Raw genomic sequence first — 56,460 nt, forward strand, 5'->3', positions numbered from 1 at the left:
GGTTGTGCATGGGCCCGCCCGTGACCACGATGGCCGGCACGTCGCAGCTGGCCGCGCCCATCAGCAGCGCGGGCGTGGTCTTGTCGCAGCCCACCAGCAGCACCACCGCGTCGATGGGGTTGCCGCGAATGGCTTCTTCCACGTCCATGCTGGCCAGGTTGCGCGTGAGCATGGCCGTGGGGCGCAAGTTGGATTCGCCGTTGGAGAACACCGGGAACTCGACCGGAAAGCCGCCCGCCTCGTAGATGCCGCGCTTGACGTGCTCGGCGATCTTACGAAAGTGCGCGTTGCAGGGCGTGAGCTCTGACCAGGTGTTGCAGATGCCGATGATCGGGCGGCCGTCGAACTCATGGTCCGGAATGCCCTGGTTCTTCATCCAGCTGCGGTACATGAAGCCGTTCTTGTCGGCGGTGCCGAACCATTCGGCGGAGCGGAGTTTGCGCGGGGTGTTGGTCATTGTGGATGCGGATCAGGGAGAAGATGGGTAAAGGTCAGGACCGCTTGCCGGAGCGGCGCGTGAGCAGGCGCTGCAGCAGGCAGAAGACGAACAGCAGCACGCCGACGACGATGCGGGTCCACCACGAGCTGAGCGTGCCGTCGAACGAGATCAGGGTCTGGATGATTCCGAGCATCAGCACGCCGAACAGCGTGCCCACCACGTAGCCGACGCCACCGGTGAGCAGCGTGCCGCCGATCACCACGGCGGCGATGGCGTCAAGCTCCATGCCCACGGCATGCAGGCCGTAGCCCGAGAGCATGTAGAACGTGAACACCACGCCCGCCAGCGCCGAGCAAAAGCCCGAGAGCGTGTACACCCCGATCAGCGTGGCGCGCACGGGCAGGCCCATCAGCACGGCGGAGTTCTCGCTGCCGCCCACGGCATACACCGCGCGGCCGAACGGCGTGCAGTGCGCGACGAACAGCGCCGCCAGCAGCACCGCGATGGCGATCAGCGCACCCAGCGACAGCGAGGCACCCTCCCACAGCGGCAGGCGCCACTGCGAGATCTCGGAGTACGCCTCGTGCGTGATGCTGATCGAGTCGATGCTGATGAGGTAGCACAGCCCCCGCGCGAGGAACATGCCCGCCAGCGTCACGATGAACGGCTGCAACCGAAACCGCTCGATGAGAAAGCCCATGAAAGCGCCGAACAGCGTGCCCATCAGCAGCACCACCGGCACGGCCACCAGCGGGCTCCAGCCCTTGTGCTCCACCAGCGCGGCCAGCACCATGGTGGTCAGCGCCACCACCGAGCCCACCGACAGGTCGATGCCGCCCGACAGGATGACGAACGTCATGCCCACTGCCACGATGATGAGAAAAGCGTTGTCGATCAGCAGGTTGAGGAACACCTGGGCCGAGAAGAACCCGGTGTACATCACCGAGCCCAGCGTCGCCATGGCCATGAACAGGGAGATGGTGGCGGCCAGCGGCAGGTACTTGGGGTTGAGCCGCGAGCGTGTGCCGGCGGCCTGGGGCGCGGATGTGGAGGCCACGGTGCTCAAGCCTGCGGTCTTCGGAACGGCGCTCATGACAGGGCCCCAGCGCCTGGGCGGCGCGCGATGGCGCCGACCTGCGCGCGAAACTCGGGCGACTGCAGCAGCATCACGATGAACACCACCACGGCCTTGACCACCAGGTTGACCTCGGGCGGCACGCCCAGCGAGTAGATGGCATAGGTCAGCGTCTGGATGATGAGCGCGCCGATCACGCTGCCCACCAGGCTGAATCGCCCGCCGGTCAACGCCGTGCCGCCCAGCGTCACGGCCAGGATGGCATCGAGCTCCAGCAGCTGGCCGGCGTTGTTGCCGTCGGCGCTCTTCACATTGGAGCTGATCAACAGGCCCGCGATGCCCGCGCACACGCCGCAGAAGACGTAGGCGGCCACGGTCAGGCGGCCCGCCTGCACGCCCGCCACCCGCGCCGCCGTGGGGTTGATGCCCACCGCCTGCACGAACAGGCCCAACGCCGTGCGCGTGACGGCCAGGTACAGCACGGCAAACACGGCTGCCACGATGAACAGCGAGAACGGCAGCCCGGCCAGGTACCCGCCGCCGATGAAGAAGTAGGGCGTGTAGTAGATGGTGATGATCTGCCCGTCGGTGATCAGCTGGGCGATGCCCCGGCCCGCCACCATGAGGATCAGCGTGGCGATGATGGGCTGCATGCCCACGCGTGCCACCAGCACGCCGTTCCACAGCCCGCAGAGCAGGGCCACCGCAATGGCGCCCAGGATGGCCACGGGCAGCGGAAACCGGCTTTCGGTGCCCGACACCGAACCACCGATCATCCAGGCCGCCACGGCGGCGGCAATGGCCACCACCGCACCCACCGAGATGTCGATGCCGCGCGTGGCGATCACCATCGTCATGCCCAGCGACACCAGCACCAGCGGCGCCGCGCGGTTGAGGATGTCGATCAGGCTGCCGTACAGATGCCCGTCGCGCCACTCGATGCGCAAGAAGCTGGCGTTGAAGGCCGTGTTGACGGCCAGCAACAGCAGCAGCGTGATGATGGGCCAGGCCAGGCGGTGGCGCATCAGCGCTGCAAATGGGGAAGGGGTATTGCGTTCTTCAAGCATGTTCGGCAGCGATGAGTTCGTACACGGCGTCTTCGGTGCTGCCGGCGGGCAGCTCGCCCACCTTGCGGCGGTCGCGCAGCACCACGATGCGGTGCGCCACGCGCACCACCTCGCTCATCTCGGACGAGATGAACAGCACGGCCATGCCGGCCTGCGCAAGGCGCAGGATCTGGTCCATGATTTCCTGCTTGGCCGCCACGTCGATGCCGCGGGTGGGCTCGTCCAGAATCAACAGGCGCGGTTCGATCGCCATCCAGCGCGCGAGGATGGCCTTTTGCTGGTTGCCGCCCGACAGCAGGCCGATGGGGGTGTCCACGCTCGCGGTCTTGATGCCCAGCAGCTGCACATAGCGGTCGGCAATGGCCGCCTGCTCGGCGCGCGAGATGAATTTGCCCACGCCCATGCGCGCCTGCAGTGCCAGGGCGATGTTCTCGCGCACCGACAGCTCGGCCACGATGCCGTCGGTCTTGCGCTCTTCGGGGCACAGTGCCAGGCCCTGGCGGATGGCGTCCATGGGGTTGGAAAAGCTCACCGCCTTGCAGTCGATGCGCAGCATGCCGCGGTCGGGCTGCTCCAGCCCGAACAGCAGGCGCGCCAGCTCGGTGCGGCCTGCGCCCAGCAGGCCCGCCAGGCCCACCACTTCGCCCGCGCGGATCTGCAGGTCCAGCGGCTGCAGCTGGCCGGTCTGCCCCAGGCCTTCGGTCTGCAGCAGTGCGGTGTCCGAAGCGTTCGCCACGGGGGGCGGCGATGTCTGCGCGGCCTGCGCAGCCAGGTCGCGGCCCAGCATGGCGGCGATCAGGGCCTGGGGGCCCAGGTCGTTGACGGCCCATTCGCCCACCCAGGTGCCGTTGCGCAGCACGGTGATGCGGTCCGACACGGCATACACCTGGTTCAGGAAGTGCGTCACGAACACGATGGACAGGCCCTCGCCACGCAGCCGGCGCAGCACCTCGAAGAGCTTTTGCACCTCGTCGTCGTCCAGGCTGGAGGTGGGCTCGTCCAGGATGAGCACGCGCGCTTCGATGCTCAGCGCGCGGGCAATGGCCACCAGCTGCTGCACGGCCACGGGGTAGTCCGACAGCAGGCGCGTCACGTCGATGTTCAGCCCGATGCGCGCCACCAGCTCGCGCGAGCGCTGGTGCATCAGCGCCCAGTCGATGCGAAAGCCCTGCGCAATGCCGCAGCGCGGGTAGCGGCCCGCAAAGATGTTCTCGGCCACCGAGAGGTTGGGGCAGAGGTTGACCTCCTGGTACACGGTGCTGATGCCCAGGCGCTGCGCGGCCAGCGGCGAGTCGGGCCACACCGCATCATCCCCCAGCCGCATCTGCCCGCCGCTGGGCTTGATCACGCCCGTCAGCACCTTGATCAGCGTGGACTTGCCCGCGCCGTTCTGCCCCATCAGCGCATGGATCTCCCCGGGGTACAGGCGCAACTGCACATCGCGCAGCACGGGGATGCCCGCGAACTGCTTGTGGATGCCCGTGAGTTCGAGCACGGGAAGGGGAGGCGTATTCATGGGGATTTGCGATGTCGTGGTCAGGCCGACAGCCCGCGATATGGGCGCGGCGCAGGCCAGCGCCCCCGCGCAAGGGCCGCCCCGCCGCGCTGGGGGCGTCCCCCTCCCGACTCGCGTAGCGAGACGAGAGAGGGGGAAGGCGCGAAGCGACTCAGGGGGAGCTTCATGTCAGGCTTTGTTCTTGTTGTAGACGTCAACGAGCACGGCAGCCAGCAGCACCACGCCCTTGATGACCTGCTGGTAGTCGATGCCGATGCCCAGGATGGACATGCCGTTGTTCATCACGCCCATCACGAAGGCGCCGATCACCGCACCCATCACCTTGCCCACACCGCCCGAGGCAGACGCGCCGCCGATGAAGCAGGCCGCGATCACATCGAGCTCGAAGCCCAGGCCCGCCTTGGGCGTGGCGGTGTTGAGCCGCGCCGCGAACACCAGGCCCGCCAGCGCCGCCAGCACGCCCATGTTGACGAAGGCGTAGAACGACAGCCGTTCGGTCTTGATGCCCGAGAGCTTGGCCGCCTTTTCGTTGCCGCCCATGGCGTAGATGCGCCGGCCGATGGTGGTGCGGCTGGTGATGAAGTCGAACAGCACGATCAGCAGCGCCATCACGATGAGCACATTGGGCAGGCCCTTGTACGAGGCCAGCAGGTAGCTGAAGTAGATGAGCAGTGCGGCAAACACCGCGGTGCGTGCCAGAAAGAACGCGGTGGGTTCCACATGCACGCCGTGGCGCAGCCGGTTGGCCCGGGCGCGCAGGCCGGCCACCACCAGCGCGGCCGCCACGGCCACGCCCAGCAGCAGCGATGTGAGCTTGATGCCCTCCACGCTGAACAGGTCGGGCATGAAGCCCGAGCTCAGCATCTGGAACGCTTCAGGAAAGGGGCCCACCGACTGCCCGGCCAGCAGCGCCAGCGCCAGGCCTTTGAAGACCAGCATGCCCGCCAGCGTGACGATGAACGAAGGAATGCGCGAGAACGCCACGAACCAGCCCTGCACCGCACCGATGAGGCCGCCGCAGGCCAGGCAGGCCAGCGTGGCGGGCACGAAGTGCCACTGGTACTGCACCATCAGCACCGCAGCCAGCGCGCCGATGAAGCCGCACACGGAGCCCACCGACAGGTCGATGTGCCCCGCCACGATCACCAGCAGCATGCCCAGCGCCATGATGACGATGTAGCTGTTTTGCAGCACCAGGTTGGTGAGGTTGAGCGGCTGCATCAGCGTGCCGTCCGTCATGTACTGGAAGAAGCCCATGATGGCGACCAGCGTGATGAGCATGCCGTACTCGCGCAGGTTGTGCTTGGCGTGGTCCAGCAGCGAACGGCTGGGGCGCGCGGGCGCGCCCGGTGCAGGCGCGGCCGCAGCGGAGGCAGTGGGGGAGGAAGTGGTTGTCTGGCTCATATCGTTTATCTGTTGCGCTCGTTTCGCTGTTTTTGGCTCTGGGCCTCTGAGACTGGCGCGATCCAGGCCAGTGCGCCCGTGGAACTGGCTTTGCCAGGCCACCGGGTGCGTCCCCCTCCCGCATCGCGCAGCGAGGCGAGAGAGGGGGAAGGCGCGAAGCGACTCAGGGGGTGCTTCATCGGACAATCACGCGCATGATCTTTTCCTGCGACGCCTCGGCGGTCGGCATCTCGGCCACGAAGCGCCCCTCGTTCATCACGTACAGGCGGTCGGTGATGCCCAGCAGCTCGGGCATCTCCGACGAGATCACGATCACGCACTTGCCCTCGGCCGCCAGCTGGGCGATCAGGGTGTAGATCTCGTACTTGGCGCCCACGTCGATGCCGCGGGTGGGCTCATCGAGGATGAGCACCTCGGGGTTGGTGAAGAGCCACTTGCTCAGCACCACCTTCTGCTGGTTGCCGCCCGACAGGTTGAGCGTCTTCTGGTCCACGCCCGAGCAGCGGATGCGCAGCTTCTCGCGGTAGTCCTGCGCCACGCGGTGCTCCTGCCCGCCGTCGATCACGGTGGCGGTGGAGACGCCGCCCAGGTTGGCCAGCGACACGTTGAACTGGATGTCCTCGCTCAGCACCAGGCCGTTGCCCTTGCGGTCTTCGGTCACGTAGGCCAGGCCATGGGCCACGGCCTTTTCCACGGTGCTCACATCGATGGGGCGTCCGTGCAGCAGCACCTGGCCGCTGATGCGCTCTCCCCACGAGCGGCCGAAGATGCTCATGGCCAGCTCGGTGCGGCCTGCGCCCATCAGGCCGGCAATGCCCACGATCTCGCCCTTGCGCACCTGCAGGTTCACGCCCTTGATGAAGGCACGGTCGGGGCGCTGGGGGTGCCAGGCGTGCCAGTCGCGCACTTCGAACACGGTCTCGCCGATGCGGGGCTCGCGCGGCGGGTAGCGGTCGGCCATCTCGCGGCCGACCATGGCCTTGATCACGCGGTCTTCGCTGACCGGCGCTGCGCCGCAGTCCATCGTCTCCACCGTGCTGCCGTCGCGCAGCACGGTGATGGAGTCGGCCACGCGCGAGATTTCGTTGAGCTTGTGCGAGATCAGGATGCAGGTGATGCCCTGGGCCTTGAGCTCCAGCAGCAGGTCCAGCAGCGCCTGGCTGTCGTTCTCGTTCAGGCTGGCGGTGGGCTCGTCCAGGATCAACAGGCGCACTTGGCGCGACAGCGCCTTGGCGATCTCCACCAGCTGCTGCTTGCCCACGCCCAGGTGGGTGACCAGCGTCTCGGGGGATTCGCGCAGGCCCACCTTGTGCAGCAGCGCCTGCGTCTTGCTGTGCGCGGCCATCCAGTCGATCACGCCGTAGCGCGCGGTCTCGTTGCCCAGGAAGATGTTTTCGGCGATGGAGAGCAAAGGCACCAGCGCCAGCTCCTGGTGAATGATGATCACGCCCAGGTGTTCGCTGTCGCGGATGCCGCCGAACTGGCGTTCCTCGCCGTCGTAGACGATCTCGCCGCTATAGCTGCCGTGCGGGTATACGCCGGACAGCACCTTCATCAGCGTGGACTTGCCCGCGCCGTTCTCGCCGACGATGGCGTGGATCTCCCCGGCCTTCACGCGCAGGTTCACCTGGTTCAGGGCCACCACACCGGGGAAGGTTTTGCGGATGTTCCGCATTTCAAGAAGCATGGACTGACTAGGCTCGTACAGGGGGCCGTCTGGGGCCCTGAAAGTCTTGCTGCCGGGTGGTGTCCCGGCAGCGAGGCATGGCGTGGAGCGTTTCACAAAACTCGTCGCAGCGGTTCTGGCTAGGCGCTGGGTCGCAGGCAGTGCGCCAGTACGACAAGACCCGGCAACGACGCCAGAAGAGTTTTTGAGACGCTCTGCACTACTTGATCTGCGATTCCTTGTAGTAGCCGCTGCCCACCAGGATGGCGTTCCAGTTGGATGCATCGACCGACACCGGCTTGAGCAGGTACGAGGGCACCACCTTCACGCCGTTGTTGTAGGTCTTGGTGTCGTTGATCTCGGGCTGCTTGCCCGACAGCGTGGCGTCCACCATGTTGGCGGCCACCTTGGCCAGCTCGCGCGTGTCCTTGAACACGGTGGAGTACTGCTCGCCCTTCAGGATGGACTTGACCGAAGGCACCTCGGCGTCCTGGCCGCTGACCACGGGGCAGGGCTGCTGCGTGGTGCAGTAGCCCACGCCCTTCAAGGACGACAGGATGCCGATGGACAGGCCGTCGTACGGCGACAGCACCGCATGCACCTTGTCCTTGCCGTAGTAGGCCGACAGCAGGTTGTCCATGCGCGCCTGGGCGACCGAGCCGTCCCAGCGCAGCGTGCCCACCTTGTTCATGCCCGTCTGCTTGCTGCGCACCACCAGCTTGCCGCTGTCGATGTACGGCTGCAGCACGCTCATCGCGCCGTCGTAGAAGAAGAAGGCGTTGTTGTCGTCGGGCGAACCGCCGAAGAGTTCGATGTTGAACGGGCCCTTGCCTTGCTTGACGCCCAGCTTGTCCACGATGGACGTGGCCTGCAGCACGCCGACCTGGAAGTTGTCGAACGTGGCGTAGTAGTCCACGTTCTTCGAGCCCTTGATCAGGCGGTCGTACGCGATGACCTTCACGCCCTTGTCCGCTGCGTTCTGCAGCACGCGCGAGAGCGTGGTGCCGTCGATGGAGGCGATCACCAGCACCTTGACGCCCTTGGTGATCATGTTCTCGATCTGGGCCAGCTGGTTGGGGATGTCGTCGTCCGCGTACTGCAGGTCGGTCTTGTAGCCGCGCTCCTTGAGCACCTTGACCATGTTGTCGCCGTCGGCGATCCAGCGCGACGAGGACTTGGTGGGCATCGAGATGCCGATGCTGCCCTTGTCCTGGGCCGATGCCACCGACGTGGCGCCGATGGCTGCGAGCGCCACGGTGGCCAGCACGGCCTTGAAAATTGCACGCTTCATTTGTTGTCGTCTCCTGTTGTGAATCTTTTGCTTTAAGGGATGCCAGTGGCGTCATGGCCTTTGCAACTGGCGCGGCCCAAGGCCAGTGCCACCGCGCAAGGGCCGCCACGCAGCGAACGCTGCGTTTCACTTGCGGGCGCTGGTGGCGTCCCCCTCCGGGGGAAGACGCCGCAGGCGGCTCAGGGGGGTCAATACTTGCGGTTAGGAAACTCTTTCGCCGCGACCTCCATCGGGAAGATGCCTTCTTCCGTCACGATGCGCTTTTGCACCGTCTTGCCGGCCTTGATGTCCTTGACCGCGCTCATCAGCTGCGGGCCCAGCAGGGGGCTGCACTCCACGCTCACGTTGAGCTTGCCGGCGATCATGGCTTCGAAGGCGCCCTTGACCGCGTCGATGGAGATGATGGTGATGTCCTTGGCGGGCTTCATGCCGGCTTCTTCGATGGCCTGGATCGCGCCGATGGCCATGTCGTCGTTGTGCGCGTACAGCACGTTGATCTTCTTGCCCTCGGCCTTGAGGAAGGCTTCCATCACTTCCTTGCCCTTGGCGCGGGTGAAGTCGCCGGTCTGCGAGCGCAGGATCTTGAACTTGGGGTCGGCCTTGATGACTTCCTCAAAGCCCTTCTTGCGGTCGATGGCGGGGGCCGAGCCCACGGTGCCCTGCAGCTCGACGATGTTGACGTCGCCCTTTTGGTCCTTCATCTTCTCGACCAGCCAGCGGCCGGCCTTGCGGCCTTCTTCCACGAAGTCCGAGCCCATGAAGGTCACGTACAGCGAGGTGTCCTTGACGTTGACGGAGCGGTCGGTCAGCACCACGGGGATCTTCGCGGCCTTGGCTTCGCGCAGCACGGGCTCCCAGCCGGACTCGACCACGGGCGAGAAAGCGATCACGTCCACCTTCTGCGCGATGAACGAGCGAATGGCCTTGATCTGGTTCTCCTGCTTTTGCTGGGCGTCCGAGAACTTCAGTTCGATGCCGGCCTCCTTGGCGGCCGACTTGATGGATTCGGTATTGGCGGTGCGCCATTCGCTTTCGGCGCCGACCTGGCTGAAGCCCAGGACGATGGGCTTCTGCGCCCAGGCGGCCGATGGCAGCATGGCGGCCATGGGGGCGGCTGCAATGGCCATCGCCACGGTGCGGCGGTTCAGTTTCTTGTCGTTCATCATCATCTTGTCTCCTGCTTTCTTTAGTGGTTGGTTGGCTGATGACAGCGTTGCGGGATCGATCGTGCGTCTTGTTCTCGTCTCTCTTGACTCTTCGGTGACTCTTCTTTGACTCTGTTTGATTCGTTCAGGCCAGCATGTAGCCGGTCTTGACGGTGGTGTAGAACTCGGCGGCGTAGCGGCCCTGCTCGCGCGCTCCGTAGCTCGACTCCTTGCGCCCGCCGAAGGGCACGTGAAAGTCCACGCCCGCCGTGGGCAGGTTGACCATGGTCATGCCCACCGCCGCGTTGCGCTTGAAATGCATGGCGTGCTTGAGCGATGTGGTGCAGATGCCCGCGCACAGGCCGTAAGGCGTGTCGTTGGCCAGCGACAGCGCATGGTCGTAGTCGTCGGCGCGCAGCACGCAGGCCACGGGGCCGAAGATTTCCTCGCGGGCGATGCGGTGCTCGGGCCGCGCCAGGAAGAGGGCGGGGCTCATGTAGTGGCCGGGCGTGGCGCGCTCGATGTGCTCGCCGCCCCACACATGCTCGGCCCCTTCGGTGCGGGCGATATCGACGTAGCTGAGGTTCTGGTCCAGCTGGGTGCTGTCCACCACCGGGCCCATCTCGATGCCGCGCTCCAGCGCATTGCCGACCTTGAGGGCCGTGAGTCGCTCGCGCAGGCGGGCCACGAAGGCGTCGTGCACGCGCGCTTCCACGATCAGGCGGCTTGACGCCGTGCAGCGCTGGCCGGTGGAGAAGTACGAGCCCTGCAGCGCGCAGTCCACGGCCTGCTCCAGGTCGGCATCGGCCAGCACGATCAGCGGGTTCTTGCCGCCCATCTCCAGTTGCACCTTGGCGCGCCGTGCCGAGGCCGAGCGCAGGATGCGGTCGCCGGTGGCCACGGAGCCGGTGAAGCTCAGCGCGTTCACCAGCGGATGGTCCACCAGGGTCTGGCCGACCTCGCGGCCGCTGCCCATGACGAGGTTGAAGGCACCGGCGGGCAGCCCGCTGCGGCTGATGATCTCGGCCAGCGCCCAGCCGCAGGCGGGCACGAGCTCGGCGGGCTTGAAGACCACGGTGTTGCCGTAGGCCAGGGCCGGGGCGATCTTCCAGGCCGGGATGGCGAACGGAAAGTTCCACGGCGCGATGATGCCCACCACGCCCACGGGTTCGCGGGTGACGTCCACCTGCACGCCCTGGCGCACGGACGGCATCAGTTCACCCTGGATGCGCAGTGCCTCGCCAGCGAAGAACTTGAAGATCTGCCCGCTGCGCGCGACCTCGGCGATGGCCTCCGGCAGGGTCTTGCCTTCTTCGCGGGCCAGCAGCGTGCCCAGGGCCTCCTTGCGGGCCAGCAGTTCGCTGCCGATCATGTCCAGCACGTCGGCGCGGCGCTGCGGGTTGCTCTGGCTCCAGCTGGGCAGGGCATCGGCGGCGGCGCGTACGGCCAGTTCGGTCTGGTTGCGGTCGGCACGGGCGTATTCGGCCACCACTTCGCGGGTGTCCGAAGGATTGGTGCTGACGCCGGTGGTGGTGCCGATTTCCCAGCGGCCGTTGATCAGGTGCCGGGGGTTCTGCTGCATGTCGCCGAACTTCATGGGGGTCTTTAAGAGCCGTTGTGACTGTTGCGGCGAAGTCTATGGATGATTTTGATATCAATCCAATCATTTTTTCGTCAAAATACATATCGATAACCGCATTCTGGAAAACCCCAGCCACCACGCCTCGCGGCGCCCCTCCCCATGAGTACCTACAACCACTGGTTCATCCGCGCCCGCCTCAAGACGCGCCAGCTGCTGCTGCTGGTGGCGCTGGCCGAGGAGGGCAACATCCACCGCGCGGCCCAGGTGCTGAGCATGACGCAGCCTGCGGCGTCCAAGCTGCTCAAGGACCTGGAGGATGTGCTGGAGGTGCCCCTGTTCGAGCGCCTGCCCCGCGGCATGCGCCCCACTTGGTACGGCGAGACCATGATCCGCCACGCGCGCATGGCGCTGGCCAATTTGAACCAGGCGCACGACGAGATCGGCGCGCTCAAGCGGGGCCACTACGGCCAGGTGGGCATCGGCGCGATCACCTCGCCGGGCCTGAGCCTGCTGCCGGCGGCGGTGGCGCTGGTCAAGCAGGAGCACCCGAGCCTGCGCATTTCGCTGGACATCGAAACCAGCCCGGTGCTGCTGGAGCGCCTGGACCAGGGCAAGCTCGACATCGTGGTGGGGCGCCTGTATGAAGAGCACGACAAGAGCAACCTGCGCTATGAGCCGCTGACCGAGGAGCTGGTCTGCGCCATTACCCGGCCGGGGCATCCGCTGTCGACGCTGAGCGGGCTGACGCTGCGCGATGTGCTGTCGGCCAGCTGGATCGTGCCGCCCGCGGGGAGTGTGCTGCGGCACCGGTTCGACCTGATGTTCCAGCAGGATGGCCTGGCGCCGCCGGTGAATGTGGTGGAGACAGCGGCCCTGTTGTTCATGACGCGGATGCTGCAGCAGAGCGACATGGTGGCGGTGGTGGGGGCGGATGTGGCGCATTACTACGCGTCGCATGGGATCGTGGCGGTGTTGCCGATGGCGATGCCTTGCCATATGGATGCGTTCGGGATCATCACGCGGACGGATCGGTTGTTGTCGCCGGCGGCGAAGGTGATGATGAGGGCCTTGAAGCAGACGAGTCTGGTGCAGTATGGGAGGAAGCTGGAGGTGGGTGAGTGAGAGGCGTTGTGTGCGCTCACCGGCCGTTCGGGCTGAGCCTGTGGAAGCCTTTTTTGTCCGTCATCACTGTCCGGTCGGATTGAGCTTGTTTGTCGAAACCTGGGCGCATCGATCCACGCCCGTTCGGGTTGAGCCTGTCGAAACCTTGCCCGTCCGCAACTCCATCCCTTCGGGTTGAGCTTGTTGAAACCTGGGCGCTGCTCGCGAGCTCGCTGGTTTGAGAGGTGTGCCTGTGTTGAGGGCGGGAGCCGGGGTGCGCGCCCGGCGGCGCGGTAACTTTCTTTCGCGTCGCCGAAAGAAAGTCACCAAAGAAAGGGCGACCCCCAGTCTGCGACCCCTTCGCTGCGCTGCGGGGCAAACCTGCGTCGGGGCGGTTGCGGGGTGCGCCGCAGAACTCACTGCGCGCTGCGCGCTCCGTTCAAACAGCTGCGGCGAGCTAGAGCACGAAGCATGCGCGCTCCGACGCGCATGCCACCCCGCAACCGCCCCGCCGCAGGCGCAGCCACAGGGGGTGGGCAGCCGAACATCCGAACAGCCACACGGGCCATCGCGTTGCTCGGCCCCGAACGCGCAGGCGCTTCGCGCCGCGACCGCCAGGCCGAGCGCAGCGATGGCCCGTGTGGATGTCCTCTCCCACATCCCTTCAGGATGCGCCGAGGAGCGCAGGGCGTGGGGTGAGCGTGTGCCGAAGGACACACGCATCGTGAACTGACTCGCTGCGGATGTTTGAGCGTAGCGCGGCAGCGCGCAGCGAGTTCCGCAGCGCACCCCACGACCGAGCACCGCAGGTTGCCCCACTCGCCCGCAGGGCGAGTGGGGACGCAGGCTGTAGGGTCGCCCTTTCTTTGGTGACTTTCTTTCGGCGACGCGAAAGAAAGTTACTCGCACGCCGGGCGACTCCCGGCCTCCGCCTCAACAAAGGCATGCTGCCCATCAGCGAGCCTGCGAGCAGCGCCCAGGTTTCGACAGGCTCAACCCGAACGGCTGTGGGCCGATGCGCCCAGGTTTCGACAAGCTCAACCCGAACGGACGTGGATCGATGTCCCCAGGTTTCGACAAGCTCAACCCGAACGGCTGTGGGTCGCTGCGCCCCGGTTTCGACAAGCTCAACCTGAACGGGCGGGGGTAACCCTAGACCCACCCAGCATCCACCTTGAACTCCTGCGCCGTACACATCGCCGCATCATCCGACGCCAGAAACAACACCATCCGCGCAATGTCATGCGGCCGCAGCTTGTCCGGCAAACACTGATTCCGCGCAATCTCCTCTTCCCCCTTCGCATCCAGCCACAGCTTGATCTGTCGCTCCGTTATCACCCACCCCGGCGACACGGTATTGATGCGGATCCGGTCCTGCCCCAAGCTCTTGGCCAGCCCGCGCGTGAGGCCGTTCACCGACGACTTCGCAATCGCATAACAGGGGTAGCCCGTGCCCTTGCCCTGCCAACCGGTAGAGCCCAGATTGATCACCGACCCACCCCCCAGCCTGCGCATGCCCGGCACCGCCGCCTGAATGGCAAAGAACGCGGGCCGCTCGTTGATGGCCATGCGCTCGTCGTAGTACGCGGGCGTCACCGACTCGAGCGTGTGGCGGTCGTCGCTGGCCACGTTGTTCACCAGCGTGTGGAAGTCGCCCAGCTCCGTGGCGGCGTCCTGGATGGCGGCGCGCAGGGCGTCGATGTCGCGCACGTCGCACACGCGCCACCAGGGGCGGGCGAATCCGGCGTCTGCCAGTTGCTGCGCCAGGTCTTCGCTCGCCTGCCGGGCCACGTCGACGAAGGCCACGCGCGCGCCCTGCTGGGCGAACGCGGCCACGATGGCGGCGCCGATGCCGCTGCCGCCGCCGGTGACAAACACCGAGCGCCCGCGCAGGCTGGGAAAGAGCGACAGGCCGTCGGGCAGCAGGGCCGATGCCCCCGGGACGGCGGCTGTGGGGGTCGAATTTGATGACATATCAATATTGGTATCGATGGATGATAAAAATATAAATTACAGGCATCAGTTTGCGTTGATAAGATGCCGACCGTCAAGAGCCCTGCAGCAGACAGGGCCAAAAACAATCACCGGAGACAACGCGTGAGCCAGCTCAATATGTCCACCGCCGCGCCACAGGCTGCGGCTTTCCCAGTGCCCACCATCGGCACGGTGCGCTGCGTGCAGGCGCTGGAGTCGGAACTGGGCGAGGGCCTGATGTGGTCCGTGCGCGAACAGGCGCTGTACTGGGTGGACATCCTCGCGCGGCACCTCCACCGCTGGGACCCGGCCAGCGACGCATACCGGCGCTGGACCTTTGCCGAAGAAATCTCTGCCCTGGCCGAGCGCGCCCATGCGCCGGGCCTCATCGTGACGCTGCGCCGGGGTTTCGCGCTCTTCGACCCGGCCTCCGATGAACAGCCCCGCTACGTGCACCAGCCCGAACTGGAGCGCGCGGGCAACCGCTTCAACGACGGCAAGTGCGATGCGCAAGGGCGCTTCTGGGCGGGCTCCATGGACTTTGCGTGCGAGGCCCCCACGGGCGCCCTGTACCGCTACGACCCCGATGGCCGCTGCACCCGCCATGACGACGGTTTTGCCGTGACGAATGGCCCCACGTGGTCGGGCACGGGGCAGGGCCTGGCGATGTACTTCAACGACACCGTGCAAGGCTGCACCTACCGCTACGACGCCGACCCCGCGACGGGCACCTTGACGAACAAGATGCTGTGGATGCGCTGGCTGCCCGAGGACGGCGTGCCCGACGGCATGACCACGGATGCGCAGGGGCGGCTGTGGATTGCGCACTGGGGCGGCTCGTGCGTGACCTGCCACGACCCGGTGACGGGGGCCGAGCTGGGCCGCGTGGCCTTGCCGGTGAGCCAGGTCACCAACTGCGCCTTCGGCGGGGCCGACTTGCGCACGCTGTTCATCACCTCCGCGCGCGGGGGCCTGACGCCTGCACAGCTGGTGGCAGAGCCGCTGGCCGGGGCGCTGTTCGCCGTATCCGTCGACAGCGCGGGCTTGCCCGCCCACCTGTTCGGCGGTTGACCGAGGCGGCGGCGTGCAGCCCTGCACCCCACCGCATCGCACCGCATCGCATCGCGCAGCATGGCAAGCGGGCCGCAGTTCCTCTGCCTTGCCTTGTGCACCCTTCAACGTCTCCCTTTCAAGAAAGCCTGCCCATGACCGAAGCCACGCACCCCATCGTCTGGCTCCACCACGCCAACCAGCACCTGGGGCTGGTGCCCACCCTGGGCGGCAGCGTCGCGGCCTGGCAGGTCGATGACCCGCGCGGGTCGCCCGAGCGCATCGACCTGTGGCGGCCCTGGGACGGCCAGACGCCCGACCTGTACAAGCTGGCGTCGTTCGCGATGGTGCCCTGGTCCAACCGCATCAGCGGCGGCGGGTTCTCGCACGGCGGGCAGTTCCATGCCATGCAGCCCAACCGCACTGGCGAGCCGTACCCCATCCATGGCGACGGCTGGCTGCAGCCCTGGGCCATCAGCCAACCGGCCAGCGACACGCTGGAGATGGCGCTGCGCTCCGAGCGCTTCGACGGCAACCCGTACGACTACGACTGCGTGCAGACCTTTCGCCTGGTGGATGGGGGCCTGGACCAGAGCCTGCGGGTGCGGCACCTGGGCACCCAGCCGATGCCGTATGGCCTGGGCCTGCACCCGTGGTTCCCGCGCACACCGGCCACGCGCATCACCGCCCCGGTGGAGGCCGTGTGGCTCAGCGGCAGCGACCCGATACCGACCCAGCACACCACGCAGTTTCCCGACAGCTGGAACCTGAGCGAGGGCATCCCTGCGAACGGCAGCCTGATCGACAACGCCTACACCGGCTGGAGCGGCACGGCCCGCATCGAGTGGCCCGAGCGCGGTTTGCAACTGACGGCCCGCATGCCGGACTTCGAACGTGACGGCGGCGCGTCGGAACACTACTGCCTGATCTACCGCCCGCCGCAGGGCCCGGCGTTCTGCTTCGAGCCCATCACCCAGCCCATCGACGCGTTCCACCAGCCCGGGCAGCCGGGGCTGCGCACGCTGGCGCAGGGGGAGTCGCTGGAGTTGAAGGTGCAGTGGCGCTACGAATCGCTGCCGGGTTGAAGCGGGGCTGCAACCCGAAGTTCAGATCAAAATTGCCTGCTACCGCTTGACCAGAAAGCGCTGGCAGCTATTGATTTTGTAGCGAACGTACGCGGTCACCGTCACCGTCACCCTCACAGCACTTGGAACCCATGGGTGCCATCGCGCCCCAGTTGCGCCACCAGGCCGAACTCCCAGTCCAGATACGCCTGCATGGCTTCGCGTGGGCTCTCCGTGCCTTCGTACGGCCGGCGGTAGCGGTCGATGCGGGGGGAGGCCAGGCGCGTCTCGCCGTGTTCCAGCGGCAGGCCCTGGGCGATCCAGGCCAGCGTGCCGCCTTCCAGCACAAAGACCTCGGCACCACCCGTCAGACGCTCCAGGTCCTTCGCTGCGAATTTGGCCAGGAGGCTGCTGCCGCAGGTCAGCACGTAGCGCTGCGCCTTCGGAATGGACTGCACGGCCTGCGCCAGTTGCGATCGGATCACGAACCACGCGCCCGGGATGTGGCGCAGGGTGTAGTTGGCGCTGGTGGTCAGGTCCAGCACGGCGGTGTGGCCGGGGCTTTCGTCTGTCAGCCAGGCGGCCAGTTGCGCGGGCGTGGTCCAGCGGATGGGGCCTTCGGGCTCGGGCACGGCGTTGGCCACGGCACCGGTTTCAGTGAAGTCGGCAGGCTGCGCGCCGTCCAGCACCCACACCTCCCAGCCCATCTGCGCCAGCCACGATGCGCTCATGTTGGCGCGCACGCCGTCGTCGTCCACCAGCACCAGCCGCGCGCCGCGCACCGCGGCCGTGTGGTCGGTCTCTTGCACCAGCTGGCCGCCGGGGGCGTTGCGAAAGCCCGGCAGGTGGCCCGCGGCAAACTCTTCGGGTGTGCGCACGTCCAGCAGGTAGGTGGTGCGCCGGGCCTCGGCCGCAAAGCGGGCCAGGTCGGCGGCCTGCGCGCGCTGCACGCGGGCGCGGTCGGCCACGTTGCGGGCCTGTGCGGGGGCGCGGGTGCGGTCGGCATGCACGGCGGGGTCGAAGCGGCGCGTGGCGCCGCGCTCCAGCGTCTGCCCGGCCAGCAGCCAGCCGATGGTGCCGTTGCGCAAGGCGGCCACGGGGTTGGGGATGCCCGCGTTCACCAGCGACTGCGTGCCGATGATGCTGCGCGTGCGGCCCGCGCAGTTCACGATGATCTGCGTGGCCGGGTTGGGCGCGAGCGCCTGCGCGCGCAGCACCAGCTCGGCGCCGGGCACGCTCACGCCGGTGGGGATGTTCATGGTGTGGTACTCGTCGTAGCGGCGCGCGTCCAGCACCACCACGTCGGCCCGGGCGTCGATGAGCGCCTGCACTTCTTCAGCCGCCAGCGAGGGCGTGTGGCGCTCGGCCTCCACCAGTTCGCCGAAGGACTTGCTGGGCACGTTCACGTCGATGAACAGCTCGCCCCCCGCGTCGCGCCAGCCCTGCAGGCCGCGTGCGAGCAGGCTCACCTCGGTGTAGCCCAGCGCCTGCAGCGTGCGCGCAGCAGGTTCGGCCAGGCCCTCGCCATCGTCGTAGACCACGATGAAGGTGTCGCGGCGCGGTATGCGCGCGAACGCCTCCAGCTCGATCTTGCTGGCGGGCAGGTTGGCGGCGAACAGCGGGTGGCCTTGGGCGAAGGGGTCTTCCTCGCGCACGTCGAGCAAGGCGATTTCATGGCTGGCGAGCAGGGCCTCGCGGACCTGGAGGACGGATGTCTGGGGCAGGGCGGGAGCGGTCATGGGCAAAGTCTTGGAGGGCTGGATCTGTGCTGGAAGGTCAGGCGGCAGCGGCGGGGTTGCGGGACAGGTCCCAGATATTGGGCAGCGTGGCGTTGCTGTAGCCGGAGATGAACGGCTTGGCCGTGCCGTCTTCCAGGTACACGCTGCGCTGCACGGCGCCGATGTTGGCGCCATACACATGGATGCTGATGGACGTCTGGCCCTCCCACGCGTTGTTCACCCGGTGCACGTCGCCGATGGTGGGGGACACGGCATCCACGTCACCGGGATGCAGGCGGTGCGGCGAGCCCTGGGGCGCCCAGCGGCCGTCGGCGGTGCGGGCAAACGCCTGCGAGTCCTCGGACCCGCGCAGCATGCCGATCAGGCCCCACACCGTGTGGTCGTGGATGGGCGTGGCCTGGCCGGGGCCCCACACAAAGCTCACCACCGAGAAGCGGCCGAGCGCATCGGCATGCAGCAGGTACTGCTGGTAGCGCTCGGGGCTGGGCTGCGCATAGGCAGCGGGCAGCCAGTCGTCGTGTGCCACCAGTGCGCCCAGCAGCGCGCCGCCGCGTGCCAGCAGGTCGGGCTCGGGCGGCGCGCTGTCCACCAGGGCGGCCAGTTGCTGCACGAAGTGGCGCAGGCGGGCGGTGTCGGGTGCTGCGGGCGTTGCGGTGGACGCGGGCAGCGGCAGGGCGGTAGAGGCGACGGCATTCATGGGTGGTATTGCACCAGCGCCGGGCATCGGGGTGTGCGGAATCTTTTGCATATGCATCTCCGTTTTTCTTCGTTCTCTTTGCGGGCCGCGCCGTCTTCAATGCGGGCAGTGCGGTGCGGGTCACCGTGGTCTTATTCATTACACGAGGTGCAGAGCATGAACGACAAGGGCCCTATTCTGGGGGGAGCAGGCACGCAGTGGTCGCGCCGGCAGTTGCTGCGCGTGGCCGGCGGCGCCAGCGTGGTGGCAGCGTCCGGCGTGGTGGGCAGCCAGGTGCTGGCGGCCGGCAAGCTGCGCGAGGTGAAGCTGGCCTGGAACGCCAACGCGATCTGCCTGTCGGCCGCGCCCGTGGCGGTGGAGCGCGGCATTTTTGAAAAGCACGGCCTCAAGGTCGAGCTCATCAATTTTGCGGGCTCCACCGACCAGTTGCTCGAGACCATCGCCACGTCCAAGGCCGATGCCGGCGTGGGCATGATCCACCGCTGGATCAAGCCGCTGGAGTCGGGCTTCGACGTGAAGCTGGTGGGCAGCTCGCACGGCGGCTGCTCGCGCCTGGTGGGGTATGAGGCGGCGGGCGTGACCAGCCTGCAAAAGCTCAAGGGCAAGACCATTGCCGTGTCGGACCTCAACAGCCCGGGCAAGAACTTCTTTGCCGTGCTGCTGACCAAGGCCGGCCTCCACCCCGAAAAAGACGTGACCTGGCGCCAGTTCCCCGGCGACATGCTGGGCCTGGCCGTGGAAAAAGGCGAGGCCCAGGCCATTGCCGACGGGGACCCCAACCTGCTGCTCATCCAGCGCCGCACCAAGGGACTGGTGGACCTGGCCTCGAACCTGTCGGGCGAGTACGCCGCCAAGACCTGCTGCGTGCTGGGTGTGAGCGGCGCCATGGTGCGCAACGACAAGGGCACGGCAGCGGCGCTCACGCGCGCCATCATCGAGGCGTCGGACTTCGTGGCCGACAACCCCAACGAGACCGCGCGCATTTTCAGTCCGTATTCCAAAGTGCCGCAGGAAGACCTGCGCGCCGTGCTGGGCACGCTCACGCACCGCAGCCACCCGGTGGGCACGGCACTGCGCCAGGAGATCGAGTTCTACGCGCGCGACTTCAAGCTGGTGAACGTGCTCAAGCCCTCGACCGACCCGGCACGCTTTGCGGCGCACGTGCACGCAGACGTGCTGGCTTAGCAGGGAGCACCCCCCTGAGTCGCTGCGCGCCGGCCCTTGCCCGGCTGCCCTGGCATGGGCCGCGCCCATATCGCACCGCTGCAGCGAAGAAGCATTCACCGTGATGAACCCACACCACTGGACCTGACATGAGCACTGTTGCCGACCAAATCCTGGGCGCACCACCGGGCATCAGCCCCAAGCCATCGCCACCACCCCTGCCTGCGCCCGGCGCATCACCGCATGCCTCCATCAGTGCCCGGCCTGCCGCCGTGCCCGACTTCAAGGCGGCCCATGCCTTCCAGCGTTTCTGGTGGACAGGGCTGGCCGCCGCCGTGGCCTGGGCGGCGCTGGCCGTGCTGACCTATGTCTGGCCCAACAAGCCGGCGGGCTTCAGCGAATGGGCGTTTACCGAAGAGTTCGCAGCCGGTGCGGCAGTCATTGCGTTGGCGCTGGCGGTGGTGGCTTTGGCGCCCCGCGTGCTGGGTGCGGTGGGCCAGCGGCTGCGGCCTGCAGGCCCCTGGCTGGTGGCCATTGCCGTCGGTCTGGCGGTGTGGGAGGTCTTCACCGCCAAGCTGGGCACGCTGCCGCCGCCATTCTTTGCGCCGCCGCAAAGCCTGGTCGAGGTGTACGTGACCGACTGGGCGCGGCTGCTGGAAAGCGCCGTGGCCTCGGTTCGTCTGCTGGCGCTGGGCATCGCCATTGGCGCTGTGGCGGGCTTCGTCACCGGCGTGCTGATCGGCTGGTCGCGCCAGGCCAGCTACTGGATCCACCCGGTGCTGCGCATCCTGGGCCCGGTGCCCACCACCGCACTGTTGCCAGTGAGCTTCTATTTCTTTCCGTCCAGCTGGTCCACCGCCATCTTTCTGATCGCACTGGGCACGGCCTTTCCGGTGGCCATCCTCACCTGGTCGGGCGTGGCGGGGGTGCACAAGAACTACTACGACGTGGCACGCACCCTGGGCGCATCGCCCTGGTTCCTGGTGCTGCGCGTGGCCATTCCGGCAGCGCTGCCGCAGGTGTTCGTGGGCCTGTTCATGGGCCTCGGGGCCGCGTTCTCCACGCTGGTGGTGGCCGAGATGCTGGGTGTGAAAGCGGGCCTGGGCTGGTACCTCACCTGGGCGCAGGGCTGGGCGGCGTACCCCAACATGTATGCGGCGCTCATCGTGATGGCGCTGCTGTTCTCCAGCGTGATCACGCTGCTGTTCGTGCTGCGCGACCGCGTGCTGTCGTGGCAAAAGGGGGTGGTGAAATGGTGAGTTCCGTGGCAACCCCCACCGTGCCGGAGGGTGCACGCATCGACGTGCCTGCAGGTCAAGGCGCACGCATCGATGTGCCCGAAAGTAAAGGCGCACGAATAGACGTGCCCGAAAGTAAAGGCGCACGGATAGACGTGCCCGAAAGTAAAGGCGCACGGATAGACGTGCGCAATGTCAGCCACTGGTTCGACCTGCCCGCCGGCCCGCTGCATGTCATCGACGAGCTGGACTTGTCGATTGCGCCCGGCGAATTCGTCGCGCTGCTGGGCCCCAGCGGCTGCGGCAAGAGCACGCTGCTGCGCCTGGTGGCGGGCCTGGAGCCCGCCACCACGGGCGAGCTGCTGCAGGACGGCGCACCCATCACCGAGCCCGACCCGTCGCGCATCGTGGTGTTCCAGGACCCCACGCTTTTCCCGTGGCGCACGGTGTGGGACAACGTGGCCCTGGGCCTGCAGGCGCGGGGCATCCTCAAGGCGCAGCGCCACCGGGTGGACGAAGCCCTGGCCCTGGTCGGCCTGCAGGACTTTGCCAAGGCCTTTCCGCACCAGCTGTCGGGCGGCATGGCGCAGCGCGTGGCGCTGGCGCGTGCGCTGGTCAACGACCCCAGCCTGCTGGTGCTGGATGAACCCCTGGGCAAGCTCGACTCGCTCACGCGGCTGACGATGCAGACCGAGCTGGTGCAGCTGTGGCAGCGCACGGGGTTCTCGGCCCTGCTGGTCACGCACGATGTGGAAGAGGCGCTCTTCATGGCGCAGCGCGTGGTGGTCTTCTCCGACCGGCCGGCCCGTGTGAAGCAGGTGCTGGTCAACGACCTGCCGTACCCGCGCCACCGCGGCGACCCGCGCCTGGCCGCACTGCGCCACGAGGCGCTGGCGCTGCTGGGGCTGGACGCGAGCTGGTAACCACGGAGCGCCGGTTTTTTCCCTTGTCTCCCGATCTGTTGAACGGCCTGCTCGAAGGCCTGCATGCCGCGCAGCAGGGCCTGCGCGCGCTGCTGCACCTGCTGGGCCTGGCGCCCGATGTCCATGGACAGCCGGCTTGGCCGCTCGCCCACCGCATCGCCGCGGAGATGCTGGTGGTGGACGCCGGCCATGCCCGGCGCGTGCTGCTGTCGCTGCTGTGCGCGGGCACCGCGGTGTTGGCCCTGGGGCTGTCGCTGCCCTGGCGGCGCGCCCGCATGCCGCTGTGGGCCGCTGCCATCGCGCTCTTGGTGCTGGCCCCGTGGCCGCAGGCACACCTGCTGCTGGCGCCTGCCGTGCCCACCAGCCTGCACCAGTCACCCACCGGCTTTGAAGCCACCGGCATCGTGCGCGGGCAGGCGGTGTACCAGCAGCACTGCGTGCGCTGCCACGGCACCGATGGGCGCGGCGAAGGCCCGGACGCCGCACAACTGGCGCAGTGGCCGCCCAACCTGAACGGCGCGCTGCTGTGGAAGCGGCTGGACGGAGAACTCTTCTGGCGTGTGCGCGAAGGCATGCACAACCGCGCCGGTGTGGTGACCATGCCCGGCGTGGGCGAAGCGCTGCGCGACGATCAGATCTGGGAGGTGCTGGACTACCTGCAGGCCCATGCGGCCGGACAGATGCTGCGAGAGTCTGGCACCTGGGACCGCCCTGTGCGCCTGCCCGCCATGGCCGTGGCATGCCGCCAGGGGCGGGTGCGCCACAGCCGTGACCTGTCAGGCCAGCGCGTGCGCGTGGTGGCCGCATCGCAGGGTGCGCCTGCCGTGGCCGATGACCCGCGCCTGGTCACGCTGGTCGCGGGTCTGCCCGCGGGGGCCGATGCCGAGTGCCAGCCGCAGGGCGGCCCAGACGCGGTGGCTGCCGCGCAGCAGGCACTGGCCCTGGTGCTGGGCGTGCCGACCGGCGAACTGCCGGGCTACCAGCTCATCGTCGACCGTGCAGGCTGGCTGCGCGCCCGGAGTGCGCCCGGCCAGGCGGCGTGGTCGGAGGACGACCTGGTCTGCCGCTCCAGCGCGGCGGCAGCGCCTGATGACGGTTCGCCAGCAAGCCGTGGCGCCAGCGCTGCGGCGCCAGCGGCGGATGGACTGCAGGCACTCATTCGCCGCATGGATGCAGAGCCGGTGCGGCTGCTGCGGGGCGGTTTTCCGCATTGACCGGTGGTGGCGCTGCGGCTGGTGCTGCTGCTGCTGCTGCTGCTGCGTCGGCGCGGCCTGCGCCTCTGGGCTGCGGGCTGACTTCTGGATGCGCGTCCTGCGGCCAGGTTACCGAGGCGCAGGCGGTGCCGGGTCCACTGCAGGCGGAGGTGGGGCCAGGTTGTGAAGCATTGCCATCGCCAGCGTTTCGTACAAAGGCCGCGCCAGCATGCGCGAGACCAGGCTGGCCAGCATCGCCGCAGCCATGAGGCTGAGCACCATGGCGTGGCCGTCCACCATCTCCATGACGATGATGAACGCCGTGAGCGGGGCCTGCGTGACCGCCGCGAGGAAGGCTGCCATGCCCATCGCGATGAGGGCAGGGCCGATGTCCGAGCCCAGCAGCACCGACACGTTGTGCCCCACGCCCGCGCCGATGGACAGTGACGGCGCGAAGATGCCGCCCGGCACGCCCAGCCAGGCCGACAGCCACGTGGCGATGAACTTGAGGGTGACGTAGAGGGCTGGTACGTCGGCCTGCCCGGCCAGCATGTGCTTGACCGCCTCGGACCCGGCGCCGAAGGTGGCGCCCCCGGTGACCAGGCCGATGACGGCCACCACCAGGGCGCCGCACGCGGCAAAACGCAGCGGAAAGCGCGCCCGCAGCCGGGACATGCGCTCGGTACGGCCGGTGAGCGACGCCGCCAGCAGCTTGGCGAACAGGCCGCCCAGCACGCCGCAGGCGAGGGCGACGGCCAGGCCGGGCACCAGCGCGTCCCAGTCCAGGCGCGGTACCTGGATGCGGCCGAAGTAGCTCAGGTTGCCGAACACCGAGACGCCCATCAGCCCCGCCAGCACGATGGCCGTGATGATCACGCCGCTGCTGCGCGATTCCATCTTGCGCGACAGCTCCTCGATGGCGAACACCACGCCCGCCAGCGGCGCATTGAACGCCGCCGCAATGCCGGCGGCCCCGCCCGCCACCAGCAGCGCATGGGCCGTGATGCCCGAGCGCGGGTCGAACCACCGCCGCGCATGGTGCATCACGCCCGCTGCCACCTGCACCGACGGCCCCTCGCGCCCGATGGACAGGCCCGCCAGAAAACCGGCACTGGCCAGCACGATCTTGGCGAACGACAGCCACAGCGAGACAAAGCGCCCGCGCTGGTTCGCGTCGAGCGCAGGCTCCAGGGCCGTCATCACCTGCGGGATGCCCGAGCCCGCCGCACCCGGCGCCCAGCGCCGCGTGGCCCACACGACTGCGACGGTGACGACCGGCATCCACACCAGCACAGCCCAGCCGCCGCGCCAGTGGTAGATGTGCATGAACAGCTCGAACGCGGCATCGGCCATCAGCGTGAAGGCCACCACGCACAGCCCGGCCGCGCACGCACAGGCCAGCACGATGGTGCGGTCCAGCCAGCGCCGGCCGTTCTTCAGTTCTTCACGGACATTCGCAAGAAAGTTGGGCTCTTGGTTCATCGGCTTTCAAAGCATGCAATTGCCATGCCGCGCAAAGCGGGCAAAGCGGGCAAAGCGGGCAGGGTCGGCAGGGCAGGGTCCGAAGGCAGTATGCATGCGCCAACCTGCGTGCGCTGCGTGGTAACCGTGCCACATGACCCACGGCGGGCCGTGTGGAAATGCCCGCCGGTACGGATGGGTATTTTCTACACTGCGCTTGTCCACACCACCCCATCCACGCACCGGGTACACCGCCATGCCGCAGACGATCACCTCGAACCGCGAGAATGCGTCGCCTCGTGCCTGGCTGGTGCTGGCACTGTTCGGGCTGTCGCTGGCTGCCGTGGCGCTGGTGTTTGTGTTCGCGGCCATCGTGCCCACGCTGTATGACGGCTGGCGCATGCGGTCCTGGCAGCCGGTGCCCGCAAGGCTGGTGGACGCGGCCATCGAAACCCATGGCAGCGCCCGGCGCAAGACCACCTACAGCGTGCGTGCCGAGTACGTCTACGAAGTGGGTGGTGTGCGCCGTACCGGATCGCGGCCCGCCATCAACGGTGGCGCCGACGATATCGGCCACTTCCACTACGCCCTGGGGGTGCGGTTGCAGCAGGCTCTGCAGGCGGGCGAGCCTGTCACCGCATACGTGAACCTGGCGCAGCCCGCCCAATCGGTGCTGGACCGCACCATTCGCTGGAACCTGCTTGGTTTTTGGATGATTTTTGTCGCCGCCTTCGGTGGCGTGGGCGGCACGCTGATGGCCTGGGCGCTGCGCAACTACCGCAGGGGCGCCAACGCCAGCACTTACGCCACGACGGTGGCCGGCGGTGCCATACAAGGCCTTGCGCCGGTGGAAGGCAGCCTGGGTGGGCCCATCTCCGCCCACCAGAAACTGGAGACGATGCTGCTGGCGGGTTTTGCGGCCATCGCGCTGCCGCTGAGCGTGTGGATGTGCCTGCGGGTGCTGCCCCGGGCCTGGCAAGGCGAACCGGCCGCCTGGGTCGTGCTGATGTTTCCGCTGGTCACCGCGGGCCTGCTGCGGGCGCTGTACAAGCGCGCCCGCATGCGCCAGCGCTTTGGCGATGCGCAGTTGGTCCTCAGCCCGCTGCCGGCCCGCCAGGGCGAGCCATTCATGGCCCATGTCGATATCCGGGCGTCCTATGGGCCCAGCCTGCGCTATGCGGCGCGGCTGCAATGCCTGCGCAACCGCACCACGCGCATCAACGACGAAGTGCACACCACCGAGCAGGTCGAGTGGAGCGCCAGCGCGCGGGCCCGGGTGAGCGACGAGGGCAGTGGCATGCTGCGCCTGCAATGGCGACTGCAGGTACCGCACGGCCTGCCTGCATCGACCGAGCCGGGCATCCTGTGGCGGCTTGAAATCCACGACGAGCACGAGGCCCAGGGATACCGTGCGCAGTTTCTGCTGCCGATGGTCGATGCGGACGATGCGGCCGACCGAGGCCCTGCACCCGCCGGCCAGAGTCAAGGCACGCATGCGCTGGCGGACGATGAAGGGCGGATGCCCGGCGCCGATCCTTTCGGTGCCGTCTGCTCCATGCAGGCCGTCGCGGGGGGCGGTGCGCAGCTGGAGCAGCCTGCAGGCCGCATGTGGCGCGCGCAGCGCATCCTCATCCTCACGGTGTGCCTTGTCGGCGTGCCGTTGCTGCTGGCCGTGTCCGCGACAGCGCCGCCCGCCCTGCGGTTGGCGGCTTTTCTGGCGGCCGGTATGGCGGTGGCGTGGGCGCTCTTCGCGGTGGGCAACCGGCGCAGCAGCTACCTGAACGCGCAGCAGGGCATTCGCACGGAGCGTAGGCTGCTGGGCCTGCGCACGTCGTTCCAGCAGGTGCCTGCGGACCAGGTGCAGCAATTGGCCATCCGCCTGGCTTACACCCAGAGCCTGGGCAACGGTCCGCGCGAAGAGATCTACACCTTGTATGCCCAACTGCACGGCGGCGCCAGCGTGGTGCTGGCCGACAGCATCAGCGGCCAGCCGGCCGCGCGGCAGGGCCTGCGCGAGGTGGCCCGGGTCAGCGGGTTTGCGGCGTCTGGCTGATCCTCAGGACGGCGATGACACGGCTTGGTGCGTGAGTCGGAAGCACTGCAGCACGCGCATGGCAACGCAACGCAACGCAACGCAACGCATCCGCAGCATGTTGGTGGCCCAGGGGTATGTCTGCGACAACCGCAACCACCGCTTCAAGCGCGTGTTGCGACAAGAAGCCCGTGGACTTTGCCGACCTTCCCTTCAGCGCTGAGCCATCCACCAGCGCATCACACCCTCGCACCCATCCTCCACCACATCCAGCACATGCTCAAACCCGTCGGCGCCCCCGTAGTACGGGTCGGGCACCTCGTGGGCTTCAAGCCTGGTGCAGAAGTCCGTCAGCCTGCGCAGCCGGTCTTCGCTGCCGGGCGGACACAGCGCGCGGGCGGCGTGTTCGTTGTGGTCGTCCATCACCAGCACCAGATCGTAGTCGCTGAAGTCGCGCCGGGTGAGCTTGCGCGCGCGCTGGGCTGACAGGTCGTACCCGCGGCGCGCTGCGTGGGCCTGGGCGCGCTGGTCGGGCGGCTCGCCCACGTGGTAGCCGTGCGTGCCGGCGGAGTCCACGCGGATGCGGTCCGCCAGGCCTGCGTCGGCCACCATTTTCTGCAGCACGCCGTGGGCCGTGGGGCTGCGGCAGATGTTGCCCATGCAGACCATCAGCACGGACATCGGCTCGCCCGATGTCGATGGGTTGTGCCGGGTGTGCTCCAGGGGCGGTTGCTTGGTCGTTTTATGGTCCATGGTGCTTGGCCGGGTTGTTGATGATGGGAGCGGTGGCCGATTCTCCATGGTCTGGCCCTCGCACCGCGATCGTGCACTTGCCTGCACGCGCGCAGGCCCGCGTCCTGCAGGCGGCCATCGGTGCGGAGGTGGCTTGGCGGCGCGATTCCACGTTGCAATTCTTTGCTGGGCTGCTTGGGCAGGCGCGCCTATATTGGCGGCAAGGCCCTCCGTTGGGGGGCGTGATGTATGCCTTGCCACTGCGGCCACCTTAACCATTCGCCACCCTGGAGCCTCACCGCATGACCCTTTTGACGCCGGAGCAACAACGCGTGGAGGCCGAGCTGCGAGAGCTGGTGGGCCACGCAGCTTTCGCACTCACCGCCGAAGGCCGGGGCGTGCTCACCGCGGGGGAGGCCACCGTGGTGGTGGACGTGCCCGCGCATGCACGCCACGTGGTCTGCAGTACGGGCCTGGGCTCGCTGCCATCCGACCCAGCGGCCCGCCAATCCGTTGTGATGGCCGCGCTGCAGTACAACATGTTCCTGGCCGAGGGCGACGGTGCCGCGGTGGCCGCGCACCCCAATGGCGACGGCAGCCTGTACCTGTGCTACCGGCTTCCGCTCCACGGCCTGGACGGCACGTTGCTGGCCAACGTCATCGCCAATCTGGCGGCCCGCGCGGGCCCGCTCGCCCAGCGACTGTGGGGCTTGGAGGCCACGGCTGCCAGGGCAGGCGCTGCCGCCGAGGTGCCCGCGCCCGCACTGTCGAGCCAGTTCATGAACCTGCGGGCCTGATCCCATTCACGCACAGCCATCGAGACGCTGACCATGTCCAGTCATTTCCCCTCCGTCAGCCAGCCTTTCATCGCGCCGCTGTCGCCGTCGCAGGGCGGTTTGCCCCAGGGCGTGCCCAGCCTGTTCACGCCGGGCACGTTGCCGCACGACATGCCCGGCACGCAACTGGGCGGCGACCTGGCCGACCCTGGGTTGACCGCGTCGACAACGGTGTTCCACATGGCGCTGGTTGTGCCAGATGGCTTTCCGCCACTGCCTGCGGACGGCGGCGCTGCGCCTACTGCGTCTACTGCGCAAGGCACCAAGCGTGCCCGGGGAGACGAGGGGGGCGATCCCACCACCGAAGCCAGCACCAAGAAAGCGCTGCTCATGTCCTCGTCCGGCAGTGCGGTCAAGGCATCCACCGACCCCATGAGCAGCAGTGCAGCGCTGCAATGGGCCCTGCGCGAGTCGCTGGACGCCACCCGGGCCACGCCTTTGCGCGACAAGCCCAAAACCGAAGAGCTTTGCAGCAGGCTCGAACGGCCCAGGTGGGATACCCCCCTGACCGGCAGAGTCATTTCCCGCAAGGACGGCGAAGGCCACGCGCAGGACCTGCGCCACGTGGTGGCCTACGAAACCATGCAGTCCTCCGTGCAGGCCGTGTTGCGAATCTCCAAGACCGATCAACAGAACTACGCCACCCTGGACCGGCTCGCTGACGCCATGGGCGACGTCTCGCCCATCAAGGACGACCACCAGCGTGGCTTGGCCACAGCAGGCAAGCTCAACAATTTCTTGTTCGTCTGCAAAGGCAACTTCTTTCTGGGCGACGCGTTGGAGAACCAGCGCGCGGGCTCCTCCACGGCGGCACTGCACCACACAGAAGATCAGCGGCTGCAGCAACTCAGTTCGGCCACTGGCGAGGCCGGGATCACCGCCGTGCTTCGCCAGGCCACGGGGAGCCTGAGTGGTCCCATCCTGGACACCACACTGCAGGCCTATGGCCTTCCGGCGGCCGGGCCGAGGCCCGTGCCGAAATCCGGCGAAGACCCGAAGCAGGTGGAAAAGACTTACGACACCGCAAAAAAAGCGTTGCAGGAGGAATTGGCGACCCGCATCCTGGCCTCTCTGCCCACGCTTGATGCCTATCAGGCAGCAACCGACCCCACCCGCAAAGAGTCTTGCTTCACCTTGCTGAAAAGCGACGTTGCCCATCTGATCGAAGGGCTCGCGGACAGCACGGCCTACGACGTGAGCCGCACCGCCCACACCGACCTGAGCGAGAAGCAGAAAGCCTTGAACATGGCGTTTGGCATGTTCCGTGCCGCGGAGCGCACAGGAAGCGCCGATGAACTGGTGCAGGCCGTCAAGATCATGAAATCCATTGACGATGCTGCCCGGGAGCTGGCGCCGGAAGTGTCGGCGCGCAAGGGCAGCACGGCGACCAAGCTGAGCTTCGGACCGTTGTATGAGCAGACGAAGAAGTAGGCACGGTGGGCCAAGTCAGCCAGAGGCCGCATACCAGCACTGATTGTCGGCGCTCAACTGCGCATTGGATTTGTTGGATTGAAGCTCCAACGTTGGTTGCATGTCATCGGCCCTGTAGTGCCTTGCAACGCTTAAGGATTCTTTGCCATGTGCCGCATTCGTCCTGCTTGAGCCTTCAGCCGTGCGCATAAAAAAAGCCCGCGTTGCGCGGGCTTTACAGGGGCTGGCTCGGTGGACCGGTGCCGTGTTCAGGGCCTTTCGATGGACCGTGGCCGCGCTGCCTCATCGGCGGTCCCAACGGGTGGCTGAGGTTCCACCACTTGCCCCACGGCAGCGCCGCCAAGGGCACCGGCAATCGCGCCCGCCGTACCACCAACGAACACGCCCACCGGCCCGGCCACGGCGACACCCACGGCAGCACCTGCAGCGGCGCCTGCCATCACGCCGCCGCCCATCAGGGCAGATTTCGATTCGCGGCGGGACTCGCTGTCGGTCAGCGCGTGCTGCGCGGCGGGGTCGGGGTCCTGTGATGGAACACCGTGGCCAGGGACGGCCTGGGCTGCCAGGTCTGCGTCGACCGCCGTGTGCGTGTCGGTGTTGGAGGCCGCTGGATGTGCCGTGGTGTCGGCGGTAGGGTGGAGGATGGGGTTCATGAGGTGCTCCTTGTCATGTCTTTGAACAGGCGGGGCAGGGCCCGCTGAACAAATTCTTGAGCCGCCTGCACACCTGATTCGCCATCCATCGATTCGCTGGCCTGTCGGACAAAAGCCTGTAGCGCCGCTAAGTCTTGACCGCGGTCAAGAACAAGGCTGGAACAGGGCTGCGGCGGGAGTCGAAACAAGGCTGGACACGAATCGACGCAGGCACCAACGGGGTCGATTCTGTGTGGCTGTGCGGCCCCTGCATCGCAGCCTAAAAAGTGCCCGTCCGCGCGACCGAATTAAAGACGCGGCTGAAGGTGACGCAAGTTAAGGATGCGACTGCAACTGCTGGGCCGACCAGCGTTGCCACTGCGGTCGTCGCTGTCGGCGCAAGTCAAGCCACGCGCACTTCAAAGTACGCACCATCAGCTTCGCCCAGGTCCCGAAAACCCGCCTGCTTGGCGGCGACGCTGGCGCGGCCCCAGTGCTTGAGCAGGGTGAGGTCGCCGGGCGAGACGATCTCTGGGGGGGACTCTTCCAGGCTCGACATGGTGTCGAGGGCTGCAGCTACCTGCTCGGGGCCGCCGAACTGCTTTTCCAGCTCTTTGGCATAGCGCCGCTCGGCGTTCGCCCGCTGCTGGGCAGGCAGTTCTTCGGGGTAGTCGCGCAGAGTGACCGTGTAGCAGGCTTCGAGGGTGTCCATGGCGTTCTCCTGGTTGAATGACTGTATAAATATACAGTTATTTGGGCACGCATGGCTATGGGATCAACCCTGACAGACCCGTTTTCTCGCAACGACAACGCAGGGCAAGCACCAAAAAAACAGAAGAAATTGCCAGCTACCGCTTGTCCATAAAGCGCAAGGTGCTATCGAAAACGTAGCAGTTACTGCGCGGGGCGTTGCAGGCTGCGACGGGCTGTCACCTCATCGGCTTTCCCCAGGCGCTGTACACGCGCCTTCACTTTGCCTTTGTGTCGGCAGAAGGTTTCCTGCCTGCGGGCTTGGCGGCGTTGAGTGCCACCGCCGCGCGGATGAGCGCCTTGAAAGCGTCGGCGTCCACGGTGTCGCCCTCGTGGATGTCGATGGCCCGCCGTGCATTGCCATCCAGGCTGGCATTGAACAGCTGCGCCGGGTCGGGCAGCGACGCGCCTTTGAGGAACGTGAGCTTCACAGCCGCCTTGTAGCTCTCGCCAGTGCACAGGATGCCGCCCAATGACCACACGGGCGTGCCCATCCACTTCCACTCTTCCACCACATCGGGCGCCGCTTCGTGGATGAGCGCGCGCATGCGGGCCAGCACGGGGCCGCGCCAATCGGTGAGGTCGGCGATGCGCTGGTCGATGAGGGTCGATGCGGGCTGGGTGGCTGTGGTGGGTCTGGACGGCATGTGCGTGTCTCCTGTGGCGCAGTGATCGTGCGACGGCGGCGGATCAGCTCGGCGTGGCGGTCGTGCCCGCGCCCTGGAGGACTCCAGCGATGAACCGCGACTTTTCCTCGCGATAGCGATCCATGCCCTCGGTTGCGAAACGTTGTTTGAGCTGGTTGTACTGCGCCACCAGGTCAGGGTTGGCGCGCAAGGCATCGCGAAAGTGCAGGAAGAATTCGAACTCCGACCCGACGGCCACCACCTGCAGAGCAACGTCCATGGAAGCGCTGGGCGCCAGCAACATGCACAGCGCGGGCGTGCGCAGCGTGTCTGTCTTGACGACATAGCCTGCAGCTTCCAACGTGGTGACGCTGCGTGCGTGGTCCTGCAGTGCTACCAGCACGCAGATGTCCAGGTCGCCCTTGGAGATGGCGCCTGCAATCGACGACGCACCGATGTGTTCGATGCGGGCGAGCGGAAGGATGGCCGCCACTTGGGCGGCCACATCCGCAAACACGGCTGCGGCCTTGGTCTGGTACTGCGCGGGTTCTAGCAACTTCATGGAAAGCGGGTGCGATGCAAGCCATCAGGGCCGCGACTGATCACGGACGGTCTGAGGCCACCGGGCAACCTGTCCGCCACTCTAACCGCCCGTCGCTCCCGTCGTACCGCAACAGACGCCCTGTATGCAGCCTGCGACTTTGCAAACGCGTTTTTCTTCGTTGGTGCACTGCTCCCCCGCGCAGATCATGGGCTGCAACCCATACCCAACCCGTTTGCCATCCAACGCCCAGGAGCCCGCTATGCCCGTCCAGTTCATCGGCATGATCCAGCCGCACGAAGTCTCTGAAACCATCCCGCGCAAGGGCCCGGCGATCGACCCGGCCTACGTGCGTGCCTTCGCCCAGGCGCATGAGCACGCGGGCTTCGACCGGATCCTGGTGCCCGCCAGCTCGTCCAGCCCCGACACGCTGCTCACGGCCACCTATGCGGCGTCGGTCACAGAGAAGATCGGCCTGCTGCTGGCCCACCGCCCAGGCTTCGTGGCCCCCACGCTGGCTGCGCGCCAGTTGGCCACGCTGGACCACTACACCGGCGGCCGCCTGGCGGTGCACTACATCAGCGGCGGCTCGGACGAAGACCAGCAGCGCGACGGCGACTTCCTGAGCCATGATGAGCGCTATGCGCGCACCGACGAGTACCTCACCATCCTGCGCCGCGTGTGGGCCGAAGACAAACCCTTCGACCACGAAGGCACCTACTACCGCGCCAAGGGCGCCGTGTCTGAAGTGAAGCCCCTGCAGGGCCAGCGCGTGCCCATCTACTTTGGCGGCGCATCGGCGCCCGCGTTGCAGGTGGCGGGCAAGCACGCCGACGTGTACGCGCTGTGGGGCGAGTCGCTGGCCCAGGCCGGCGACCTGGTGCGCCGCGTGCGTGCCGAGGCCACGCTGAACGGCCGGCACGTGGACTTCAGCATCTCGTTCCGGCCCATCCTGGGCAAGACCGAAGAAGAAGCCTGGGCCAAGGCCGACCGCATTCTGGACGACACCCGCCGCCTGCGCGTGCAGCAGGGCTACGCACGCGGTGTCGGCCCGCAGCAGAGCGAGGGCGCGCAGCGCCTGTTGGCCGATGCTGCCAACGGTGACCGCGTGGACGAACGCTTGTGGACGGCGGTGGCGCGCGAGATCGGCGGGCGGTCCAACTCCACGTCCCTGGTCGGCACGCCCGAGCAGGTGGCCGACGCGCTGCTCAAGTACTACGAACTGGGCATCACCACCTTCCTGATCCGGGGCTTCGACCCGCTGGTGGATGCCATCGACTACGGCCGCGAGCTGCTGCCCCTGGTGCGCGCCAAAGTCGCCGAACGCGACGGCGAGCACGCGGCGCACACCCTGCGCAAGGCGGCGTGATGAGCGGCCGCATCGACCACGCAGCGGGCAACCGCCACGGCATCGGCAGTGACGGCGCAGGCAGCGCTGGCCACCCCAGCCGCCCCGGCACATCGCGCCGCCAATGGCTGCAGCAGGCGGCAGCGCTGTCGGTGGGCGCCACCGGCATCCTGGGCCTGGGCTCGGCCGCACAGGCGCAGGCGCAGGCACCGGCACCGGCTCCGGCACCGGCCGCATCGCTGGTGCTGGGCGACCAGGCGGGCGGTTTGCGTGCCCTGTTCGAAGCCGCCAAGACGCTGGACGGCGCACCGTTTGCCTGGCGCTGGGCCAACTTCCAGGGGGCGGCACCGCTGTTCGAAGCGCACCGCAGCGGCGCGGTCGACACCGCCATGGCAGGCGACCTGCCTGTGCTGGCCGCCGCTGTGGGCAAGACCCCGCTCAAGATCGTGGCGACCCGCGTCGGCCAGCCCGACTCGCTGGGCATCGTGGTGCAAGGCAACTCGCCGCTGCGCAGCGTGGCCGACCTGCGCGGCAAGACGGTGATCGTCTCGTCCGCCCGCGGCAGCATCTCGCAGTACCAGCTGTACGGCGCGCTGGAAGAGGCGGGCGTCAAGCGCGAGGAAGTGACGGTCAAGTTCGTGCTGCCCACCGACGCGGCTGCCGCCTTTGCATCCAAACAGATCGACGCCTGGGCCATCTTCGACCCCTACTACACCATCGCCCTGCAGCAGGGCGGCCGCATCCTGCGCGACGGGCGCGGCATCAACACCGCGCTGGGATTCATCACCGCCACCGAGGCTGCCCTGGCCGACCCCGCCAAGCGCGCCGCCATCGTGCAGTACCTGGACCGCCTGGCCCGCGCCGGCGACTGGGCCCTGGCCAACCGCGAGGCGTATGCGCAGGTCTACACGCAGCTCACACGCTTGCCCATCGAGGCGTCGCGCATCATCACGGGGCGCGCGGCCATTGCGGCGCGGCCGGTGACGCAGGCGGATGTGACTGCGCTGCAGACGGTGGCGGACCGGTCGGCGCGGGATGGAATCCTGCCGGTGCGGGTGGATGTGGCGGGGATCACGGATGTGGGGGTGTGGAAAGGCGCGGCGTGAGCGAGCCTCGGTGAGACAAAATGTCCCAACCCAATGGCTGCCTGGCTTGCTACGATCACGACCCATAGTGTGAGTTAACCGCCAGGAAGTGATCAAAGATGGATTGGGTCCCTGTAGTCTTCATCGTGTTCAAGGTTCTCGTGTTCGGCACGGGCATGTTTTTCGCCATCAAGTGGCATTACGACCAAGACAAGAAGAAGAAAAAAAACGAAGCCGGCGAACCCTGAGCGCCTGCCGGACTTACAAGCGCCTGCCGACACCTGCCTGGACGCCTCATCGTGGCCGATGAGGGTCCTGCACTCCAACCCCCACCGCCCGCATCCCCACCAGCCCCGGCATCGCCCCCCGCATCGCCTCCAGAAACAACCGCAACCGCGCCGGATAAAACCGCGCATACGGGTACACCAGGTACACCGGCAGCGGCGACGCGTGCCAGGTGGGTACCAGGTGCAGCAAGTCTCCGCGGCGCACATCGCCATCCACGATCCATGCCGATGAAATGCACGCCCCCAGCCCGGCCAGTGCGGCGCTGCGCAGGGCGTACAGGCTGTCGGTGGCCAGGCGCGGCGTGATGCCGAAGGTGTGGGCCTCGCCGCTGGGCTCGTGGGTCAGTGTCACGTCGCGCCGGTAGAAGGTGCTCAGCGCCAGCCAGGGCAGCGGCTGCAGGTCCTGCGCATGCGCTGGCGTGGCGCGCCCGGCCATGAGGGCGGGGGACGCCAGCACGATGCGCGGTACCTCGGCCAGGCGCACGGCCACGACGGAGGGGTCGTCCACCGCGCCGACCTGGATCGCGCAGTCGATGCCTTCGGCGATGAAGTTCGGGCGCCGGTCGTGCAGCATCCATTCCACATCCACCTCGGGGTAGCGGCGCAGGTAGGCCATCAGCGGAGCAATGAACTGGTCTTGCCCGAAGGCGTGCGGCGCCAGCACGCGCAGGGTGCCGCGCGGGGTGTCGGCCGTGCCGCGCAGGTCGTCCTCCATGGCGCGCCAGTCTTCCAGCAGGGCCTTGGCGTGGTCAAAGCAGCGCTCGCCATCCTTGGTGAGCTTCATCACATGGGTGGACCGCTGCAGCAGCTTGATGCCCAGGCTGCGCTCCAGCGCCTGCAGGCGGCGGCTCACGGTGGGCTGGCTGGTGCCCAGCTGCTGGGCGGCGGCAGACAGGCTGCCGGTTTCGACGATGCGGATGAAGGTCTGCATCAGCTCGATGCGGTCGGCGCCTGGTGGCAGGGCGATGGTCATACGCCAAGCGTATAACAAATCTGCAGCCCAGCCCACTACCCAGTGCGCTGCAACCCAAGAACAATCGCACCATTCCTTTAGTTGAACAGGTGTCGAGATGTCTTCCATTCAAAACGTGCATGCAAGCCCTGCCGTCGGCACCGCGCCGGGGCAGCCGCCGGCCGAGGCAACGGTGAGCGCGCCGCTGTTGCTGCTGCTGGCTACCACGGCGGGGCTGAGCGTGGCGTCGCTGTACTACAGCCAGCCCATGCTGGGCGTGCTGGGGCCGGACATGCAGGCCGACAGCCGGGTGGTGGGCCTCGTGCCCACGCTCACGCAGCTGGGCTACGCGCTGGGCATCTTGCTGCTGGCCCCGCTGGGCGACCGGTACGACCGGCGCCGCATCATCGTCATCAAGTCGGTGGCGCTGATGCTGGCACTGTTGCTCAGTGGCCTGGCGCCCGGCATGGGCGCGCTGCTGGCGGCCAGCCTGGCCGTGGGCCTGGCGGCCACGGTGGCGCAGGACGTGGTGCCTGCTGCCGCCACGCTGGCCCCGGCCGCGCAGCGCGGGCGCATGGTGGGCACGGTGATGACGGGGCTGCTGCTGGGCATTTTGCTGTCGCGCGTGGTCAGCGGCTTTGTGGCGCAGCAGTGGGGCTGGCGCACGGTGTATGTGGCGGCGGCTGTGGCGATTGCGCTGCTGACGGTGGCGGTGTGGCGCGGGCTGCCGCGCTTTGCGCCCACCACGCAGCTGGGCTACGGCGCGCTGATCGGCTCGATGGTGGCCTTGTGGCGCCAGCACGGTGCGCTGCGCCGGGCGGCCTGGGCGCAGGGGCTGCTGGCCGTGGGCTTCAGCGCGTTCTGGTCCACGCTGGCCGTCATGTTGCACAGCCAGTTCCACCTGGGTACGGCCGCAGCCGGGGCGTTTGGACTGGCGGGGGCGGCGGGTGCCCTGGCTGCCCCGCTGGCCGGGCGGCTGGCCGACAAGCGCGGGCCCGAGGTCGTGACCCGCTATGGCGCCGGGTTGGCGGCAGCATCGTTTGCCGCGATGGCGCTGGCGCCCTTGCTGCCCGCCCAGGCGCAGCTGGCGCTGATCGTGGTGAGTGCCATCGGCTTCGACTTCGGCGTGCAGGCCACGCTGGTGGCGCACCAGACCATCGTGTACGGCATCGACCCCGCCGCACGCAGCCGGCTCAATGCGCTGCTGTTCACCGGCATGTTCATCGGCATGTCGGCCGGAGCCGCGCTGGGCAGCCTGGCGCTGGCGCAGTGGGGCTGGCTGGGCGTCGTGGCGCTGGCTACTGTGGGGTCGCTGGCTGCACTGGCGGTGCGGATGGCGGGGCGTGTGCGCTGATTTTTGGATAAAAATTGCCTCTACCGCTTGCTGGATAAGCGCTAGTAGCTATCAAAAAAAGAGCGGCCATGGAGCCGCTCTTTGTTTTGGACTGCGCCACACAGGCCAAGAGGTCGGTGGCCCCAGTCGCCAGGCGTCAAGCATCAAGCATCAAGCCTTTTTCACCTCGATGTGATACAGGCCCCAGGGGCACAGGCCAAAGCGTTTCTTCACCGGCTTGTCCTTGAAGGCGGGCAGCACGTCGGCGTCGTACACCGCCCACTGCGGGCCCAGGCCGCCCAGGGCCATGGGCTGGCCGTCGATGTGGGTGGCAACGATCATGCGGTACGCCTGCGCGTCGGCCATGCTGAGGGTGACGTTGTAGCCGTCCACCGCGCGCAGCACCAGCTGCACCGGGCTGCCTGCGGCCACGCCGGCTGCGGCCAGCACGGTGGTGAGCAGGGGGCCTGTCAGGGTGTGGGGCTTGCTGTCGTACTCCAGCGTGGGCTTGATGGTGATGGCGGGCATGCGCTGCAGGGCGGCGGCGTCCAGCGCATGGGCGTTGCTGAACTGGATGCCGTGCTTGCCCATCATCTGGTCGATGGCAGGGTCGAGCGCGCCGCGGTTGGGCTTGGTGATGGCGCCGCTGATAGTCAGCAGCGTGGGGCCGGTGGCGGCCTTGGCTGGCGGTGCGGCGTGGCTGCTGCCGCCGGTGGCAGACCACAGGCTGGCGGTGCCCAAAGTGGCGGTGATGAAGTGGCGTTTGTTCATGTGGATGGGCTCCTCGGTGCAAATGAGGGGCGCATCCTAAGCGCAACCGGCGCCAGCGCCATGCAAAAAATGGCACGCTGGGGCCGCCGCTCCATACGCCGGGGCCACCACCGCCCAGGCTCACGCCGCCTTGTCTGCGGCCAGGGGCTGCAGCACGGTCTTGAAGCTGCGGTCCCACAGGGGCGCGACCTGCGCGGGGCCGTCCAGCACGCCCAGCTGCAGGAAGGTATCGGCCACGGCCTGGTGGCCCTTGACCACGCCGTCGTCCACGGGGCGCAGGTCGTAGTCGCTGCTGCGGTTGTTCCACAGCTCGATCAGGTCGCCCACCGGCACACGGGTTTCGGCAGACTGGGCGCGGGCGTAGTCGAGGTAGTTGCCGTTGGCCCACAGGTAGGCGCGGCGCAGGCGCTGCAGGTAGTCGCTGATGGCGGCGTGGCGGGCGGGGTCTTCCACCGCGCGCGGGTTGGCGTAGATGGGGAAGTTGCCCGACAGGTACCCCTGGCCCGTCTTGAGCACGCGTGCGCCGTAGCGCAGCCGCGCCAGCTGGCCGTTGTAGCCGTAGATGGCCCAGGCATCCAGGTCGCCCCGGTCGAAGGCCGACAGCCCGTCGGCCGGCGTGAGGTTGATGGCGTTGATGTCGGCGAACGACAGGCCCGCCTCGGCCAGCTGCCGGCTCAGGTAGTAGTGCGAGGTGGTGGCGCGCACGTAGCCCACGCGCTTGCCCTTGAGGTCGGCGATGCGCTGGATGGGTGCGTCCTTGCGGGCCAGAGTGACCTGGTTGTTGAGGTCTTCGCGCACCACGGCGATGAAGCGCACCTGGGCTTTTTGCCGCGCGGCGAACAGGGCCGGGATCTCGCTGCCCGAGCCCAGGTCCAGCGCGTCGCCGTTCAGGGCCTCGATGTGCAGCACGCCGTTGTTCAGCTCGCGCCATTCGATGCGGTAGGGCGTGTTGCCCTGGCCGGACGCAGCGATGAGGGCGCGCCACAGGCCCTTGTAGGTGCCGATGCGCAGGGTCACTCTGGAGAGGTCGGGGGCTGGAGGGGCGGCCAGCGCGGGCACGCCCGCCGTGGCGGCCCAGGCGGCGGCGCCCAGGCCGGCCTGGATGAGGTGGCGGCGGTTGAGTGTGGGGGTGCAGTTGCGATGCATGGTGGTCGGGCCTTTTATGGGTCGGTGGGCAGCAGCAGAGGGGTTGCGTGCTTGGGCAGCGAGATTCCGCCAAGCCCGGCCTGCGCGCAAAGACCTTTGCGTAGCATCGTTATGCGTGAAACGCAGCACCCAGCGGGGTGCAAGCATGCACGCGGTGCACACGGTGGCCGCGGTGGTCGCGGCACGGCGCTGGTTCATGACAAAACCGTATGTGGTCACGCGGATTTCTTCGTTGGCATGGCGGCGGGGCGCTTCTAAGGTGGACGGGGTCCTGCATTCCAACCCCCACCCCGTACCGAAAGCTACCGCCATGTCCGCCGTCCTCAAACCCCTGCCCACCGCCCAGCTCGCCCTCAACCCCGCGCCCCAGCGCAAGGACTGGTTCGACGCCCCGGTGGCGCGCCCCACGGTGGAGGCCGAGCGCCGCCACCGGCAGGAGACCCTGGCCGTGGCCTTTCGGCTGTTTGGGCAGCAGGGCTTCAACTACGGGCTGGCCGGCCACATCACCGCGCGCGACCCGGAGTGGACGGACCACTTCTGGGTCAACCCGCTGGGCCTGCATTTCTCGCAGATCAAGGTGTCCGACCTGCTGCTGGTCAACGCTGCCGGCGAGATCGTGGTGGGCCAGGGCCCGCTGAACCGCGCGGCTTTTGCCATCCACGCCGCGCTGCACGAGACGCGGCCTGACATCGTGGCCGCCGCGCACACGCATTCGACCTACGGCAAGGCCTGGTCGTCACTGGGCCGCAAGCTCGACGCGCTCACGCAGGACTCGTGCATCTTCTATGAAGACCACGCGCTGTTCGACGACTTCACCGGCGTGGTGCTGGAGACCGACGAAGGTTTTCGCATCGGCGAAGCCCTGGGCGCGCAAAAGGCCGTGATCCTGCAGAACCACGGCATCCTGACCGCAGGCCCGTCGGTGGAGGCCGCTGCGTGGTGGTACATCGCCCTGGAGAACGCCTGCCAGGCCCAGTTGCTGGCCGAAGCCGCCGGCACCCCCAAGCCCATCCCGCACGAGATCGCGCAGCGCACGCATTCGCAGATCGGCGGGCCGGGTGGTGCGCAGTTCGCGTTCAAGAGCCTGTTCGACATCATCGTGCGCGACCAGCCCGAGGTGCTGCAGTGAATGCGCCACTGACCTGGGGGCAGGCCGCACGCGCGCTGGCGGTGGAGTTCGGTGCGCGCGCCGCGGTGCACGACCGCGACGCGAGCTTTCCGCACGCCAACTTTTACGGGCTGCAGCAGGCCGGCCTGCTGGCCCTGGCCGCGCCGCGGTCACTGGGCGGGCAGGGCGCGTCGGCCGCGCAGCTGGCCGAGGTGATCGGCGCCATCGGCCAGGGCTGCCCGGCCACGGCGCTGGTGCTGACCATGCAGTACATCCAGCAGCGCGGCATGGGCCGCCCTGGCTCGCCCTGGCCGCAGGCACTGGCGCAGCAACTGGTGAATGAATCGGTGCAGGAGGTGTCGCTGATCAACGCACTGCGCGTGGAGCCCGAGCTGGGCTCGCCCGCGCGCGGCGGGCTGCCGGCCACGGTGGCGCGGCACACGGCCGAGGGCTGGCGCATCAGCGGGCACAAGGTGTATTCGACCGGCGCGCCCATACTGCGTTGGTACGTGGTGTGGGGCCGCACGGACGAGGCCGCGCCGCGCACCGGCGCCTTCCTGGTGCGAGCGGGGCTGCCCGGCATCCGCATCGAGGAAACCTGGGACCACCTGGGCCTGCGCGCCAGCGGCAGCCACGATGTGCACCTGCACGATGTGCTGATCCCCCACGCACACGCGCTGGACCTGCGCCTGCCGCAGGACTGGGCCCGCGGCGAGCCCGCCATGCAGGCCGAGATGACGGTGATGCTGGCCGCGCTGTACACCGGCGTGGCACGCGCCGCGCGCGACTGGCTGGTGCAGTTCCTGCGGGAGCGCGTGCCCGCCAGCCTGGGCGCGCCGCTGGCGACCTTGCCCCGCGCGCAAGAGGCCGTGGGCCGCATCGAAGGCCTGCTGCTCACCAACGACCGCCTGATCGCCAGCCTGGCCCACGACCTGGATGCCGGCACGCTGGTGCCCACCGTGGACAGCGGCCTGGTGAAGGCCCTGGCCACGCGCAACGCCATCAAGGCCGTGCAGGCCGCGCTGGAGCTGACCAGCAACCACGGCCTTGCCCGCAAGAACCCGCTGGAGCGCCACCTGCGCGATGTGCTGTGCGGCCGGGTGCACACGCCGCAGGATGACAGCGCCTATGTTGCCGCGGGCCGCCGGGCGCTGGCCGTGGGGGCCGCATGAGCGCGGTGCTGGCTGCGCACGACCCTGGCAGCGGGAACGTCGATGCACGTGACGACACGGACGCCAAGGTTGATGCCGACCGCTGGGTCGTTCTCAACCAGACAGGGCCCGAGGCCGACGCGCTGGTGGCGGGCGCGGGCCTGCCCGTGGTGCTGGCGGCCGACGACGCCGACGTGCCCGCCTGGCAGCGCGCTGCCGACGTGGACATCCTCTTCACCGGCCCGCGCAACGGCTGGCGCCATGCGCCGGCCACAGCCCCCGCAGGCTGGCCCGGGCGGCTGAAATGGGTGCACGTGGCGTCCGCCGGCATCGACTTCTTTCCGCCCTGGCTGCTGCAGGTGCCGCAGGTGACCTGCTCGCGCGGCGTGGCGGCCGTGCCCATTGCCGAGTACGTGCTGACCGCGCTGCTGACGCACCAGCGCGCATGGGACACGCTGCAGGTGTCGGGCGCCGGGCCGTGGCTCGAGACCTTTGCGCGGGTGGACCAGCACCTGCCCGGCACGCTGCAGGGCCGGGCGCTGGGCATCGCGGGCTACGGCGCCATCGGGCGCGAGGTGGCGCGGCTGGCGCAGGCCTTCGGCATGCAGGTCACGGTGCTGCGCCGCGGCGGGGCGGATGTGCAGGGCGATGATGGTGTGCGCACCGCCTCCTCCATCGAGCAGCTGCTCGCGGCCTCGGACCACCTGGTGCTGGCCCTGCCGATCACCGCGCAGACCTACCACCTCATCAACGCCGCCACCCTGGCGCATGCCAGACCCGGGCTGCACCTGGTGAACATTGCGCGCGGAGCGCTCGTGGACCAGCAGGCGCTGCTGCATGCGCTGGACAGCGGCCGCCTGGCGGGCGCCACGCTGGACGTGACGGACCCCGAGCCGCTGCCCGACGGCCACCCGCTGTACACCCACCCGCGCGTGCGGCTCACGCCCCATGTGTCGTGGGCGGCGCAGGGCGCGGCGCAGCTCACGGCCCGCAAATTCGTGGCCAACCTGGCGCGCCATGTGGCGGGGGAGCCGCTGCAAGACGTGGTGGACGGGGCGCGCGGGTACTGATGCCAGGTCGCGCGGGCGGGCAGGGTCCGCACGCGGCCAGTGCCTGCATGCGAAAACCGCATATGGATGGTCGCAAGGCTTCGTTGGCGATGCGGGGGCCGGGTGGTGCAATGGCCGCAAGCGTCTTTTCGATATTGCAACCCTTCCCATCACTCACACCATGCAGCGCCGCCAATTCCACCATCTGCTGACCGCCTCCGTCGCCGCCAGTTCGTTCCTCTCGCCCGTGCTCACCCACGCCCAGCAGCGCGTGTTGCTGCGCGCTGGCGACCAGAAGGGCGGGTTGCAGGCCCTGCTCGACGCTGCGGGCGAACTGAAGAACCTGCCCTACGACATCAAGTGGAGCGAGTTCCCGGCCGCCGCGCCGCTGGCCGAAGCGCTCAACGCCAACGCCGTGGACTTCGGGCCCATCGGCGATGCGCCGCTGCTGTTCACCCTGGCCGCGGGCAGCCGGATCAAGGCGTTTGCGGCCAACCGGTCGGACGCTTACGGCACCGCCGTGCTGGTGGCACCCAATTCGCCGCTCAAGACGGCGGCCGACCTCAAGGGCAAGAGCATCGCCACCAACCGCGGCTCCATCGGTCACTTCGTCACGCTCAAGGTGCTGGAATCCGCCGGGCTCAAGGCCGACGACGTTCAACTGCGCTTCATCCCGCCACCGGACGCCAAGCTCGCGCTCACGCAGGGTTCGGTGGACGCCTGGGCCACGTGGGAGCCCTACACCGCGCTGGCCGAAACCAGCGGCCATGCGCGCGTGCTGGTCAGCGGCCGGGGGCTGTGGACGGGCCTGTCCTTCCTGGCCGCCACCGACGCGGCGCTGGCCGAAAAGCGCGCCGTGCTGCAGGACTTCAAGGAGCGCGTGGCGCGCGCGCAGGTGTGGTCCTACCAGAACTCCAAATCTTTTGGCCAGTCGCTAGCCCGCATCGTCGGCATTCCGGCCGACGCGGCACAGCTGCAGTTCGACCGCCGTGCCACCCGCTGGCAGGACATCGACGCGCAGGTGCTGGCGGACCAGCAGAAGACGGCAGACTTCTATCTGGCGGCCGGGCTCATCAAGCAGCGGCTCGATGTGCGGGGCACTTTCGATACGAGCTTCAACGTGGGCAAGGGCTGAGCGAGACGTCTGCAACGCGTTCTTCGTGAAGCAGGCCTCCTCGCTTTTCAGGCGGGGCTTGGTGGGGCGCACTGCGAGGCTTCGACAAGCTCAGCCCGAACGGTAAAGGGGCAGCGGCCGAGGCCACTCGCGGCCGTTCACGCAGAGCCTGTCGAAGCGCCGCGCCCAACGCAACCGCTCCGCGAAGGGTTCAAGCCATCGATCAAACCGCGGTCCCGACCTTCAAGCCCTGGGGTGCATAGCGCCTTGAACCAGCGCACCCGCCCCAGCCGCACCACAATCGGGTCCCATGACCTCTTCCTCGACGATGCTGCGGCTGATCAGCCTGGCGGCCTTTTGCAGCATGGCGTCCATGCGCGTGTGCGACCCGATGCTGGTCGCACTGTCCCTCGAATACCAAATCACCACCGGCGATGCCTCGGCCGTGATCGCGGCGTTCGCCGTGGCCTACGGCGTGCTGCAGCTGGTGTACGGCCCGCTGGGCGACCGCATCGGCAAGGTGCGCGTGATCATCGGCGCCACGGCGGCCTGCGCGGTGTTCAGTGCCGTCACCGCACTGGCGCAGAGCTTCACGCTGCTGGTGGTGGCGCGCGCCGCGATGGGTGCGGCGGCGGCGGGGATCATCCCGTTGTCGATGGCCTGGATCGGTGACGAGGTGGCCTACGAGCAGCGCCAGGAGACCCTGGCGCGCCTCATGGTGGCCACCGTCACGGGGATGATGGCGGGCCAGTGGTTTGGCGGCTTTGCCACCGAAACCCTGGGCTGGCGCGCCGCGCTGGGCGCATTGGCCGTGCTGTTCTTTGCCGCCGCCACGTTGCTGCTGCGCCACGCGCGGGCCAGCGGGGCGCTGCGGCCTGCTGCGGTGCCAGGCGCACCCGCCTTCTCGCTGGCCAACTACCTGGCGGGCACCCTGGCCCTGCTGCGGATCGAGCGTGTGCGATGGGTACTGGCGGTGGTGGCCATCGAGGGGGCGCTCGCGTTCGGCACGCTGGCCTTCGTGCCCGCGCGCATGGTCGACGGCTTTGGCCTGTCGGCCGCCGCAGCCGGGGGCGTGATGGTGCTGTACGGCGTGGGCGGCCTGATCTACAGCGTGTTCGCGCGCCGCTGGCTGGCCGCGCTGGGTGAGCGGGGCCTGGCCCTCACGGGCGCCACGCTGATCGCCGTGGGCCTGCTGTCGCTGGCCTGGGCCCCGGCGGTGGGCTGGGCGATGCTGGGTTGCTTCATGGCGGGCATCGGCTTTTACATGCTGCACAACACGCTGCAGGTGCAGGCCACGCAGATGGCACCGCAGGCGCGGGGCACGGCGGTGACCATGTTCGCGTGCCTGCTCTTCCTGGGCCAGTCCACGGGTGTCTTGATCGTGGCGTTCAGCGTCGACCGGGGCTGGCTGCCGCCCGTGTTCTCGGTGGCGGCCCTGGGGGTGTTCGTGCTGGGGCTGCTGGTGTCGCGCCGGGTGCAGGCACGGGGCGCGGCGGCTGCGGGCGCCTGAGGCGTCCGAAGGGCGGCTCGCGCCGGCTTGAGCCTCGCGTTCGGGCAGGCTTTCCAGGGACTTCTGCCCGGAGCGGTTTCGCTTGTAGACTCCCAAGAGGCTGCGTGCGGCGGGTTGCCCGCCCGACGCGGCGTGCCTGCGGCGCCCCTGAACGCAGCCCGCACGCCCCCCGTACCACCATGGATACCCCACCAAGAGTCAGACACCGGGCCGCCATCTTTTTGCCATGACCGATTCCCTTTTGCCTGCACCCGTTGGCTTCCCGCGCGCCTCGGGCGTGATGAGCGCTCAGATCCGGCGCCATGACTGGTCGGGCCATCCGCTCGGCCCGGTGCAAGGCTGGCCGCGTGCCTTGCTGTTTGCGGTCGAAATGGTGCTGGCGTCGGACTTTCCCAAGTGCCTGATGTGGGGCGAGCACCGCTACTGCTTCTACAACGATGCATTCCGCACCATCCTGGGCGACAAGCCCGACGCGCTGGGTCGCCCGGTGCAGGAGGTGTGGAGCGAGGTGTGGGACGTGATCGCCCCCATCGTGGACAAGGCGTTCCAGGGAGAGTCCACGTTTGTGGAGGACTTTCCGCTCACCATCAACCGCCACGGCTACAGCGAAGAGGCGTACTTCACCTTCTGCTACAGCCCGGTGCGCGACGACAACGGCGCCGTGGTCGCCATGATGGACACCGTGATCGAAACCACCGGCAAGGTGGCGGCAGAGCGGCGCCTGCGCGAGGCCGCTGCGTCGCTGGAGCAGCAGGTGGCCGAACGCACGGCCGACCGCAACCGGCTGTGGCTGGGCTCGGACGCGCTGCTGATGGTGACGCGCTTCGACGGCCACATCGTGGCGGTGAACCCGGCCTGGACCTCGGTGCTGGGCTGGACGGAGCAAGAAACCGTGGGCCGGCCCGTGCAGGCCTTTGCGCATCCGGAGGACGAGCCCACGCTGGTGCGCGAGCTCCATTCGCTGCAAAAGGGCGCGCCCAAGCGCCAGGGCACGCTGCGCTACCGCCACCGTGACGGCACGGACCGCTGGGTGGCGTGGACCGCCGCGCCGGCCGATGGCTTCGTGCAGGCCGTGGGCCGCGACGTGACCGAGGAGCGCGCCCAGGCCGAGGCCCTGCGCAGCGCCGAAGAACAACTGCGCCAGAGCCAGAAGATGGAGGCGCTGGGGCAGCTCACGGGCGGCATCGCGCACGACCTGAACAACATGCTGCAGGGCATCGTCCTGCCGCTGCAGATCATCCGCCAGCGCATTGCCCAGGGCCGCGAGGAAGAGGCGGGCAAGTACATCGACGCCGGCCTGGCCGCCGCCAAGCGCGCAGCGGCGCTCACGCAGCGGCTGCTGGCGTTCTCGCGCCGCCAGCCGCTCGACTCACGGGCGGTGGACCTGGGCGCGTCGCTGAGCAGCCTGGAGACCATCGTGCGCAGCACCTGCGGCGAGAACATCACGCTGCAGATGTCGCTGCAGCCGGACCTGTGGACGGCGTACACCGACGTTCACCAGTTCGACAACGCGGTGCTGAACCTGTGCATTAATGCCCGCGACGCCATGCCCGACCGCGGCACCCTGCGCATTGCAGCCGACAACGTGCACCTGGGCGTTTCGGGCGATTCGGGCGAGCCGTCGGTGCCGGGGCTGGACGCTGGCGACTACGTGCGCGTGGCGGTGAGCGACACCGGCACCGGCATGCCGGCCGATGTGATGGCCCGCGCGTTCGACCCGTTCTTCACGACCAAGCCGCTGGGGCAGGGCACGGGTCTGGGGCTGTCGATGATCTACGGCTTCATGCGGCAGTCCGGCGGCATGGCGGTGCTGGAGAGCACCGTGGGGCAGGGCACGCGCGTGTCGCTGTACTTTTGCCGGTCCCGCGACGAAGTGGCGGCCGAGCGTGCAGAGCCGCCCACCCCGCTCACCAGCCCGCGCCGCCCGGACTCGGCCCTGGTGGTGGAAGACGACGACACCGTGCGCGCACTGGCCGTGGAGCTGCTGCGCGACAACGGCTTTTACGTGATGGAGGCCGCATCGGGCAGCGCGGCCATGGCCTTGCTGTCGGGTGCCGTGCACTTCGATTTGCTGCTGTCTGACGTGGGGCTGCCCGGGCCCAACGGCCGACAGGTGGCCGACTACGCGCGCGAGAAGCTGCCGGCCATCAAGGTCATTCTCATGACCGGCTACGCCGAGCAGGCCGCGATGAATCCGCAGTTCCTGGGAGCGCAGATGGAACTGCTGGTCAAGCCGTTTGATGCCCAGGCGCTCGTGACCAAGGTGCTGGCGGTGATGGGGTCCAGCGAACAGGCGCCAAAGTAGGGGCGTTGCCCGCTACCGCGCCAAGGCGGCAAGCAGGGGTAGTGGGGTAAAAATGGCCGCTGTCGCGCGTCTGGTCAGCGGTAGGTGCTATTGATTGGATAGCATGATGGGTTCCTTACCACTCACTATATAAGCAGCAGGTCTAACCAATCGATTTTTTGATCGTTTGAGATATGAGGCTTCGCCGATACATTTCCTGCATCCCTTTTTTCACTGACATGGGCGCCGCAGCGGGTTGACAACAGCCTGTGCGGCGCTCTGGCGTTTTCATGATCGACTTACGGGGCATCACCCAAACCTACCAGGGCTCACAAGGCCCGGTCGAGGCCTTGAAGGGCATCGACCTGCACATCACGTCCGGCGAAGTGTTCGGCATCATCGGCAAGAGCGGCGCCGGCAAAAGCTCGCTGGTGCGCGTCATCAACCTGCTCAACCGCCCGACCACCGGCCAGGTCATCGTGGACGGCCGCGACCTGACCCAGCTGAACGATGCGCAACTGCGCGAAGCGCGCCGGGACATCGGCATGGTGTTCCAGCACTTCAATTTGCTGTCGTCGCGCACCGTGTTCGACAACGCCGCGCTGCCGCTGGAGCTGGCCGGCATGGACAAGGCGGCCATCCGCGAGCGCGTGAACCCACTGCTGGAGCTGGTGGGCCTGTCGGCCCTGGCAGACCGCTACCCCGCGCAGATCAGCGGCGGGCAGAAGCAGCGCGTGGGCATTGCGCGCGCGCTGGCCAGCCGGCCCAAGGTGCTGCTGAGCGACGAAGCCACGTCCGCGCTGGACCCGGAGACCACGCGGTCCATCCTCGACCTGCTGCGCCAGGTCAACCGCGAACTGGGCCTCACGGTGGTGCTCATCACCCACCAGATGCAGGTCATCAAGCAGGTGGCCGACCGCGTGGCCGTGATCGAGGCCGGCCGCATCGTGGAGCAGGGCCGCGTGCTGGAGGTCTTCACCCGCCCGCAGCAGCCCATCACCAAGAGCCTGATCGACGAGATCCTGCCGCAAGAGCTGCCCGCGAGCGTGCTCGGCCACGTGCGCAAGCTCGCCAGCCAGCTGGGCGCCGGGCGCACCGGCCGGCTGCTGCGCCTGTCGTACGCGGGTGACAGCGCCTACCAGCCCATCCTGTCGCAGCTGATCCGCGAGTTCGGCGTGGACATGAGCATCCTGCACGGCCAGGTGGACGAGATCCAGGACGAGACCTTCGGCTCGCTGGCCGTGTACGCCAGCGGCGAGGCCGAGCGCCTGTCCGGCGCCGTGGCGCACCTGCGCGCGTGTGGTGTCGAGGTCGAAGAAGTCGCTGTGGCAGGCTGAAAGCAGAGGAAACAACCATGTTCAACAACTTCACCCCCGCCATGCTCGACCTGTTCGCGTCTTCGCTGTGGGAGACGCTCATCATGGTCGGCATCTCCGGCATCGTCGGCGGCCTCATCGGCGTGCCGCTGGGCGTATTCCTGCGGCTGACGGACCACGGCGGCGTGCTGGAAAACGGCCCCACCAACAAGCTCGTGGGCTGGCTGGTCAATGCCGTGCGGTCCACGCCATTCATCATCTTGCTGGTGGCCATCATCCCGTTCACCCGCTTCATCACCGGTTCGTCCATCGGCACGGCCGCTGCCGTGGTGCCGCTGACCATCGCCGCCGCGCCGTTCGTGGCGCGCCTAGTCGAAGCGGCCTTGCGCGAGGTCGACCACGGCCTGGTCGAAGCCGCCCAGGCCATGGGCGCCACCACCAGCCAGATCGTCTGGAAGGTGCTGCTGCCCGAGGCACTGCCCGGCATCGTCGCCGGCCTGACCATCACCTTCGTGAGCCTGACGGGCTACTCCGCCATGGCCGGCGCCATCGGCGGCGGCGGCCTGGGCGACCTGGGCATCCGCTACGGCTACCAGCGCTTCTTGCCCGAGATCATGCTGGCCGTGGTGCTGGTGCTGATCTTCTTCGTGCAGGCGGTGCAGAGCCTGGGCGATTGGGCGGTGCGCAGGCTGAGCCACCGGTGAGGGTGGGGCCGGTGCCAGCCACCTTGTAGGCATCCCAGGCATGCGGGTCCGACGCCTTGTCTTCGCCTGTATCGCAGGGGTGGCGACTTTCGCCCTGGCAGCTGTGGCTGTGGGCGAGTTACTCAGTCATCCTGCTCATCGGAAGATCGGCCTCGCCCCGCACGATTTTCCGGTGCGGGCGTTTCTGGCCCACACATCCGCCGGGCAGGCCGTGGCGGGGTGGCTGGCCACAGGACGGCCCGGCAAGGGGGCCGTGCAGCTGCTGCACGGCGTGCGGGCAGACAGAACGCAGATGCTGGCCCGCGCGCGGTTTCTGAACCCAAGGAGCTGTGGCGCGTGGAAGGGGCCGGGCATGTGGACCTGCAGCGTTCGGGCCCGCTGCGTATGAGGCACGGTGCTGCGGTTTCTGGCCCGGCACATGCCGGCGCAGTAACGGGGCCTCGCCGCGGTGGGTGTCCGGGCCACGTGCCCGACCGTCCGACGCTCTGCCTTGCCAACAGAAAAGGCCTTCTCCGCTTGTGGCAGAGAAGGCCTTTTCAGTGGGGGGCGGTGGCGGTCGTTGGCGCCACCGCGCGCTGGTTACTTGGCCAGTGCCTTGCGGAAATCCGGGTCGGCGATCAGCTGGCCGACGAGTTTGCGGTACAGGCCTTCGTAGTTCTGCGCTGCCGCAGGAATGGCGATGGCGCCGACGAAGGAGGATTCCCATTCAGCCTTGGCGGTCAGGTCCTTCTCGTAGCGCTTTTCGGTGCCCCGCATGACGGTGAAGCGCACCTTGATCAAGCCCTTGCCGGTGCCGATGTCGGGCTCCAGCTGGGTGTCCAGCAGCACGCCGGAGATGACGGCGGCGGCTTGGGGGTTGAGCAGTCCGGCGGCTGCCAGCTCCACCCTCAGGCTTTCGCGAACGTACTCGGCGAAGGAGCTGTTGGTGGGGGCTTGCAAGGTGTTGACACCGCGCATCGAGTGGCCCTTGTCGATGGTCGCAGGCTTGGCCGCGTCCAGCGTGAACGAGCCCACACGCGTTTCAGCCAGGTCTGCGCGGCGCAGGTTGGCGGTGTTTTCGGCGGTGGGTTGCGGAGCGCCCATGGTGAGTTGGGCGCACCCTGTGAACAGGACGACGGATGCCAGAGCGAAGAGCTTGATGAGTGTGGTTTTCATGGTGGTGCCTTGGGCTGTTACTTGAGCTGCGGGTTGGTGGACAGGTCGCGCAATGCGTTGGCTACGATCTGCCGGGTCATGGTGCGCAGGCCTTCTTCGATGCTGGCGGACTTGACGGCATTGGCCGGCGCCGAGGCATTGCCGATCGTGGTGTGAACGGCGTGCCGCGCTGTGCTGACCAGTGTGGAGCTTCCGTCGGCGGGCACGTAGGTCACGGTGCAGACAAAGCCGTCTGTGACCGCGCTGCCTGCCAGGCCGAATGTGAGGCCCGTCACAAAGCCTTGCTGCGCCGCATCCTTGGTGATGGGCACGTTGTTGATGGTGATGGTCAGCAAGGCTGTTTTGCCTGTGGCTTCGCCAGCGGCGATCTCGAAGATGCCTGTTTTCTTCACCTGGGCGGTGACCTGGTCCTTCAAAAGTTGCGTGGCCCGCGTGTTGGGCGTGCCGCTGTTCTGGTAGTCGAAGACCAGCGTGGCGGGTATCGCGGTGGCTGGGCGCCTGATGTCCGCATCCGCAACTTCCTTGGTGGCGGTATCGACGTAGACGGATGCGCAACCCGTCAGGAAGACGGCAGCCGCCATGAACAGAGCACTTGCGCCTCTGGATAACCACGAACGGTTTCTATTTTTCATATGTCTTGATGTTGAAATTGAAAATCCAGGCAGGAGTGCGTGCCAGTCTCCGCCGACGGCGGGCACGGCCCGTTCCTGCCCCCCTCTTGCTTGCTTACTTGCTTGCGAGTGACAGCTGACCTGCCGAAACTCGCGGGGCGATTCTAGGGGAGGGCCGTGCGCAAAAAATGCTGAAAGCCGGTTTTGGGCCGGGCAGCAACACTTGGCTATTTGAAGACGCCGTTGGGACTGACAGGTGGGGGCAGGCCCAACTCTGGTCCCGGCACGTTCGCTATGGTTTTTATAGCTGGTGGCGCTTTCGCCGAGGGCGGTAGAGGCATTTTTAGGCAGAAGGGCTGCTGCTTCTCTCCCAGACCGTTTCCGAGCCACTACCATCGCCCATCCCTCGACTCCTGATCGCCAGCCCATGACCACCCCCAACCACGCCCCGTCCGACGAATGCGCCCAGTTGCGCACAGCCCTGCTGGGCTTGCACCGCACCCTGGTGGAACTGGAGCGGCGCGACTATGAGAAGCAACACGGCCAGCAGTCTGCGGGGCAGTTTCTGCAGCTCATGGCGTACGACGAGTCCATGCGGTGGCTGGAGCCGTTGAGCCGGTTGATCGTGATGCTGGACGAGGCGCTGGATGCGCAAGGCAAGGGCATTGACAGCGTCGCCCCCACGGTGGTCGCTCAGCGGGTGCGCGACCTGCTGCGGCTCGGCCGGGATCAGCCTGGAGAGTTTGGTGCGCGGTACCTTCACCACTTCGACCAGTCGCCCGACCTGGCGGTGGAGCACGCTGGACTGCTGCGTGCGTTGAATCGCTGAACCGCTAAGTTGCCGCGCTATGCAGCGGCAGGCGCATCTGTTGGGGGCCGCAAGCAGCCTCGCCGAAACCGTTTCGCGCCGCGCGACCTCTCGCTACGAGCGTGCAGCACTGCACGGCACGGCACGGCACGGCGGAGCGGGTTGGCGCAGTGCATGGTTGCCGCCCTGGCACCCGCCAACGGGCGCCCCCAGGCCTCAGCGCATCAGTCCGTCGATATCTTGTGTTCCGTCACCAGCCTGCCAAAGCGCGCGGTGTCGCTCGCGATCTGCTGCGCCATTTGCGCCGGGGTGTTGCCGATGGGCTCGGCGCCGATGTCCTGCATGCGCTTTTTGAAGTCGGCCGACTGGATCACCTTGACCATCTCGGCGTTGAGCCGCTCCACCACCTCGGGCGGTGTGCGGGCGGGGGCCAGCACGCCGAACCAGGTGCCGATGTCAAACCCCGGAAAGCCGCTTTCCGCCAGCGTGGGCACATCGGGCAGCGACGAAGACCGCCTGGCCGTGGTCACTGCCAGCGCGCGCAGCTTGCCGGCCTTGATGTGGGGCAGCACGGGGGTCACCGTGTCGAACGACATCGACACCTGGCCACCCAGCAGGTCGGTGGTCAGCGGGCCGCTGCCCTTGTAGGGCACGTGCAGCAGCGGCTGGCCGATGGCGGCGGCGAACTGCGTGCCGATCAAATGTTGCGCGGTACCAGCACCGTTGGAGCCGTACGAGAACTTGTCAGGCGCGGCCTTGATCAAGGCCACCAGTTCCTTCACATCCTTGGCGGGCGTGGTGGCGGCCACGGCGAGCACGTTGGGCACCAGGGCCACGGTGGTGATGGGCGCAAAGCTCTTTTGAAAGTCGTAGCCGAGCTTCTTGTACACGCTGGTGGCGATGGTGTGGTGCACCGCGCCCATCAGCAGCGTGTGGCCGTCGGGCGCGGCCTTGGCCACGTAGTCGGCGCCGATGGTGGCGCCCGCGCCGCCGCGGTTTTCCACGATCACCGGCTGGCCCAGGGCCGCGCCCAGCCTTTCGCCCAGTGCGCGCGCCAGCACATCGGTGGTGCCGCCTGCGGCAAACGGCACGACGAGCGTGACGGGCTTGGTCGGCCACGCTGGCGTTTGCGCCCTGGCCTGGGTGCCCGACAAGCACCAGACGGCTGCCGCGATGGCGACGCCAGCCATGAGGCTGCGGCGTGAGGGCAGGGCGTGCGGCTGTGCAGCCCGGGCTTGCCGGTGCGTGGTGGTGGAACGGGGAAGGGCGATGGGGTTCATGGTTGTCTCCGTTGTGTTTGTTGTGGCTGTGCTGGGCCTGTACCCGGGCCGTACCAGGGCCTGTGGTGGGGGCCTGTGGTGGGGACCTGTGGGGCGCGCATGGCTTCGCTGGCCATGTCTGCGCGAGTGCGGCTGGCCTCTGATGAACGTTCCGCCTGCAACGACGTGGCCCCTGGCGGGTGGTGACCCACGGTCGCCTTGCCAGGGGCTCTACGGCGTGCCGCGCCTCAGGCCGCGCGCTGCAGCGGTGCCCGCGCCAGCAGGTCGCAGACCGCGTCAGTCACCTGCGCCGTGGTGGCCGAGCCGCCCAGGTCGCGGGTGTGCAGGGCCGGGTTGGCGGTGACCTGCTCGATGGCCTGCATCACCTGCCGGGCGGCCTCGGTCTCGCCCAGGTGCTCCAGCAGCATCACCACCGACCAGAAAGTGCCGATGGGGTTGGCCAGGCCCTTGCCCATGATGTCGAAGGCCGAGCCGTGGATGGGCTCGAACATGCTCGGGTAGCGGCGCTCCGGGTCGATGTTGCCGGTGGGCGCGATGCCCAGGCTGCCGGCCAGCGCGGCGGCCAGGTCCGAGAGGATGTCGGCATGCAGGTTGGTGGCGACGATGGTGTCCAGCGTGGCGGGGCGGTTGACCATGCGGGCCGTGGCGGCGTCCACCAGTTCCTTGTCCCACTTCACGTCGGGGAACTCCTGGCTGACCTGCGCGGCGATCTCGTCCCACATCACCATCGCATGGCGCTGGGCGTTGCTCTTGGTGATGACGGTGAGCAGCTTGCGGGGGCGGGACTGCGCCAGTCGAAACGCGTGGCGCAGTATGCGCTCCACGCCCACCCGGGTCATGATGGAGACGTCGGTGGCGGCCTCGATCGGGTGGCCCTGGTGCACGCGGCCGCCCACGCCGGAGTATTCGCCTTCGGAGTTTTCGCGCACGATGACCCAGTCCAGGTCCTTGGGGGCGCAGCGCTTGAGCGGTGCGTCGATGCCCGGCAGGATGCGCGTGGGCCGCACGTTGGCGTACTGGTCGAACCCTTGGCAGATTTTCAGGCGCAGTCCCCACAGCGTGATGTGGTCGGGGATGTCCGGGTCGCCGGCCGAGCCGAACAGGATGGCGTCCTTGCCGCGCAGGGCATCGAGCCCATCGGCCGGCATCATCACGCCATGGGCGCGGTACCAGTCGCCGCCCCAGCCGAAGTTTTCGAACTCGAACTGCAGGCCGGGGTGCTGGGTGGACAGTGCTTCGAGCACGCGCTGGCCGGCGGGAATCACTTCCTTGCCGATGCCGTCTCCGGGAATGGTGGCTATTGCGTAGGTGGTCATGGTGGTAGGGCGTTGAACAAACGCGGTGGGTGGCTGAAGGGATGGAGCGGACTGTAGGCCTGGACGCGGCGCAGGAACGGCGATAAAGTGAATCCATCGTTAACCCTGGGTTGAAGATTTAGCCGATGAGTTCCAGCACCATCCAGCCCGCAGAGCTGGGCTTTTTCTCCACCCTGGCGGCCAGCCCCAGCCTGAGTGCCGCCGGGCGCGAGATGGGCGTCTCCACCGCCGCTGTCAGCAAGCACCTGGCGCAGATGGAGCGGCGCCTGGGCGTGGTGCTGGTGAACCGGTCCACGCGCCGCATGAGCCTCACGCCCGAGGGCGAACTGCTGCTGGAGCACGCCCGCCGCATCCTGCGCGAGATCGACGCGCTGGATGAGCTCATCGTGCAGTCCCGCGCCAGCCCCAAGGGCCTGCTGCGCGTGAACGCCACGCTGGGCTTCGGGCGCATGCACATCGCGCCGGCCATCTCCGACTTCGTGCGGCTGTACCCCGAGGTGGATGTGCAGTTGCAGCTGTCGGTGCACCCGCCACCCATCACCGACGACGCCTACGACGTGTGCGTGCGGTTCGGCGAGCCACCCGACGGCCGCGTGATCGCCCGGCGCATCGCACCCAACCGGCGCCTGCTGTGCGCCGCCCCCGCCTACTTGGAGCGCCACGGCCGACCCCGCGTGCCGCGGGACCTGATGGCCCACCAGTGCATCGGCATCCGCCAGGGCGACGAGGCCTACGGCCTGTGGCGGCTGACCACCGGGCGGGGCAGCAAGGCCCACACCGAGTCCATCAAGATCACGGGCAACCTGACCACGAACGACGGCGAGATCGCCGTGCTGTGGGCTTTGCAGGGGCACGGCATCGTGATGCGTGCCGAGTGGGACGTGAACAGGCACCTGGCGCAGGGCCTGCTGGAGCCCGTGCTGCCGCACTACCAGACGCCTGCGGCCGACGTGTACGCGGTGTACCCCCAGCGCCACCAGTTCTCGACGCGGGTGCAGACCTTCGTGAAGTTTCTGGCTGAGGCGTTGGCGAAGTCGGGCACGCTGGCGGGGGTGGACGTGGGAGACGGCGCAGGGCCCGGGCCTGGTGCGAAGAAAGCGGCCAGGGCTGGTACGAAACCGGGCGCCAGGGATGCGGCGGCAAAGCGCCCGGCCAGCAGTCCGTGAGGCCGCAGCGGGCCTGTAGCTGGTGGCTCAGGACGACAGCCGCACCATGAGCAGCCCTGCGCACACCAGCACGGCCGACATGATGCGCGCCGGGCCCATGCGCTCCTTGAGCAGCCAGGTGGAGATCAGCGCCACTAGCAGCACGCTGGTCTCGCGCAGGGCCGACACCGCGCCCATGGGGGCCCTTGCCAGCGCCCACACCGCAATCCAATACGCCCCCATCTGCATGGTGCCCGCGGCGCTACAGCGCCAGAGCATGGCGCGGTCCACGCAGAAGGTGCGGGGCCCCTTCCACAGCAGCACGATGAGCGCCGTGGCAATGCCGTCGCCTAGCGTGAGGATGACTGCAAAGCCGATGGCCGAACCCGCCTGGCGCGCACCCATGGCGTCGATCACCGTGTAGGCGGCGATCAGCACCCCCGTCAGCAGTGCATAGCCCACGGCCTTGCGCTGGGCGCGGCCGCTCCCCGTGCCGCTGCGGATGAGCGCTAGCGACAGCACGCCTGTGCACAGGCACGTCACGCCCCACACCGCGCCCATGCCGGGCCATTCGCCCGCAAACACTGCGGCGCCCAGCATCACCATCAGCGGCGCGGA

General features: G+C 68.0%; 50 protein-coding genes (1 of these 50 only partly in view). 24 read left to right on the top strand and 26 right to left on the bottom strand.

The annotated features are described in order from the left end of the window. From ACIGHN_RS21030 to ACIGHN_RS21070, 9 genes are all read right to left on the bottom strand, one after another. A partial coding sequence (locus tag ACIGHN_RS21030; protein ID WP_396505836.1) for a dihydroxy-acid dehydratase occupies positions 1-457 on the bottom strand: 457 nt, incomplete at its 3' end. 34 nt (positions 458-491) lie between these two features. After that, a complete protein-coding gene (yjfF, locus tag ACIGHN_RS21035) occupies positions 492-1,532 on the bottom strand; it encodes a galactofuranose ABC transporter, permease protein YjfF (RefSeq protein WP_396505837.1) in 1,041 nt (346 codons plus the stop codon). After that, the gene (locus ACIGHN_RS21040) at positions 1,529-2,581 is read right to left on the bottom strand and encodes an ABC transporter permease (protein ID WP_396505838.1); all 1,053 of its coding nucleotides are present in this window, start codon (positions 2,579-2,581) and stop codon (positions 1,529-1,531) included. The genes yjfF and ACIGHN_RS21040 overlap by 4 nt, the downstream gene beginning before the upstream one ends. Next, positions 2,574-4,097, bottom strand: a complete 1,524-nt coding sequence (locus ACIGHN_RS21045; protein ID WP_396505839.1) for a sugar ABC transporter ATP-binding protein — start codon at positions 4,095-4,097, stop codon at positions 2,574-2,576. Before ACIGHN_RS21045 ends, ACIGHN_RS21040 begins: the two co-directional genes overlap by 8 nt. Positions 4,098-4,265: 168 nt before the next feature. Further along, positions 4,266-5,501 carry a multiple monosaccharide ABC transporter permease gene (gene mmsB / locus ACIGHN_RS21050; RefSeq protein WP_396505841.1) on the bottom strand — a complete coding sequence of 412 codons (1,236 nt, stop codon included), beginning with the start codon at positions 5,499-5,501 and terminating at the stop codon, positions 4,266-4,268. 175 nt (positions 5,502-5,676) lie between these two features. Beyond that, positions 5,677-7,188, bottom strand: a complete 1,512-nt coding sequence (gene mmsA / locus ACIGHN_RS21055) for a multiple monosaccharide ABC transporter ATP-binding protein (protein ID WP_396505842.1) — start codon at positions 7,186-7,188, stop codon at positions 5,677-5,679. Positions 7,189-7,387: 199 nt separating this feature from the next. Further along, positions 7,388-8,458: a multiple monosaccharide ABC transporter substrate-binding protein gene (gene chvE, locus ACIGHN_RS21060; protein ID WP_396505844.1), complete on the bottom strand. Its 1,071-nt coding sequence runs from the start codon at positions 8,456-8,458 to the stop codon at positions 7,388-7,390. A gap of 188 nt (positions 8,459-8,646) precedes the next feature. Then, a complete protein-coding gene (locus ACIGHN_RS21065) occupies positions 8,647-9,585 on the bottom strand; it encodes an ABC transporter substrate-binding protein (RefSeq protein ID WP_396505983.1) in 939 nt (312 codons plus the stop codon). A 163-nt stretch (positions 9,586-9,748) separates the two neighbouring features. Further along, on the bottom strand, positions 9,749-11,200 hold the full coding sequence (locus tag ACIGHN_RS21070) for an aldehyde dehydrogenase family protein (RefSeq protein WP_396505845.1): 1,452 nt from the start codon (positions 11,198-11,200) through the stop codon (positions 9,749-9,751). 144 nt (positions 11,201-11,344) lie between these two features. On the opposite strand from ACIGHN_RS21070, the gene ACIGHN_RS21075 reads away from it, so the two are divergent. Beyond that, positions 11,345-12,307, top strand: a complete 963-nt coding sequence (locus ACIGHN_RS21075; protein ID WP_396505847.1) for a LysR family transcriptional regulator — start codon at positions 11,345-11,347, stop codon at positions 12,305-12,307. Between the two features lie 1,131 nt (positions 12,308-13,438). On the opposite strand, the gene ACIGHN_RS21080 is transcribed toward ACIGHN_RS21075, so the two are convergent. Further along, complete coding sequence (locus tag ACIGHN_RS21080) at positions 13,439-14,260, bottom strand: SDR family NAD(P)-dependent oxidoreductase (RefSeq protein ID WP_396505849.1); 822 nt, start codon at positions 14,258-14,260, stop codon at positions 13,439-13,441. A gap of 138 nt (positions 14,261-14,398) precedes the next feature. Here ACIGHN_RS21080 and ACIGHN_RS21085 point away from each other — a divergent pair, with 138 nt between their 5' ends. Next, complete coding sequence (locus ACIGHN_RS21085) at positions 14,399-15,331, top strand: SMP-30/gluconolactonase/LRE family protein (RefSeq protein WP_396505985.1); 933 nt, start codon at positions 14,399-14,401, stop codon at positions 15,329-15,331. A gap of 134 nt (positions 15,332-15,465) precedes the next feature. After that, positions 15,466-16,395, top strand: coding sequence for an aldose 1-epimerase (locus ACIGHN_RS21090; protein WP_396505851.1), 930 nt, complete (start codon positions 15,466-15,468; stop codon positions 16,393-16,395). 113 nt (positions 16,396-16,508) lie between these two features. Here ACIGHN_RS21090 and ACIGHN_RS21095 read toward each other — a convergent pair whose 3' ends face one another. Then, on the bottom strand, positions 16,509-18,113 hold the full coding sequence (locus tag ACIGHN_RS21095; protein WP_396505853.1) for a rhodanese homology domain-containing protein: 1,605 nt from the start codon (positions 18,111-18,113) through the stop codon (positions 16,509-16,511). Positions 18,114-18,150: 37 nt separating this feature from the next. Beyond that, positions 18,151-18,810 (bottom strand): cysteine dioxygenase, encoded by a 660-nt coding sequence (locus ACIGHN_RS21100; protein ID WP_396505854.1) that lies wholly within the window; start codon positions 18,808-18,810, stop codon positions 18,151-18,153. A 156-nt stretch (positions 18,811-18,966) separates the two neighbouring features. Between ACIGHN_RS21100 and ACIGHN_RS21105 the strand changes: the two genes are divergently transcribed. From ACIGHN_RS21105 to ACIGHN_RS21120, 4 genes are all read left to right on the top strand, one after another. After that, positions 18,967-19,995, top strand: a complete 1,029-nt coding sequence (locus ACIGHN_RS21105; RefSeq protein WP_396505856.1) for an ABC transporter substrate-binding protein — start codon at positions 18,967-18,969, stop codon at positions 19,993-19,995. Positions 19,996-20,123: 128 nt separating this feature from the next. Continuing rightward, the gene (locus ACIGHN_RS21110; RefSeq protein ID WP_082516929.1) at positions 20,124-21,233 is read left to right on the top strand and encodes an ABC transporter permease; all 1,110 of its coding nucleotides are present in this window, start codon (positions 20,124-20,126) and stop codon (positions 21,231-21,233) included. A gap of 104 nt (positions 21,234-21,337) precedes the next feature. After that, positions 21,338-22,135, top strand: coding sequence for an ABC transporter ATP-binding protein (locus ACIGHN_RS21115; protein WP_396505986.1), 798 nt, complete (start codon positions 21,338-21,340; stop codon positions 22,133-22,135). A 23-nt stretch (positions 22,136-22,158) separates the two neighbouring features. Continuing rightward, positions 22,159-23,349 (top strand): c-type cytochrome, encoded by a 1,191-nt coding sequence (locus ACIGHN_RS21120; protein WP_396505857.1) that lies wholly within the window; start codon positions 22,159-22,161, stop codon positions 23,347-23,349. Positions 23,350-23,457: 108 nt separating this feature from the next. Here the strand turns inward: ACIGHN_RS21120 and ACIGHN_RS21125 are convergent, their stop codons facing one another. After that, entirely contained in the window at positions 23,458-24,810 is a 1,353-nt protein-coding gene (locus tag ACIGHN_RS21125) for a chloride channel protein (RefSeq protein ID WP_396505859.1), read from the bottom strand. A gap of 235 nt (positions 24,811-25,045) precedes the next feature. Between ACIGHN_RS21125 and ACIGHN_RS21130 the strand changes: the two genes are divergently transcribed. Next, positions 25,046-26,842, top strand: coding sequence for a DUF3592 domain-containing protein (locus tag ACIGHN_RS21130; RefSeq protein WP_396505860.1), 1,797 nt, complete (start codon positions 25,046-25,048; stop codon positions 26,840-26,842). A 192-nt stretch (positions 26,843-27,034) separates the two neighbouring features. Here the strand turns inward: ACIGHN_RS21130 and ACIGHN_RS21135 are convergent, their stop codons facing one another. Further along, on the bottom strand, positions 27,035-27,490 hold the full coding sequence (locus ACIGHN_RS21135; protein WP_396505987.1) for a low molecular weight protein-tyrosine-phosphatase: 456 nt from the start codon (positions 27,488-27,490) through the stop codon (positions 27,035-27,037). A gap of 365 nt (positions 27,491-27,855) precedes the next feature. Between ACIGHN_RS21135 and ACIGHN_RS21140 the strand changes: the two genes are divergently transcribed. Then, complete coding sequence (locus tag ACIGHN_RS21140) at positions 27,856-28,350, top strand: type III secretion system chaperone (RefSeq protein WP_082486101.1); 495 nt, start codon at positions 27,856-27,858, stop codon at positions 28,348-28,350. 111 nt (positions 28,351-28,461) lie between these two features. Beyond that, the gene (locus tag ACIGHN_RS21145) at positions 28,462-29,820 is read left to right on the top strand and encodes a hypothetical protein (RefSeq protein WP_396505862.1); all 1,359 of its coding nucleotides are present in this window, start codon (positions 28,462-28,464) and stop codon (positions 29,818-29,820) included. 248 nt (positions 29,821-30,068) lie between these two features. Here the strand turns inward: ACIGHN_RS21145 and ACIGHN_RS21150 are convergent, their stop codons facing one another. The 4 genes from ACIGHN_RS21150 to ACIGHN_RS21165 all read right to left on the bottom strand — a co-directional run bounded on the left by ACIGHN_RS21150 (position 30,069) and on the right by ACIGHN_RS21165 (position 32,390). Beyond that, positions 30,069-30,473 (bottom strand): bacteriocin, encoded by a 405-nt coding sequence (locus tag ACIGHN_RS21150; protein ID WP_396505864.1) that lies wholly within the window; start codon positions 30,471-30,473, stop codon positions 30,069-30,071. 382 nt (positions 30,474-30,855) lie between these two features. Continuing rightward, complete coding sequence (locus ACIGHN_RS21155; RefSeq protein ID WP_056168319.1) at positions 30,856-31,164, bottom strand: hypothetical protein; 309 nt, start codon at positions 31,162-31,164, stop codon at positions 30,856-30,858. A 256-nt stretch (positions 31,165-31,420) separates the two neighbouring features. Continuing rightward, positions 31,421-31,849, bottom strand: a complete 429-nt coding sequence (locus ACIGHN_RS21160) for a DUF1801 domain-containing protein (RefSeq protein WP_396505866.1) — start codon at positions 31,847-31,849, stop codon at positions 31,421-31,423. A 43-nt stretch (positions 31,850-31,892) separates the two neighbouring features. Further along, positions 31,893-32,390, bottom strand: a complete 498-nt coding sequence (locus ACIGHN_RS21165; RefSeq protein WP_396505867.1) for a GrpB family protein — start codon at positions 32,388-32,390, stop codon at positions 31,893-31,895. A 241-nt stretch (positions 32,391-32,631) separates the two neighbouring features. Between ACIGHN_RS21165 and ACIGHN_RS21170 the strand changes: the two genes are divergently transcribed. The 3 genes from ACIGHN_RS21170 to ACIGHN_RS21180 all read left to right on the top strand — a co-directional run bounded on the left by ACIGHN_RS21170 (position 32,632) and on the right by ACIGHN_RS21180 (position 35,050). Then, positions 32,632-33,738, top strand: a complete 1,107-nt coding sequence (locus tag ACIGHN_RS21170; RefSeq protein WP_396505868.1) for an LLM class flavin-dependent oxidoreductase — start codon at positions 32,632-32,634, stop codon at positions 33,736-33,738. Next, entirely contained in the window at positions 33,738-34,823 is a 1,086-nt protein-coding gene (locus tag ACIGHN_RS21175; RefSeq protein ID WP_396505869.1) for an ABC transporter substrate-binding protein, read from the top strand. Before ACIGHN_RS21170 ends, ACIGHN_RS21175 begins: the two co-directional genes overlap by 1 nt. A gap of 98 nt (positions 34,824-34,921) precedes the next feature. Next, positions 34,922-35,050 (top strand): hypothetical protein, encoded by a 129-nt coding sequence (locus tag ACIGHN_RS21180; RefSeq protein ID WP_396505998.1) that lies wholly within the window; start codon positions 34,922-34,924, stop codon positions 35,048-35,050. Positions 35,051-35,096: 46 nt separating this feature from the next. On the opposite strand, the gene ACIGHN_RS21185 is transcribed toward ACIGHN_RS21180, so the two are convergent. Next, positions 35,097-36,062 (bottom strand): LysR family transcriptional regulator, encoded by a 966-nt coding sequence (locus tag ACIGHN_RS21185; protein ID WP_396505870.1) that lies wholly within the window; start codon positions 36,060-36,062, stop codon positions 35,097-35,099. Between the two features lie 97 nt (positions 36,063-36,159). On the opposite strand from ACIGHN_RS21185, the gene ACIGHN_RS21190 reads away from it, so the two are divergent. After that, entirely contained in the window at positions 36,160-37,395 is a 1,236-nt protein-coding gene (locus ACIGHN_RS21190; protein ID WP_396505871.1) for an MFS transporter, read from the top strand. Between the two features lie 150 nt (positions 37,396-37,545). Here ACIGHN_RS21190 and ACIGHN_RS21195 read toward each other — a convergent pair whose 3' ends face one another. Further along, positions 37,546-38,145, bottom strand: a complete 600-nt coding sequence (locus tag ACIGHN_RS21195) for a molybdopterin-dependent oxidoreductase (RefSeq protein WP_396505872.1) — start codon at positions 38,143-38,145, stop codon at positions 37,546-37,548. 120 nt (positions 38,146-38,265) lie between these two features. Next, positions 38,266-39,291, bottom strand: coding sequence for an ABC transporter substrate-binding protein (locus ACIGHN_RS21200; RefSeq protein WP_056412670.1), 1,026 nt, complete (start codon positions 39,289-39,291; stop codon positions 38,266-38,268). Between the two features lie 310 nt (positions 39,292-39,601). Here ACIGHN_RS21200 and ACIGHN_RS21205 point away from each other — a divergent pair, with 310 nt between their 5' ends. From ACIGHN_RS21205 to ACIGHN_RS21240, 8 genes are all read left to right on the top strand, one after another. Next, on the top strand, positions 39,602-40,420 hold the full coding sequence (locus ACIGHN_RS21205) for a class II aldolase/adducin family protein (RefSeq protein WP_396505874.1): 819 nt from the start codon (positions 39,602-39,604) through the stop codon (positions 40,418-40,420). Next, positions 40,417-41,571 (top strand): acyl-CoA dehydrogenase family protein, encoded by a 1,155-nt coding sequence (locus ACIGHN_RS21210; RefSeq protein WP_396505876.1) that lies wholly within the window; start codon positions 40,417-40,419, stop codon positions 41,569-41,571. The genes ACIGHN_RS21205 and ACIGHN_RS21210 overlap by 4 nt, the downstream gene beginning before the upstream one ends. Next, positions 41,568-42,620 (top strand): NAD(P)-dependent oxidoreductase, encoded by a 1,053-nt coding sequence (locus tag ACIGHN_RS21215; RefSeq protein ID WP_396505877.1) that lies wholly within the window; start codon positions 41,568-41,570, stop codon positions 42,618-42,620. Before ACIGHN_RS21210 ends, ACIGHN_RS21215 begins: the two co-directional genes overlap by 4 nt. Positions 42,621-42,780: 160 nt before the next feature. Beyond that, a complete protein-coding gene (locus ACIGHN_RS21220; protein ID WP_396505879.1) occupies positions 42,781-43,734 on the top strand; it encodes an ABC transporter substrate-binding protein in 954 nt (317 codons plus the stop codon). Between the two features lie 289 nt (positions 43,735-44,023). Then, positions 44,024-45,223, top strand: a complete 1,200-nt coding sequence (locus ACIGHN_RS21225; protein ID WP_235503925.1) for an MFS transporter — start codon at positions 44,024-44,026, stop codon at positions 45,221-45,223. 226 nt (positions 45,224-45,449) lie between these two features. Beyond that, complete coding sequence (locus ACIGHN_RS21230) at positions 45,450-47,528, top strand: PAS domain S-box protein (protein WP_396505881.1); 2,079 nt, start codon at positions 45,450-45,452, stop codon at positions 47,526-47,528. 269 nt (positions 47,529-47,797) lie between these two features. Further along, positions 47,798-48,844 carry a methionine ABC transporter ATP-binding protein gene (locus ACIGHN_RS21235; RefSeq protein WP_396505883.1) on the top strand — a complete coding sequence of 349 codons (1,047 nt, stop codon included), beginning with the start codon at positions 47,798-47,800 and terminating at the stop codon, positions 48,842-48,844. Positions 48,845-48,861: 17 nt separating this feature from the next. After that, complete coding sequence (locus ACIGHN_RS21240; RefSeq protein ID WP_056168360.1) at positions 48,862-49,527, top strand: methionine ABC transporter permease; 666 nt, start codon at positions 48,862-48,864, stop codon at positions 49,525-49,527. A 579-nt stretch (positions 49,528-50,106) separates the two neighbouring features. On the opposite strand, the gene ACIGHN_RS21245 is transcribed toward ACIGHN_RS21240, so the two are convergent. Both ACIGHN_RS21245 and ACIGHN_RS21250 read right to left on the bottom strand, forming a co-directional pair. Then, the gene (locus ACIGHN_RS21245; RefSeq protein WP_056412650.1) at positions 50,107-50,682 is read right to left on the bottom strand and encodes a hypothetical protein; all 576 of its coding nucleotides are present in this window, start codon (positions 50,680-50,682) and stop codon (positions 50,107-50,109) included. 17 nt (positions 50,683-50,699) lie between these two features. Continuing rightward, positions 50,700-51,263, bottom strand: coding sequence for a hypothetical protein (locus tag ACIGHN_RS21250; protein ID WP_396505885.1), 564 nt, complete (start codon positions 51,261-51,263; stop codon positions 50,700-50,702). 457 nt (positions 51,264-51,720) lie between these two features. Between ACIGHN_RS21250 and ACIGHN_RS21255 the strand changes: the two genes are divergently transcribed. Next, positions 51,721-52,122, top strand: coding sequence for a hypothetical protein (locus ACIGHN_RS21255; RefSeq protein WP_396505887.1), 402 nt, complete (start codon positions 51,721-51,723; stop codon positions 52,120-52,122). Between the two features lie 203 nt (positions 52,123-52,325). On the opposite strand, the gene ACIGHN_RS21260 is transcribed toward ACIGHN_RS21255, so the two are convergent. Both ACIGHN_RS21260 and ACIGHN_RS21265 read right to left on the bottom strand, forming a co-directional pair. After that, positions 52,326-53,291 carry a Bug family tripartite tricarboxylate transporter substrate binding protein gene (locus tag ACIGHN_RS21260; protein WP_396505989.1) on the bottom strand — a complete coding sequence of 322 codons (966 nt, stop codon included), beginning with the start codon at positions 53,289-53,291 and terminating at the stop codon, positions 52,326-52,328. 317 nt (positions 53,292-53,608) lie between these two features. Then, entirely contained in the window at positions 53,609-54,697 is a 1,089-nt protein-coding gene (locus tag ACIGHN_RS21265) for a tartrate dehydrogenase (protein ID WP_396505888.1), read from the bottom strand. Between the two features lie 125 nt (positions 54,698-54,822). Here ACIGHN_RS21265 and ACIGHN_RS21270 point away from each other — a divergent pair, with 125 nt between their 5' ends. Beyond that, complete coding sequence (locus ACIGHN_RS21270) at positions 54,823-55,863, top strand: LysR family transcriptional regulator (RefSeq protein ID WP_396505890.1); 1,041 nt, start codon at positions 54,823-54,825, stop codon at positions 55,861-55,863. 27 nt (positions 55,864-55,890) lie between these two features. Here ACIGHN_RS21270 and ACIGHN_RS21275 read toward each other — a convergent pair whose 3' ends face one another. Further along, on the bottom strand, positions 55,891-56,460 hold the 3' portion of the coding sequence (locus ACIGHN_RS21275; RefSeq protein WP_396505892.1) for an EamA family transporter. Its footprint extends 285 nt past the window's final position; 570 of the gene's 855 nt are visible here — the last part of the coding sequence; its start codon lies off the right edge, out of view — the gene reads right to left on this strand; it ends in the stop codon at positions 55,891-55,893.

Source organism: Acidovorax sp. NPDC077693 (genome assembly GCF_044542805.1).
GTDB lineage: Bacteria > Pseudomonadota > Gammaproteobacteria > Burkholderiales > Burkholderiaceae_C > Acidovorax.

Excerpts from the sequence above, each read along its gene's own strand:
- ACIGHN_RS21075 (WP_396505847.1), top strand. The coding sequence starts at position 11,345 with ATGAGTACCTACAACCACTGGTTCATCCGCGCCCGCCTCAAGACGCGC.
- ACIGHN_RS21265 (WP_396505888.1), bottom strand. The coding sequence starts at position 54,697 with ATGACCACCTACGCAATAGCCACCATTCCCGGAGACGGCATCGGCAAG.
- ACIGHN_RS21180 (WP_396505998.1), top strand. The coding sequence starts at position 34,922 with ATGGATTGGGTCCCTGTAGTCTTCATCGTGTTCAAGGTTCTCGTGTTC.
- ACIGHN_RS21135 (WP_396505987.1), bottom strand. The coding sequence starts at position 27,490 with ATGGTCTGCATGGGCAACATCTGCCGCAGCCCCACGGCCCACGGCGTG.
- ACIGHN_RS21080 (WP_396505849.1), bottom strand. The coding sequence starts at position 14,260 with ATGTCATCAAATTCGACCCCCACAGCCGCCGTCCCGGGGGCATCGGCC.
- ACIGHN_RS21090 (WP_396505851.1), top strand. The coding sequence starts at position 15,466 with ATGACCGAAGCCACGCACCCCATCGTCTGGCTCCACCACGCCAACCAG.
- ACIGHN_RS21225 (WP_235503925.1), top strand. The coding sequence starts at position 44,024 with ATGACCTCTTCCTCGACGATGCTGCGGCTGATCAGCCTGGCGGCCTTT.
- ACIGHN_RS21070 (WP_396505845.1), bottom strand. The coding sequence starts at position 11,200 with ATGAAGTTCGGCGACATGCAGCAGAACCCCCGGCACCTGATCAACGGC.
- ACIGHN_RS21220 (WP_396505879.1), top strand. The coding sequence starts at position 42,781 with ATGCAGCGCCGCCAATTCCACCATCTGCTGACCGCCTCCGTCGCCGCC.
- ACIGHN_RS21040 (WP_396505838.1), bottom strand. The coding sequence starts at position 2,581 with ATGCTTGAAGAACGCAATACCCCTTCCCCATTTGCAGCGCTGATGCGC.
- yjfF (WP_396505837.1), bottom strand. The coding sequence starts at position 1,532 with ATGAGCGCCGTTCCGAAGACCGCAGGCTTGAGCACCGTGGCCTCCACA.
- ACIGHN_RS21045 (WP_396505839.1), bottom strand. The coding sequence starts at position 4,097 with ATGAATACGCCTCCCCTTCCCGTGCTCGAACTCACGGGCATCCACAAG.
- ACIGHN_RS21240 (WP_056168360.1), top strand. The coding sequence starts at position 48,862 with ATGTTCAACAACTTCACCCCCGCCATGCTCGACCTGTTCGCGTCTTCG.
- ACIGHN_RS21270 (WP_396505890.1), top strand. The coding sequence starts at position 54,823 with ATGAGTTCCAGCACCATCCAGCCCGCAGAGCTGGGCTTTTTCTCCACC.
- ACIGHN_RS21125 (WP_396505859.1), bottom strand. The coding sequence starts at position 24,810 with ATGAACCAAGAGCCCAACTTTCTTGCGAATGTCCGTGAAGAACTGAAG.
- ACIGHN_RS21235 (WP_396505883.1), top strand. The coding sequence starts at position 47,798 with ATGATCGACTTACGGGGCATCACCCAAACCTACCAGGGCTCACAAGGC.
- ACIGHN_RS21215 (WP_396505877.1), top strand. The coding sequence starts at position 41,568 with ATGAGCGCGGTGCTGGCTGCGCACGACCCTGGCAGCGGGAACGTCGAT.
- ACIGHN_RS21170 (WP_396505868.1), top strand. The coding sequence starts at position 32,632 with ATGCCCGTCCAGTTCATCGGCATGATCCAGCCGCACGAAGTCTCTGAA.
- ACIGHN_RS21175 (WP_396505869.1), top strand. The coding sequence starts at position 33,738 with ATGAGCGGCCGCATCGACCACGCAGCGGGCAACCGCCACGGCATCGGC.
- ACIGHN_RS21095 (WP_396505853.1), bottom strand. The coding sequence starts at position 18,113 with ATGACCGCTCCCGCCCTGCCCCAGACATCCGTCCTCCAGGTCCGCGAG.
- ACIGHN_RS21250 (WP_396505885.1), bottom strand. The coding sequence starts at position 51,263 with ATGGCGGCTGCCGTCTTCCTGACGGGTTGCGCATCCGTCTACGTCGAT.
- ACIGHN_RS21150 (WP_396505864.1), bottom strand. The coding sequence starts at position 30,473 with ATGAACCCCATCCTCCACCCTACCGCCGACACCACGGCACATCCAGCG.
- ACIGHN_RS21260 (WP_396505989.1), bottom strand. The coding sequence starts at position 53,291 with ATGGCTGGCGTCGCCATCGCGGCAGCCGTCTGGTGCTTGTCGGGCACC.
- ACIGHN_RS21245 (WP_056412650.1), bottom strand. The coding sequence starts at position 50,682 with ATGAAAACCACACTCATCAAGCTCTTCGCTCTGGCATCCGTCGTCCTG.
- mmsA (WP_396505842.1), bottom strand. The coding sequence starts at position 7,188 with ATGCTTCTTGAAATGCGGAACATCCGCAAAACCTTCCCCGGTGTGGTG.
- ACIGHN_RS21255 (WP_396505887.1), top strand. The coding sequence starts at position 51,721 with ATGACCACCCCCAACCACGCCCCGTCCGACGAATGCGCCCAGTTGCGC.
- mmsB (WP_396505841.1), bottom strand. The coding sequence starts at position 5,501 with ATGAGCCAGACAACCACTTCCTCCCCCACTGCCTCCGCTGCGGCCGCG.
- ACIGHN_RS21065 (WP_396505983.1), bottom strand. The coding sequence starts at position 9,585 with ATGGCCATTGCAGCCGCCCCCATGGCCGCCATGCTGCCATCGGCCGCC.
- ACIGHN_RS21160 (WP_396505866.1), bottom strand. The coding sequence starts at position 31,849 with ATGCCGTCCAGACCCACCACAGCCACCCAGCCCGCATCGACCCTCATC.
- ACIGHN_RS21130 (WP_396505860.1), top strand. The coding sequence starts at position 25,046 with ATGCCGCAGACGATCACCTCGAACCGCGAGAATGCGTCGCCTCGTGCC.
- ACIGHN_RS21110 (WP_082516929.1), top strand. The coding sequence starts at position 20,124 with ATGAGCACTGTTGCCGACCAAATCCTGGGCGCACCACCGGGCATCAGC.
- ACIGHN_RS21140 (WP_082486101.1), top strand. The coding sequence starts at position 27,856 with ATGACCCTTTTGACGCCGGAGCAACAACGCGTGGAGGCCGAGCTGCGA.
- ACIGHN_RS21230 (WP_396505881.1), top strand. The coding sequence starts at position 45,450 with ATGACCGATTCCCTTTTGCCTGCACCCGTTGGCTTCCCGCGCGCCTCG.
- ACIGHN_RS21200 (WP_056412670.1), bottom strand. The coding sequence starts at position 39,291 with ATGCATCGCAACTGCACCCCCACACTCAACCGCCGCCACCTCATCCAG.
- ACIGHN_RS21100 (WP_396505854.1), bottom strand. The coding sequence starts at position 18,810 with ATGAATGCCGTCGCCTCTACCGCCCTGCCGCTGCCCGCGTCCACCGCA.
- chvE (WP_396505844.1), bottom strand. The coding sequence starts at position 8,458 with ATGAAGCGTGCAATTTTCAAGGCCGTGCTGGCCACCGTGGCGCTCGCA.
- ACIGHN_RS21105 (WP_396505856.1), top strand. The coding sequence starts at position 18,967 with ATGAACGACAAGGGCCCTATTCTGGGGGGAGCAGGCACGCAGTGGTCG.
- ACIGHN_RS21085 (WP_396505985.1), top strand. The coding sequence starts at position 14,399 with ATGTCCACCGCCGCGCCACAGGCTGCGGCTTTCCCAGTGCCCACCATC.
- ACIGHN_RS21205 (WP_396505874.1), top strand. The coding sequence starts at position 39,602 with ATGTCCGCCGTCCTCAAACCCCTGCCCACCGCCCAGCTCGCCCTCAAC.
- ACIGHN_RS21185 (WP_396505870.1), bottom strand. The coding sequence starts at position 36,062 with ATGACCATCGCCCTGCCACCAGGCGCCGACCGCATCGAGCTGATGCAG.
- ACIGHN_RS21155 (WP_056168319.1), bottom strand. The coding sequence starts at position 31,164 with ATGGACACCCTCGAAGCCTGCTACACGGTCACTCTGCGCGACTACCCC.
- ACIGHN_RS21165 (WP_396505867.1), bottom strand. The coding sequence starts at position 32,390 with ATGAAGTTGCTAGAACCCGCGCAGTACCAGACCAAGGCCGCAGCCGTG.
- ACIGHN_RS21190 (WP_396505871.1), top strand. The coding sequence starts at position 36,160 with ATGTCTTCCATTCAAAACGTGCATGCAAGCCCTGCCGTCGGCACCGCG.
- ACIGHN_RS21195 (WP_396505872.1), bottom strand. The coding sequence starts at position 38,145 with ATGAACAAACGCCACTTCATCACCGCCACTTTGGGCACCGCCAGCCTG.